Origin of the sequence: Paenibacillus sp. p3-SID1389 (assembly GCF_025151705.1) — a bacterium.
Classification (GTDB): Bacteria; Bacillota; Bacilli; order Paenibacillales; family Paenibacillaceae; genus Fontibacillus; species Fontibacillus phoenicis.
In genome coordinates this window covers 1-57,499 of the sequence record NZ_JALXVO010000022.1, presented here as the reverse complement: position 1 = coordinate 57,499, position 57,499 = coordinate 1, and the positions used below count along the sequence as shown (strand labels likewise).

The 57,499-nt window shown below is 53.7% G+C and carries 56 protein-coding genes and 1 pseudogene; 17 read left to right on the top strand and 40 right to left on the bottom strand.

All coding sequences use genetic code 11. From position 1 onward, the window contains the following. Positions 1-74: 74 nt before the first annotated feature. The 6 genes from M3G15_RS11330 to M3G15_RS11305 all read left to right on the top strand — a co-directional run bounded on the left by M3G15_RS11330 (position 75) and on the right by M3G15_RS11305 (position 3,908). Positions 75-404, top strand: a complete 330-nt coding sequence (locus tag M3G15_RS11330) for a hypothetical protein (protein WP_260070950.1) — start codon at positions 75-77, stop codon at positions 402-404. 15 nt (positions 405-419) lie between these two features. Next, complete coding sequence (locus M3G15_RS11325; RefSeq protein ID WP_260070949.1) at positions 420-1,106, top strand: DNA-3-methyladenine glycosylase family protein; 687 nt, start codon at positions 420-422, stop codon at positions 1,104-1,106. A 96-nt stretch (positions 1,107-1,202) separates the two neighbouring features. Further along, positions 1,203-2,501, top strand: a complete 1,299-nt coding sequence (locus tag M3G15_RS11320) for an ArnT family glycosyltransferase (protein WP_260070948.1) — start codon at positions 1,203-1,205, stop codon at positions 2,499-2,501. After that, the gene (locus tag M3G15_RS11315; RefSeq protein WP_009223670.1) at positions 2,498-3,223 is read left to right on the top strand and encodes a glycosyltransferase family 2 protein; all 726 of its coding nucleotides are present in this window, start codon (positions 2,498-2,500) and stop codon (positions 3,221-3,223) included. Before M3G15_RS11320 ends, M3G15_RS11315 begins: the two co-directional genes overlap by 4 nt. Beyond that, positions 3,224-3,577 carry a DUF2304 domain-containing protein gene (locus tag M3G15_RS11310; protein ID WP_009223669.1) on the top strand — a complete coding sequence of 118 codons (354 nt, stop codon included), beginning with the start codon at positions 3,224-3,226 and terminating at the stop codon, positions 3,575-3,577. Next, entirely contained in the window at positions 3,561-3,908 is a 348-nt protein-coding gene (locus M3G15_RS11305) for an EamA family transporter (RefSeq protein ID WP_036644188.1), read from the top strand. Before M3G15_RS11310 ends, M3G15_RS11305 begins: the two co-directional genes overlap by 17 nt. A 16-nt stretch (positions 3,909-3,924) precedes the next feature. On the opposite strand, the gene M3G15_RS11300 is transcribed toward M3G15_RS11305, so the two are convergent. Continuing rightward, positions 3,925-4,377, bottom strand: coding sequence for a V4R domain-containing protein (locus M3G15_RS11300; protein WP_036644186.1), 453 nt, complete (start codon positions 4,375-4,377; stop codon positions 3,925-3,927). A gap of 195 nt (positions 4,378-4,572) precedes the next feature. Between M3G15_RS11300 and M3G15_RS11295 the strand changes: the two genes are divergently transcribed. After that, positions 4,573-5,283: a Crp/Fnr family transcriptional regulator gene (locus M3G15_RS11295; protein WP_009223666.1), complete on the top strand. Its 711-nt coding sequence runs from the start codon at positions 4,573-4,575 to the stop codon at positions 5,281-5,283. Positions 5,284-5,637: 354 nt separating this feature from the next. On the opposite strand, the gene M3G15_RS11290 is transcribed toward M3G15_RS11295, so the two are convergent. The 5 genes from M3G15_RS11290 to cidR form a co-directional block, all read right to left on the bottom strand. After that, positions 5,638-7,533 (bottom strand): ABC transporter ATP-binding protein, encoded by a 1,896-nt coding sequence (locus M3G15_RS11290; protein ID WP_009223665.1) that lies wholly within the window; start codon positions 7,531-7,533, stop codon positions 5,638-5,640. Beyond that, positions 7,530-9,257: an ABC transporter ATP-binding protein gene (locus tag M3G15_RS11285; RefSeq protein WP_009223664.1), complete on the bottom strand. Its 1,728-nt coding sequence runs from the start codon at positions 9,255-9,257 to the stop codon at positions 7,530-7,532. Before M3G15_RS11285 ends, M3G15_RS11290 begins: the two co-directional genes overlap by 4 nt. A gap of 30 nt (positions 9,258-9,287) precedes the next feature. After that, complete coding sequence (locus tag M3G15_RS11280; RefSeq protein WP_260070946.1) at positions 9,288-9,758, bottom strand: MarR family winged helix-turn-helix transcriptional regulator; 471 nt, start codon at positions 9,756-9,758, stop codon at positions 9,288-9,290. Positions 9,759-9,936: 178 nt separating this feature from the next. Further along, complete coding sequence (gene pdaA / locus M3G15_RS11275) at positions 9,937-10,773, bottom strand: delta-lactam-biosynthetic de-N-acetylase (protein ID WP_009223662.1); 837 nt, start codon at positions 10,771-10,773, stop codon at positions 9,937-9,939. A 76-nt stretch (positions 10,774-10,849) separates the two neighbouring features. Continuing rightward, on the bottom strand, positions 10,850-11,743 hold the full coding sequence (cidR, locus tag M3G15_RS11270) for a cidABC operon transcriptional activator CidR (RefSeq protein ID WP_009223661.1): 894 nt from the start codon (positions 11,741-11,743) through the stop codon (positions 10,850-10,852). Positions 11,744-11,883: 140 nt separating this feature from the next. On the opposite strand from cidR, the gene M3G15_RS11265 reads away from it, so the two are divergent. Then, positions 11,884-12,255 carry a CidA/LrgA family protein gene (locus M3G15_RS11265; protein WP_036644313.1) on the top strand — a complete coding sequence of 124 codons (372 nt, stop codon included), beginning with the start codon at positions 11,884-11,886 and terminating at the stop codon, positions 12,253-12,255. Then, positions 12,252-12,935 carry a CidB/LrgB family autolysis modulator gene (locus tag M3G15_RS11260; RefSeq protein WP_009223659.1) on the top strand — a complete coding sequence of 228 codons (684 nt, stop codon included), beginning with the start codon at positions 12,252-12,254 and terminating at the stop codon, positions 12,933-12,935. Before M3G15_RS11265 ends, M3G15_RS11260 begins: the two co-directional genes overlap by 4 nt. A gap of 343 nt (positions 12,936-13,278) precedes the next feature. Here the strand turns inward: M3G15_RS11260 and M3G15_RS11255 are convergent, their stop codons facing one another. Next, positions 13,279-14,256: a Gfo/Idh/MocA family protein gene (locus M3G15_RS11255; protein ID WP_260070945.1), complete on the bottom strand. Its 978-nt coding sequence runs from the start codon at positions 14,254-14,256 to the stop codon at positions 13,279-13,281. 184 nt (positions 14,257-14,440) lie between these two features. On the opposite strand from M3G15_RS11255, the gene M3G15_RS11250 reads away from it, so the two are divergent. Next, positions 14,441-15,091, top strand: a complete 651-nt coding sequence (locus M3G15_RS11250) for a nitroreductase family protein (RefSeq protein WP_260070944.1) — start codon at positions 14,441-14,443, stop codon at positions 15,089-15,091. A 272-nt stretch (positions 15,092-15,363) separates the two neighbouring features. Beyond that, the gene (gdhA, locus tag M3G15_RS11245) at positions 15,364-16,740 is read left to right on the top strand and encodes an NADP-specific glutamate dehydrogenase (protein WP_036644179.1); all 1,377 of its coding nucleotides are present in this window, start codon (positions 15,364-15,366) and stop codon (positions 16,738-16,740) included. 72 nt (positions 16,741-16,812) lie between these two features. Here gdhA and M3G15_RS11240 read toward each other — a convergent pair whose 3' ends face one another. The 11 genes from M3G15_RS11240 to M3G15_RS11190 form a co-directional block, all read right to left on the bottom strand. Beyond that, the gene (locus M3G15_RS11240) at positions 16,813-17,991 is read right to left on the bottom strand and encodes an NAD(P)/FAD-dependent oxidoreductase (RefSeq protein WP_009223654.1); all 1,179 of its coding nucleotides are present in this window, start codon (positions 17,989-17,991) and stop codon (positions 16,813-16,815) included. A 15-nt stretch (positions 17,992-18,006) separates the two neighbouring features. Beyond that, on the bottom strand, positions 18,007-18,447 hold the full coding sequence (locus tag M3G15_RS11235) for a DUF1641 domain-containing protein (protein ID WP_009223653.1): 441 nt from the start codon (positions 18,445-18,447) through the stop codon (positions 18,007-18,009). 219 nt (positions 18,448-18,666) lie between these two features. Further along, on the bottom strand, positions 18,667-19,566 hold the full coding sequence (gene gltC / locus M3G15_RS11230) for a glutamate biosynthesis transcriptional regulator GltC (RefSeq protein WP_009223652.1): 900 nt from the start codon (positions 19,564-19,566) through the stop codon (positions 18,667-18,669). A gap of 756 nt (positions 19,567-20,322) precedes the next feature. After that, positions 20,323-22,131 (bottom strand): thiol reductant ABC exporter subunit CydC, encoded by a 1,809-nt coding sequence (gene cydC / locus M3G15_RS11225; RefSeq protein ID WP_260070943.1) that lies wholly within the window; start codon positions 22,129-22,131, stop codon positions 20,323-20,325. Continuing rightward, entirely contained in the window at positions 22,128-23,864 is a 1,737-nt protein-coding gene (gene cydD / locus M3G15_RS11220; protein ID WP_260070942.1) for a thiol reductant ABC exporter subunit CydD, read from the bottom strand. The genes cydC and cydD overlap by 4 nt, the downstream gene beginning before the upstream one ends. After that, a complete protein-coding gene (gene cydB / locus M3G15_RS11215; protein ID WP_028539189.1) occupies positions 23,864-24,880 on the bottom strand; it encodes a cytochrome d ubiquinol oxidase subunit II in 1,017 nt (338 codons plus the stop codon). The genes cydD and cydB overlap by 1 nt, the downstream gene beginning before the upstream one ends. Next, positions 24,867-26,276, bottom strand: coding sequence for a cytochrome ubiquinol oxidase subunit I (locus tag M3G15_RS11210; protein ID WP_397376612.1), 1,410 nt, complete (start codon positions 26,274-26,276; stop codon positions 24,867-24,869). Before M3G15_RS11210 ends, cydB begins: the two co-directional genes overlap by 14 nt. Positions 26,277-26,458: 182 nt before the next feature. Then, on the bottom strand, positions 26,459-26,839 hold the full coding sequence (locus M3G15_RS11205) for a nitrous oxide-stimulated promoter family protein (RefSeq protein ID WP_332306491.1): 381 nt from the start codon (positions 26,837-26,839) through the stop codon (positions 26,459-26,461). Then, complete coding sequence (locus M3G15_RS11200; RefSeq protein WP_260070941.1) at positions 26,826-28,496, bottom strand: hypothetical protein; 1,671 nt, start codon at positions 28,494-28,496, stop codon at positions 26,826-26,828. The genes M3G15_RS11205 and M3G15_RS11200 overlap by 14 nt, the downstream gene beginning before the upstream one ends. A 3-nt stretch (positions 28,497-28,499) precedes the next feature. Next, complete coding sequence (locus tag M3G15_RS11195; RefSeq protein ID WP_397376611.1) at positions 28,500-29,288, bottom strand: ABC transporter ATP-binding protein; 789 nt, start codon at positions 29,286-29,288, stop codon at positions 28,500-28,502. A gap of 135 nt (positions 29,289-29,423) precedes the next feature. Next, positions 29,424-30,887 (bottom strand): catalase, encoded by a 1,464-nt coding sequence (locus M3G15_RS11190; RefSeq protein WP_009223644.1) that lies wholly within the window; start codon positions 30,885-30,887, stop codon positions 29,424-29,426. 283 nt (positions 30,888-31,170) lie between these two features. Here M3G15_RS11190 and M3G15_RS11185 point away from each other — a divergent pair, with 283 nt between their 5' ends. Then, positions 31,171-32,004, top strand: coding sequence for an aldo/keto reductase (locus M3G15_RS11185; protein WP_009223643.1), 834 nt, complete (start codon positions 31,171-31,173; stop codon positions 32,002-32,004). A gap of 85 nt (positions 32,005-32,089) precedes the next feature. On the opposite strand, the pseudogene M3G15_RS11180 reads toward M3G15_RS11185, so the two are convergent. After that, positions 32,090-32,242 (bottom strand): annotated as a pseudogene (locus M3G15_RS11180) (Gfo/Idh/MocA family oxidoreductase); the annotation flags it as partial. A 157-nt stretch (positions 32,243-32,399) separates the two neighbouring features. Between M3G15_RS11180 and M3G15_RS11175 the strand changes: the two are divergent. Continuing rightward, positions 32,400-32,528: a DUF4023 family protein gene (locus M3G15_RS11175; RefSeq protein WP_016314269.1), complete on the top strand. Its 129-nt coding sequence runs from the start codon at positions 32,400-32,402 to the stop codon at positions 32,526-32,528. A gap of 83 nt (positions 32,529-32,611) precedes the next feature. On the opposite strand, the gene M3G15_RS11170 is transcribed toward M3G15_RS11175, so the two are convergent. Next, positions 32,612-32,797: a hypothetical protein gene (locus M3G15_RS11170; protein ID WP_009223642.1), complete on the bottom strand. Its 186-nt coding sequence runs from the start codon at positions 32,795-32,797 to the stop codon at positions 32,612-32,614. A gap of 209 nt (positions 32,798-33,006) precedes the next feature. Between M3G15_RS11170 and M3G15_RS11165 the strand changes: the two genes are divergently transcribed. After that, complete coding sequence (locus tag M3G15_RS11165) at positions 33,007-33,516, top strand: hypothetical protein (protein ID WP_009223641.1); 510 nt, start codon at positions 33,007-33,009, stop codon at positions 33,514-33,516. 35 nt (positions 33,517-33,551) lie between these two features. On the opposite strand, the gene M3G15_RS21675 is transcribed toward M3G15_RS11165, so the two are convergent. The 6 genes from M3G15_RS21675 to menA form a co-directional block, all read right to left on the bottom strand. Then, positions 33,552-33,734 carry a helix-turn-helix domain-containing protein gene (locus M3G15_RS21675; RefSeq protein WP_083791409.1) on the bottom strand — a complete coding sequence of 61 codons (183 nt, stop codon included), beginning with the start codon at positions 33,732-33,734 and terminating at the stop codon, positions 33,552-33,554. Positions 33,735-33,882: 148 nt separating this feature from the next. Continuing rightward, complete coding sequence (locus M3G15_RS11160; RefSeq protein WP_260070959.1) at positions 33,883-34,218, bottom strand: helix-turn-helix domain-containing protein; 336 nt, start codon at positions 34,216-34,218, stop codon at positions 33,883-33,885. Between the two features lie 172 nt (positions 34,219-34,390). Next, a complete protein-coding gene (locus tag M3G15_RS11155) occupies positions 34,391-35,065 on the bottom strand; it encodes a hypothetical protein (RefSeq protein WP_016314271.1) in 675 nt (224 codons plus the stop codon). A gap of 34 nt (positions 35,066-35,099) precedes the next feature. Then, positions 35,100-35,249 carry a DUF7689 domain-containing protein gene (locus tag M3G15_RS21755; protein ID WP_430050387.1) on the bottom strand — a complete coding sequence of 50 codons (150 nt, stop codon included), beginning with the start codon at positions 35,247-35,249 and terminating at the stop codon, positions 35,100-35,102. Positions 35,250-35,296: 47 nt separating this feature from the next. Beyond that, on the bottom strand, positions 35,297-36,379 hold the full coding sequence (locus tag M3G15_RS11150; RefSeq protein WP_260070940.1) for a Gfo/Idh/MocA family protein: 1,083 nt from the start codon (positions 36,377-36,379) through the stop codon (positions 35,297-35,299). Positions 36,380-36,461: 82 nt separating this feature from the next. Continuing rightward, positions 36,462-37,409, bottom strand: coding sequence for a 1,4-dihydroxy-2-naphthoate polyprenyltransferase (gene menA / locus M3G15_RS11145; protein ID WP_260070939.1), 948 nt, complete (start codon positions 37,407-37,409; stop codon positions 36,462-36,464). 283 nt (positions 37,410-37,692) lie between these two features. Between menA and M3G15_RS11140 the strand changes: the two genes are divergently transcribed. After that, complete coding sequence (locus M3G15_RS11140; protein ID WP_157273311.1) at positions 37,693-37,905, top strand: hypothetical protein; 213 nt, start codon at positions 37,693-37,695, stop codon at positions 37,903-37,905. A gap of 1 nt (position 37,906) precedes the next feature. Here M3G15_RS11140 and M3G15_RS11135 read toward each other — a convergent pair whose 3' ends face one another. The 14 genes from M3G15_RS11135 to M3G15_RS11070 form a co-directional block, all read right to left on the bottom strand. Continuing rightward, entirely contained in the window at positions 37,907-39,292 is a 1,386-nt protein-coding gene (locus tag M3G15_RS11135) for a diguanylate cyclase (RefSeq protein WP_260070938.1), read from the bottom strand. 186 nt (positions 39,293-39,478) lie between these two features. Further along, entirely contained in the window at positions 39,479-40,036 is a 558-nt protein-coding gene (locus M3G15_RS11130) for a hypothetical protein (protein ID WP_009223635.1), read from the bottom strand. Positions 40,037-40,183: 147 nt separating this feature from the next. Further along, positions 40,184-41,473, bottom strand: coding sequence for an NCS2 family permease (locus M3G15_RS11125; RefSeq protein ID WP_260070937.1), 1,290 nt, complete (start codon positions 41,471-41,473; stop codon positions 40,184-40,186). A gap of 101 nt (positions 41,474-41,574) precedes the next feature. Then, entirely contained in the window at positions 41,575-42,609 is a 1,035-nt protein-coding gene (hemH, locus tag M3G15_RS11120) for a ferrochelatase (protein ID WP_260070936.1), read from the bottom strand. Between the two features lie 225 nt (positions 42,610-42,834). Continuing rightward, a complete protein-coding gene (locus M3G15_RS11115) occupies positions 42,835-44,331 on the bottom strand; it encodes an MDR family MFS transporter (protein ID WP_397376615.1) in 1,497 nt (498 codons plus the stop codon). A 209-nt stretch (positions 44,332-44,540) separates the two neighbouring features. Next, positions 44,541-45,110, bottom strand: coding sequence for a TetR/AcrR family transcriptional regulator (locus M3G15_RS11110; RefSeq protein ID WP_260070934.1), 570 nt, complete (start codon positions 45,108-45,110; stop codon positions 44,541-44,543). Between the two features lie 103 nt (positions 45,111-45,213). Beyond that, positions 45,214-46,071 (bottom strand): GNAT family N-acetyltransferase, encoded by an 858-nt coding sequence (locus tag M3G15_RS11105; protein WP_260070933.1) that lies wholly within the window; start codon positions 46,069-46,071, stop codon positions 45,214-45,216. A gap of 29 nt (positions 46,072-46,100) precedes the next feature. After that, positions 46,101-47,081: an aldo/keto reductase gene (locus tag M3G15_RS11100; RefSeq protein WP_009223629.1), complete on the bottom strand. Its 981-nt coding sequence runs from the start codon at positions 47,079-47,081 to the stop codon at positions 46,101-46,103. A gap of 212 nt (positions 47,082-47,293) precedes the next feature. Further along, complete coding sequence (locus M3G15_RS11095) at positions 47,294-47,692, bottom strand: ArsR/SmtB family transcription factor (protein WP_260070932.1); 399 nt, start codon at positions 47,690-47,692, stop codon at positions 47,294-47,296. Positions 47,693-47,695: 3 nt separating this feature from the next. Next, the gene (locus tag M3G15_RS11090) at positions 47,696-48,121 is read right to left on the bottom strand and encodes an SRPBCC family protein (protein WP_260070931.1); all 426 of its coding nucleotides are present in this window, start codon (positions 48,119-48,121) and stop codon (positions 47,696-47,698) included. A gap of 181 nt (positions 48,122-48,302) precedes the next feature. Next, entirely contained in the window at positions 48,303-50,405 is a 2,103-nt protein-coding gene (locus M3G15_RS11085; RefSeq protein ID WP_260070958.1) for a glycoside hydrolase family 36 protein, read from the bottom strand. Between the two features lie 105 nt (positions 50,406-50,510). Next, positions 50,511-51,833, bottom strand: a complete 1,323-nt coding sequence (locus M3G15_RS11080) for an ABC transporter substrate-binding protein (protein ID WP_009223625.1) — start codon at positions 51,831-51,833, stop codon at positions 50,511-50,513. Between the two features lie 125 nt (positions 51,834-51,958). Then, positions 51,959-53,611, bottom strand: coding sequence for a response regulator transcription factor (locus M3G15_RS11075; RefSeq protein WP_260070930.1), 1,653 nt, complete (start codon positions 53,609-53,611; stop codon positions 51,959-51,961). Beyond that, positions 53,604-55,433, bottom strand: coding sequence for a sensor histidine kinase (locus tag M3G15_RS11070; protein WP_260070929.1), 1,830 nt, complete (start codon positions 55,431-55,433; stop codon positions 53,604-53,606). The genes M3G15_RS11075 and M3G15_RS11070 overlap by 8 nt, the downstream gene beginning before the upstream one ends. A 187-nt stretch (positions 55,434-55,620) precedes the next feature. On the opposite strand from M3G15_RS11070, the gene M3G15_RS11065 reads away from it, so the two are divergent. Both M3G15_RS11065 and M3G15_RS11060 read left to right on the top strand, forming a co-directional pair. After that, positions 55,621-56,508: a carbohydrate ABC transporter permease gene (locus tag M3G15_RS11065; RefSeq protein WP_009223606.1), complete on the top strand. Its 888-nt coding sequence runs from the start codon at positions 55,621-55,623 to the stop codon at positions 56,506-56,508. Beyond that, a complete protein-coding gene (locus tag M3G15_RS11060; protein WP_009223605.1) occupies positions 56,508-57,338 on the top strand; it encodes a carbohydrate ABC transporter permease in 831 nt (276 codons plus the stop codon). The genes M3G15_RS11065 and M3G15_RS11060 overlap by 1 nt, the downstream gene beginning before the upstream one ends. The last annotated feature ends 161 nt before the right edge of the window (positions 57,339-57,499 follow it).

Here is a 57,499-nt window from a genome sequence, read left to right as displayed (position 1 = left end):
TTAAAGGAGAACGAAACCATGATGATCCAAGGCCAAAATATACAGAAGTATTATGGCGCGGGCAAGACCACCTGATGAAGCTGTTGGCCGGCATCGAGCGTCCGGACCAGGGACTGCTGTCGATTCCAAAAGGCGCCCGAATCGGCAGTCTAGCGCAAATTCCTGACTATAACCGGGAAGAAACGGTTTACGACGTCCTGCTGGGCACCTTCGCCGACGTGCGGAGTCTGGAAACGGAGATGCGTCGCTTGGAAGCGGAAATGGCGGAAGCTGAGGATTCCAACGCGCTGGATTCGCTGCTTCGGCAATATGTCCGGCTGCAGGAGCGGCGTGACGCCCTGCAGCTCCGCGCCGACGAGCTCCTCCAGCAGTATGTCACCCTGCTGGAGGAGCATCCAAACTAAAGGAGGTTTGTCCCCATGAACCATGGGAAACCGGTATTTGAGCTCCCCCCCGATGACCCCCGGGTCAAGGCGCTGGCCAGCGCCGATCCCCGGATGGGCCGGCTGATCGCCCTGATTGGAAGCCTTGCGACCAAACCGCAAGGCCCTTTGTTCACCGAGCTGGCTCGCTCAATCATCAGCCAGCAAATCTCGGTCAAGGCCGCCTCCACCATTCGCGGCCGTGTCATCGAGTTGGCCGGGGAACTGTCCCCGGCCGCCCTCTTGGCCCAAAGCGACGCCGACCTGCGCGCCGCCGGGCTGTCCGCTTCCAAAGTCGCTTACCTCAAAGATTTAAGCGACAAAGTCCAATCCGGTCAGCTTGACCTGGACCGGCTGCAGGAGCTTGATGATGAGGAAGTCATCAAGCAGCTGGTTTCCGTGAAAGGCATCGGCCGTTGGTCGGCCGAGATGTTCCTCATCTTTGCCTTGGGCCGGGAGCATGTCGTTTCCTATGGGGATGCCGGTCTGCAGCGGGCGGCAAAATGGGTGTATGACATGGAAGAGCGCCCGGACCGCAAATATTTGCAGCAAGCAGCCGCGCAGTGGCCATCCTACGGCTCCATCGCCTCGCTTTATTTATGGGAAGCCATCAACCGGGGACATGTGGATTCGGGAGAAACCTTCAGCGAGCAGCTGACCAGTTTCGGCATTCAGACAGATTAAGCTTGTCGGAGGAATATTTTGGATATATTATAATATGGAAGGTGATATTTTCTAGTTTTTAGAGATAAATTATAAAAAAAGTGGGGTTGAATCACTGTGTTCTCGTTATCGGAAGTCCGTCGACCGGTCAAGTGGTATTTGTTCGGTCTGATCGCATTTGTGGGCATTGTATCGAGTCTTATCGTCCTGATCTACAACGATTATTTCCTCTTGGGCGACCCGGTTCACCCGAACAATGATGACGTGAAGTATATTCAATCCGCACGCCTTCTCCTGAATGAAGGCGTACTTGCCTATAATACCAAGGAGGTACCTTCCGCCTTCATCATGCCCGGGCTGCCGCTGATGCTGTCCGGGTTTATGGCGGTTTTCGGCCAGGAACAGGGCGGCATCGTCGCCTTTCGCCTGTTCCAGTGCCTTCTGCAAGCGTTGTGCATTTATCTTATCTTTTGGATCGGTCGACGCACTTTCAACACCCGGGCGGCGCTGATCGCCTGCACCGTGTCCGCTTTCTACCCGCCCGATTACTTTTCCTCCGGAGTCATTCTTTCAGAAACGACTTTTCGCACGTTGCTTCTGCTTCTCGTCTGTTGCACCATCCTGGCCATGGACCGAGGCGGATCCGCTTTATACGTCCTCATCGGCGTCCTGACGGCTGCGGCAGCTTACTTAAAGCCACATGCTTCCTTGTACCCCGCCGTTTTTCTGATCATTTGGCTGCGCATGAAGCTTCCTTGGCGGACGATGTTGAAATACACCCTTCTCATAGGGGTTACTTATGCTCTGCTGTTGACCCCTTGGTGGATCCGCAACTGGGTCACGTTTCATGAGTTTATCCTGTTCACCAATTCTGGCGGAAGTCCGTTCTTGCTCGGCACGCGCATCCGTTGGCAACTGCCGCCGGCTGGCTTCTTTGAGGCTTATCCTCAATACGATCCGCAAACGATATTCCAAGGCGCCGATTCCGCGGCGATCCGCAAGGGGCTGGATATCCTCCGGTACGGATTTACGCATGAGCCGATGAAATATTTGTATTGGTATACGTTGGGAAGATGGGTGGAGCTGTATTTCCATCCGTTTTATTCGCGCTCGTTTTGGCCGATCAGCCGCCCGGTAATGGACATTATCCAAGTCGTGATAATGTACGTCAATATGGCCGGCATTTTATGGGCCGTAACGAAGAACCGTCTGAAGCTGGACCGCCTGCTCCCCCTCTTGTTGGCGCTGGCTTATTTCACGGTGATTTATATTCCGTTCGTAGCGTTTAACCGATACGGTTATCCCAATATGACGCTGCTGATCCTGTTCGGGTCTTATCTGATTGGCGACCTGGTCGCCCGAGTTCTGCGCCGCTCCCATCACCGGTCCGCGCGAAAGGGGGCCTGTGACTCATGATGCCAAAACCACCGCGTATACTGATCATCATACCGGCTTATAACGAGGAAGCCAGCATCGGCTCGGTCATTCGGGATATCCGTAAGCACGCGCCGGAGGCTGATATCCTCGTCATTAACGACGGTTCCTCCGACCGGACGGAGAACTGTGCCCGGGAAGCCGGAGCCAAGGTGCTGACGCTGCCTTACAATGTCGGGATCGGCGGGGGAATGCAGACCGGTTATCTCTACGCCAAACAAAAAGGCTATGACATTGCCATACAAATGGACGCCGACGGCCAGCATCCGGCAGAAGAATTGCATAAGCTGATCGCCGGAATCGCAGACCAGGATCTTGTAATCGGCTCCCGGTTCCTAGGGACCGCTTCCTTCCGGTCGTCCACGGCGAGACGGGCAGGAATCGTCTTCTTCTCCAAGCTCGTCTCTTGGGTTACCGGCGAACGCTTCACCGACACGACCAGCGGCTTTCGCGCCGCCAGCCGTAAGGTCATCGAGCTGTACGCCCGGTATTATCCAACCGATTATCCCGAAGTGGAATCGATCGTGTATTTGAAGCGCCATGGCTGCCGGATCGTCGAAATCCCGGTGCAAATGCGCGCCCGCACCACCGGAAGATCGTCGATTACCCCTTGGCGTTCGGTTTACTATATGGTGAAGGTGACATTATCCGTGCTCATGAGCGCATTGCGGCGCCCGCTTCACCAGAAGGCGGTGACAGAATAAATGTCGATTTACATTTTATCCGTGTTAGTTGCCGCGGTGTTCCTCTTATTCGTCCTGGAATTGGTCCGCCGCCAAAAACTAAGAGAACAATACTCCCTGCTCTGGATTTTGTTCAGTGTCGTTCTGCTGATCTGCTCCACGCATATCGGGCTCATCGAATGGATCGCTGATCAGCTGGGCGTCAAGTATGCACCTGCAGTATTGTTTCTGTTTGGTCTGCTCTTCTGCTTCGCATTAATTCTGCACCTGACGATCGTCATTACTCGCCTAACCGCCCAGGTGCTGCGCTTAACCCAAGAAATCGTCATCCTTAAAGAACGGGAGGCGGTCCGTGAAAATGGACAAAACCATTAGTTACCTGCTGCTATTCGGCAATATCCTGCTTCTTGTGACAGGACAAGTTCTGTTTAAAATCGGCCTGGCCCGCACCGGCGGGCTTCACTGGAGCAAGCTGGCGTCCTCACCCGCAGTGATCGGCGGCATCGCTTTGTATGGGATAGCTACCCTGCTATGGTTTGCCGTGTTGTCCCGCCTCCCGCTGAGCGTCGCTTATCCGCTCCAAGCGCTGGCGTACGTCCTGGCGCTTCTTCCGGCCTATTTCCTGTTCCACGAAACGATCACTTGGAACAAGCTGCTTGGCGTGATCGTCATTTTACTCGGCGTTTTTTTGTTGGCGAAATCATAGACACAAGTAGAATCAATTAATTATAGATTCGGACTTCATACTCACAGTGTTCGTCGCCACTTACATTACATTTTGTTTCTCGTACGCTCACTTTTCGACCGAGCAGCTTTCCTAGCGCCCCTTCCAGAATGGCGCCCTCCAGATCGCACACCTTCTTCTCCTCCATCACCGGCAAGCCCTTGCAAAAACAATCCTCTATCGCAATCCGCAGCAATCGCTCACTTTGCTCCACAACCTGTGGCAATCCGATCTGCAGCTCAGTAAATAAATGGAGCAGCTCGTCCAACGTGGTGACGGGCAAGCTTTCGCCGATTTTACGGCCGATGGAGGCGGTGGTTCCTTTCCCCTCCAGAGGCAGCCCCTGCCGCATCCCAATCAGGCGAATCGCCCGGAACAACTCCAGCGGCACCTGATCCCCCAGCTCAGTACGGTCGATTTGTCGCAATTCATCAAACGTGAATTCTTTCATCTGTCTTCCTCTCCTAACCATAGAACTGAACTCTATCCGTTGATAGGTTTAATTTCCCATATTCAGGTCCGGAAAACCTTGATCTTCATCAAGAATTCGACAGATATATTGTGATAATAATCACTAGTCAAACACCTAGCAACGGTTAAGTTAGAAGTAGATGAATACATCTTTCCAAGAAAGGAGAGATCACAGATGAAGTCCTGTGCTTGCCACATTCGAGATACAGCCACGGCTCCTTCCTGTCTGGCACGTGTTCCGGTTTTTGCGCAGCTGCGCCAAACGGAGGTAGAGCTGCTCCATTCCGTCATGCGTACCTCGCAGTTCCATAAAGGCGAGATCATTTTCCGCGAAGGAGATCGTTCCGATTCGCTGTTTGTGGTGAGCCGCGGAATCATTAAGCTGACGAAGCTGGAGGATAACGGCAAAGAGCATCTCATCCGGCTGCTGTTTCCAGGGGACTTCTTCGGCCAGTTTTCTCTGTTACAGGAAAAACCCCATTACGCTAGTGCCATCGCGGCGGACACGACCGGCATCTGCCGGATTCACCGCAGCGATTTTCTTGATATTTTGCGGCGCGATCCCGATACGGCGGCCCGGTTTATGACCGCGCTTAGCGCCCAACTGGAGGAGGCCGACGCCTGGGCAGCCGTACTGACCTTGCTTGAGGCCGATCGGCGTCTCGCCAAGATGCTCTTATACTTCCGCCGCAAAGCTGCGCCAAACTCCCGGGAATTCACCTTGCCCGTGTCCAAAAAAGACCTCGCCTCCCTCATCGGCGCCACACCAGAGACGCTCAGCCGCAAGCTGCGTCAGCTTAGCGACGAGGGCGTGTTAACCGTAACGCGTCGGCAGTTGCTCATCCGCGATGAAGCAGCACTGTGCCACCTGGCCGGCGAGGGCTAGGCGGCGATAGGAACAGCCCTGGTCTGGCCCTGGCTGCAAGCCAGGGTGAGCTTTTGATTGTCTGTCCTGACGCTTTGCACGATTATCCCTTTTGACCAGCTCTTTTACACCATTATCCCGTTTGCTCAGTTTTCAGATTATAACGGCTGGAGAGGCTAGTATCCCGTTGACTCAGATTACAGAAGCAGAGAAGAGCGTCTGCGCACAATTCCTCACCATCTGAAGGAAAGGGATAATCGTGTAAAGGGCTCCCTCAGAGATACCTCCCCGCCCCCTATCAAAAGAAAAACGCCCCTGACAAACAGGGGCGTACCTACAATGGTAAGTCTATACGAACGCGGGCCCTTCCGCCGCTTACACGGCCTCTGGCTCGAAGCTGCCTTTGGTGAATTGGCTGTTGTACAGGTCGGCATAGAAGCCGCCCAGTGCCAGCAATTCGTCGTGTGTACCTTTCTCGATTACGGTGCCGTGGTTCATCACGAGGATGAGATCGGCGTCGCGGATCGTGGATAGCCGATGGGCGATGACGAAGCTTGTTCTGCCTTTCATCAGCTCTTTCATCGCTTTTTGGATTTGCACCTCGGTCCGGGTATCGACGCTGCTTGTCGCTTCGTCGAGAATGAGGATCGCCGGATCGGCCAGGATGGCCCGGGCGATCGTCAGGAGCTGCTTCTGCCCTTGCGAAATGTTCGATGCTTCCTCGTTCAGCACGGTATTGTAACCGCCGGGCAGCGTGCGGATAAAGTGGTCGGCGTACGCCGTTTTGGCGGCGCGAACCACTTCCTCATCGGTGGCTCCTTCCCGGCCGTAGGCGATATTGTCGCGGATCGTGCCATTAAACAGCCACGTATCCTGCAGGACCATGCCGAACAGGCTGCGCAGGTCGCCGCGTCTCATCTCGGCGATATTTACTCCGTCCACGGTGATCGAACCGCCATTGACTTCGTAGAAACGCATTAACAGGTTGATCAGCGTCGTTTTGCCGGCGCCGGTTGGCCCGACGATGGCGATCATTTGTCCCTGTTTCACGTCGATGTTCATGTCTTCGATGAGCAAATGTTCCGGATCGTAACCGAACTGAACGTGATTGAACGCCACGTCGCCGCGAGGCTTCTCCAAAACCACCGGGTTCGCCACTTCCGGCACCTGCTCTTCTTCATCCAGGATTTCAAACACCCGTTCCGCCGAAGCGACGGTCGATTGAATGATGTTAGCGATGTTCGCCGTTTGTGTAATCGGCATCGTGAATTGACGGGCGTACTGGATAAACGCCTGCACGTCACCGATTTCAATCGATCTCTTGGTCACAAGGATCCCGCCGACCACCGACACCAGCACATATCCGATGTTGCCAATAAAGCTCATGATCGGCATGATCACGCCGGAGATAAATTGTGCCTTCCAACCGGCTTCATACAGCCGTTCGTTAATGGTGTCGAACTGCTCCAGCGATTTCGTTTCGCGGCCAAACGCCTTAATCACCTTGTGGCCGGTGTACATTTCTTCTACATGGCCGTTCAGCTGGCCAAGTTCTTTTTGCTGGCGAACAAACTGCTTCTGCGAGCGCTTGGCAATCGAGGTGATTGCCACAATGCTTAGCGGCAGCGTCAGCACCGCAATCAAGGTCATCAGCGGGCTGATCGACAGCATCATCACGATGACACCGATGATCGTCAGGATCGAGGTAATCAGCTGTGTCAAGCTTTGCTGCAACGTACCGGCAATGTTGTCTACGTCATTGGTGACCCGGCTGAGAATTTCCCCGTGCGTCCGGGCGTCAAAGTATTTTAGCGGCAGCTTGTTGAGCTTGGCATTCACGTCCTTCCGCAGGTCATACACCGTCTTCTGGGCCACGCCAGCCATCAAATACTGCTGGAAATAGCTAAACAACGCACTCAGCACATACAGTCCGATCAAAACCATGATGATGTGCCATATATATTGAAAGTCGATCTCCGCGCCGGGAACCCCTTGAACCTTCGCGACGATTCCTTCAAACAGCTTGGTCGTCGCCTTCCCCATCACCTTCGGGCTAAAGATGCTGAACAGGGTGCTCAGGATGGCCATCACGAATACGGCCACTAATTGATATTTATGCGGTCTTAAGTACCGGATCAACCGTCTTAGGGTTCCTTTGAAATCCTTCGCTTTCTCCACCGGCATCCCCATGCCGGGGCCGCCAGGACCCGGACCATGCCCGGGACGAGGACCGCCGAATCCGCGTTTACCAGATGATTGCTCCCGACTCATGCGATCTCCTCCTCCGAAAGCTGCGAATACACGATTTCTTTATAGACATCGCAAGTTTGCATCAATTCTTGGTGCGTGCCGATGCCCGCGATTTGACTTTCGTTCATGACGATGATTTGGTCAGCGTCAAGCACAGTGCTCACCCGCTGCGCGACGATAATGACTGTGGCATCCTTCGTCTCTTCCTTCAAAGCAGCCCTCAGCTTCGCATCGGTCTTGAAGTCCAGCGCTGAGAAGCTGTCGTCAAAAATATAAATCTCCGCCGGACGAACCAAAGCGCGCGCAATCGACAGCCGTTGCTTTTGTCCGCCGGACACGTTAGTGCCGCCTTGAGCGATCGGGGATTCAAAACCTTGCTCCATCTTGGAAATAAAGTCGGTCGCCTGGGCAATATCCGCGGCGCGCCGCACTTCTTCGTCGCTTGCATCCTCTTTGCCATAACGGATGTTTTCGCTGATCGTTCCGGTGAACAACACCGCTTTTTGCGGGACAAACCCAATTTTGCTGCGCAGCTCCTCCTGGGTCATATCGCGGACATCCACACCGTCCACCCGGACACTTCCCTTCTGCACATCGTAAAACCGCGGGATCAAGCTGATCAACGTTGATTTCCCGGAGCCCGTCCCGCCGATGATCGCCGTGACCTGACCCGGCTTGGCGGTAAACGTAATATCCTGCACCGCCGGTTGCTCCGCGCCTGGATAGCTGAAGGTCACGTTTTGGAATTCGACCAGCCCTTGGGCTTCTGTCGCCGATTTGCCCTTCGCGGAATCCTTGATCACCGGAACCATATCCAGCACTTCATTGATCCGGATGGCCGAAGCCGACGCCCGCGGAATCATCACGAACATCATCGATACCATCACCAGCGAGAACATGATTTGCATCGCGTATTGCAGAAACGCCATCAAATCGCCGACTTGCATATGCTCGGAATTGATCCGCAGCCCGCCAAACCAGATGATCGCTACGGAAGACAGGTTCATGACCAGCATCATGACCGGCATCATAAAAGCCATGATTTTGTTGACCTTGATCGACGTATCGGTCAAATCGAGGTTCGCCGCGTCGAACCGTTTGCTCTCATAGTCCGTCCGATTAAACGAACGGATGACGCGAATCCCGGTCAGGCTTTCGCGCATGACGAGATTCAGCTTATCGATTTTTTTCTGGATCGCTTTAAATAAAGGCAGCCCTTTCCGTGCGATCAGGAAGATCGCTCCGGCCAAGACCGGCAGAATCACCACCAGCACCAGCGACAGCGTGGCGTCCTTCGAGACGGCCATAATAATGCCGCCCAGACACATCATCGGCGCCATGACCATCATCCGCAGCATCATAATCAGCACTTGCTGAACTTGGGTAATATCGTTGGTCGTACGGGTGATCAGTGAGGCGGTACCGATGCGATCAAACTCCTCCAGTGAAAAGTTCGACACATGCTTGAACACCTTGCCCCGGAGCAGCTTCCCGAACCCCGTTGACGCTTTAGCGGAATAGTAGCTGGCGGCGATGGAACAGGCCATTCCTCCAAGCGCAACCAGCAGCATCAGACCGCCGATTTTCCAAATATACGGTGTGTCTCCATTCACGACCCCATTATCAACGATGTCGGACATCAGCGTCGGCAAATACAGCTCGGATAAGGTCTGAAAGAAGACAAATACAAGCACCGCCACCACAAGCCAGCGGTATGGTTTCAAATTGCGGAAAAGCTTGATCAATTTCCATCATCTCCACATGTTCGATTCGTATCATTGCTCTTGGCTTCTATTCGGATTGGCCCTCATTTCCATATACGTGTAAACCTGCTCCAACAGTTCAATTAACTGCTGGCTCTTCTCCTCGCCTAGGTACTCAACCAATCCCTGGATTTGGGCCGACCTTTTCTTGGCGATCTCCTTGACCTGTGCGATTCCTTGCTCCGTCAGTTTGACGCGAACCGCCCGGCGATCCTCCTTGTCGTTATAACGCAATACCATCCCGCGCTCTTCCAAGCTGCGAACCAGCGGCGTGACCGTCGGGGAAGCGACCTCTAGCATCGCGCTCAGCTCCGAGACCGTTACTCCGCGCTCATCCTTCTCCATGCCATGCAAAATATAAAACATCAATCGGACTTCGCTTGGTTTAAACTCCGATGGTGTTAGTTTGCTAAGATCCATTCTCCGAAAGCGGTGAAACGTCTTCAGCAGTCGATGCGCCTGCGAGTTGTCACCGGTGAACAAATCAATCCCTCCCGTCGATTTATTTTCATAACTTAATAATTAGGTATACTATTAATTCGCAAGCCTAATTATAATAACCTGCCGAAGTGAAGTCAAGCGCCGTCAAATTTCAGACATAGATACAAAAAAAGACCGCACAACCGGACGAACGCCCGATTGTTACGGTCTAAAATGGGAATCAGAGTGAAGGACGCGATTGCCCCGGTTTCAGCTCATACAGACTCTTGAACTCGTAGCCTTGCCGGCGGGCTTCATCGATGATGGCTCCCAGAGCCGCTGCATTGTCCTTGGAGACGGAGTGCAGGAGGATCACGGCGCCGGGATGCAACTGCGATACCACCTTCTGGTAAGCATAATCCGCTCCGCGTTGATCGTTCACATCCCAGTCCTTATAGGCCACGGACCAGAAAACATTCGTATACCCCAACTCCTTCGTTACACGAAGCGTCCGATCGCTGAATATCCCGCGAGGCGGGCGCAAGAAGTCCATCTTAGCCTGCCCGGTGACCTGTGCCGTGGCTTGTTTTACCTTCTCCAGTTCTTCCCGAATTTGGGCGTCGGAGATCGTCGTCATATCCGGGTGGCTCCAGGAGTGGTTGCCGATCAGATGACCTTCGGCGACCATGCGCTTTAGCAGCTCCGGCTGATCCTTGATGTAGTGGCCAGTGACAAAAAATATCGCCGGCACCTTCTTCGCCTTCAACGTATCCAGGATCAGGGCGGTATAACCGTTCTCGTATCCGTTGTCAAACGTCAGGAATAGTTCTTTGCGCGAGGGATCTCCGAAGAAAATCGCGCCGTGCTTATCGATGATATCTTTGAACCCTTCCTCATTAATGGAGGGGAGCTGACCGCCGACGCTTTTTTTGAATCCGAAATGATGAGCGACGTCCGCTTGAGCATCCGCAACAGGGACCCCTGTCCCGAACAGCAAACCGACCAGCAATGAACAGATTAAAGCAAACTTCACAGCTGTCTCTCCTTCATGCTTTTCAAGGTAATCGAAATTCGACATGCGCCCTTACTATCTGTCAAATTCCCGGGAAATATGCACCTTTTCAAGCAACAGCTCACCACATACTCATTCAAATTTATTCCGGATGGGGCGTCAGGACTTCCTGTGCAAACCGGATCCATTCGCGGGTGGCAAAAGACAAATACCGATCGTCACGCCAAATGATGCCAAGCTTCCACGGAATCACCGGGTTGACGAGCGGGATAATCCGCACGCCCTCGTCGTCGATTTCGCGGCAAATCGTTTCCGGCAGTAAAGTGATGCCGAGGCCGACGGCCACCATTTCACTGATCAGATCCCATTGGGAGCTCTCGTAGATGATATGCGGATGAAACCCGACCTTCGCGCACGCCCCGATAATGCGGTCATGCAGCGTAAAGTCCTCACGGAACAACACGAACCCGTCCGGGGCCAGCTCGGCCAATTCCACGCATTCCCGTTCTGCCAGCCGGTGCGAGGGATGGACGACCAAATTCAGCTTCTCCTCAACGAACGGAAAATAGCTCAGCTCCGCCTCCACCGTCGGCAGTACGGCCACGCCCACATCCAATGATCCCTTGGCAACGTCTTGCTCTACTTTTTTGGCGCCGTCCTCAAATAATTGGATCGTAATGTCGGGATAACGTTGATGAAACTCCCCAATCACCCTCGGAAAAAAGCTCGCCCCCACCATCGGCGGCAGCCCGATGCGAAGATGTCCCTTCTTTAAATTTCGTAAGTCGTCAAGCTCTGCCATCAGATTCTGGAAGGAGGTCACGATCTGTTGGGCTTGCGTAGCGATAATCCGTCCCGCATCGGTCAGCTCGATCTTTTTGCCAACGCGGTCAAACAGCACCACCCCAAGCTCCTCCTCCAACGCCTTGATCGTTTTGCTGATGGTAGGTTGCGTGATATACAGCGCCTCAGCCGCCTTCGTGAAGCTGCGCAGCCGTGCGACTTCGATTAAAACCTGCATTTGTCGGATATCCAACCGCCTGCTCCCCTTTAACTCGATTTTCTATAACAGATTGGAATGGTATTTATTCTGTATATTCATTTTACTCATGAAAATAATCGATGTAAAATTTCATTACTAACCAAAACAAGAAGGGAGCCGCTGAAATGAACAAGATGAAAGAGATCGGCATCGGGATTGTTCAAGTCGCCATCCTGTTCTTCGCCGCGATGGCCTTGAATAAGGTCGCGGAGCTGCTCCATTTACCGATACCGGGTTCCATTATTGGCATTGCCGTGCTGTTTATCTTGTTAAAAACAGGCGTCGTCAAGCTGAAATGGATTGAACGGGGCGCCAATTGGCTGCTGGCCGAGCTGCTGCTGTTCTTCGTTCCTGCTGCCGTCGGCGTCATGCAATACATTCCTTTACTCGAAAGTGAAGGCGTACGGATCTTGATTGTGGTCATCCTGAGCACCGTCATCGTTATGGTTTGCTCCGGGCTTGTGGCCACACGCATCGAAAAACGAAAGGAGGGCCGAACCTCATGATCATTGGCGCACTATGTTTAGCTTCTACCCTCATTATCTATGCTTTATCTAAACGGCTGTATCGGATACGGCCAAGAGTGTATCTGTCCCCGTTGCTGATTACCCCGTTGATTCTGGTGATCGGCTTACTCTGGGCGCAGATTCCTTATGAAACTTATCATACCGGCGGAAAATGGCTGAGCAGCCTGCTGCAGCCAGCGACGATCGCGTTTGCCGTTCCGCTGTACAAATACTACAACGTCCTGAAAAAACACGCTGTAGAAATTCTCATTAGCGTACTTAGCGGCTCGGTAGTCGCGATGTTCTCTTCGGCTTTTCTGGCGGAATGGCTGCATCTGGACGCCCAATTGATTAACAGCTTGATTCCACGTTCAATTACGACACCTATCGCGATGAATGTATCGCAGGTGATCGGCGGCGTGCCGAATATTACCGCGGTCTTTGTTATTTTGACCGGCTTGCTTGGTGCCATGCTGGGACCGCTCGTGATGAGACTGTTCCGCATTGAAGGCGAGGTTGCCCGAGGCGTATTGTTCGGCACCAGTGCCCATGGCACCGGAACGTCCAAGGCGTTTGAGCTCAGCACTTTGACCGGGACGATCTCCAGCATCTCCATGATCCTGGCCGCCCTGTTTACATTAGGGGTCGCTCCGATGCTGATCGCTGTGTTGCACTTCTAGCCCTACGGCACTTTCAGCCAATCAGGGTACTTCGTTTAGGTTCCTCCAAATTTCATATATTGATGCTTGAAGCCTCGCCGAAGCGGGGCTCTTTTTTTGTCGCTTAAAATCAAAGACCCCCTTGCCTTACGCCCTTCAGACTGCGGCAATGCGGACAATTTTCTTTGACGCACACCTTTTCCTTCAAGGCCTGAAGATTCCGAATAACGAAGCCTTTGCGGCTGACCTGGACGATGCCTTCCTTGCGGAGGCTGGTCAATTTTGGGCTAGATTTCCCTTCATTCCCTCGTCTCTCCTTTTCCTCTAGACAGAATCAGGATAAGATGGAGAAAAAAATTTTTCCTTACTCCCCAATGCAAACCGGATTCCCCGTCCGGGCCGACTCCAGGGCGGCACAGGTGATCTGCTGCGTTTTCACAGCATCGGCATAATCGGACAAGATCCGCGACGTATCGCCGGTACGCAGGGCATGGATAAACGCCTCCGTTTCAGCTAAGTAGGGGTTGTCCTTCCCCGTGTAGGCCGTCTTGGTCCCCGGCAGATCGATCTCCAGCCGTTCCGGGCTCCAAGACAAAATACCGGCATCGGTATACAATTTCAGCCCTACCTCAGATACGCCGCCGGGCAAGATACAGGTATTGGAGATGGTAGCAACCGCCCCGCTTTGCAGCTTCATCGTGACGGTACCAACATCCGGGACGGTGACGTTATCGAAGCGTTCCTGCACCATGCGATTACCGTAGGCGGCATACACCTCCCGGACCTCGCCGGCGGTATAGCGAAGCAGGTCTACAATATGGGTCGTCTGTTCCACGAACTGTCCGCCGGAACCCTCTTGGCTACGCCACCAGGCCACTTGCGGCATATCGCCCATCCAAGTGCCTAAAGCCATCCCAACCTTCCGGCCTTCCAGCGATTCCTTCAGCTGACGGATCGATTCTTTATAACGAAAATGATAGCCTACCGCATGAACTAACGGCTTTTGCTCCAACCGCGAGAGGATTCGTTGCGGCGTCTCCAAGTCCGCAGCCAGCGGCTTCTCCACGAAAAAGGGAATGCCCCGCTCGATCAGCTCGGTTTCAATCTCCCCGTGCGCCATTGGCGGGATACAGAGGTAAACAGCATCCAGCTTCAACGAGTCCAGCATATCCGTTAGGTTCCCGAAGCCAATCGCCCCTGGGTAGCGGTCCGCCAGGGCCTGTGCTTTTGCGGCCGTCGTTCCGGTAACCCCTGTCACGCGAACGCCGTCCAGACCTGCCAAAATGTCCCCATGCACCTTGCTAAACCAACCTGTTCCAACGATTCCGATCTGCAATGCCATATGTACCCCTCCCTGTATGATCAAACTGTAATCGACCAACTACCTCTTTAAGATACTGTTTATCTTAAGGAACCACAAGTTTTGGGACTCTGCCTTCTCACTTCATTAACTGTACTTGATATTATTACAGTTGCGATTTATACTAGTCACAGGAAAAAAAAGAAAATGAAAGGATGGAGAGAAAATGAGCACGTTAAATCAAGTGGACGCAAAAGATTTTTATACCGTACTCAAAGAAAGACATTCTGTTCGGGTTTACGACCCATCTGTAAAAATCCCACGCGAGGAACTGAAAGAGATCATCGAGCTTTCTTTGTCCGCTCCATCCTCGTCCAATCTGCAGCCATGGCGTTTCTTGATCATCGACGAGCCTGAGCTGAAGCAAAAGCTGCTCCCGATCGCCAACAATCAGCAGCAGGTTGTGGATTCCTCGGCTGTCATTGCGGTATTGGGCGATCTTCGTTCGTATGAACGGGCCGAAGAGATTTATTCCGAGTCTGTGCGGCTGGGTGCAATGACGGAGGAGGTCAAAAATAATTTTGTGGAGCGTCTGCAAAAAGGCTATGGCGGCATGGGACCGGAACGTTTGCATCAAGTCAATCTGTTGGACGCTGGACTGGTGTCGATGCAACTGATGCTGATCGCCAAAGCTAAAGGCTACGACACGGTACCTATGGGCGGATACAATGCGGAGCAATTTGCCGAAGCATTTGACGTACCGGAAACGTTGAAACCGATCTTGCTGATCGCGATTGGTAAAGCGGCAAAACCAGCTCATGCAACGGCGCGTTTGTCGGTAGACCAAGTAACTTATTGGAACTCTTTCCAGAAGTAATTTCCTTAAAAATCAGAACGACCGGAACCGCATGGAGGGATCCTGTGGAGCCGGTCTTTTTTGTCTGAACCGCCCATTCCCCGGACATAATACTCCTGTTCCGCCTTGCCACAAAGCCGTTCTTCCGCTCCAGTTCATCTCATTCGATCATCAAGTTGATCTCAAATTAGCTTTGTTAATAGCTGACATCAATATTACAATAGAGGTCATAATTATCGTGAAATGGTGAACGTACTCATCCGATTACGCACATCAGAAAGGTGGAGTGGATCATGGCTTTAACACAGCAACGCGAAGCAGGCCTGGAGGCGGCTCGCAAATATGTAGATCAGGTATACGAGACCGTTCAAAAACGGAATCCAGGGGAATCGGAATTCCATCAGGCCGTCAAGGAAATCCTTGACTCACTGGTTCCTGTATTCGCCAAACATCCGAAATATCAAGAGCATGGGATTCTCGAACGCATCGTCGAGCCGGAACGAATGATCACTTTCCGCGTCCCTTGGGTGGATGACCAAGGCAAAGTGCAAGTGAACCGCGGCTTCCGGGTTCAATTTAACAGTGCGATTGGTCCTTATAAAGGCGGACTTCGTTTTCACCCGTCTGTCAATGCCAGCATCATCAAATTCCTTGGGTTTGAACAAATTTTCAAGAACTCGTTGACCGGCCAGCCAATCGGCGGCGGCAAAGGCGGATCTGACTTCGATCCGAAAGGCAAATCCGATCTCGAAGTGATGCGCTTTACCCAAAGCTTCATGACGGAGCTGTCCAAATACATCGGTCCAGACACCGACGTGCCTGCAGGCGATATTGGCGTTGGCGCTCGGGAAATCGGCTACATGTTCGGTCAATACAAACGGCTGTATGGCAATGAAACCGGCGTATTGACGGGGAAAGGCTTGAACTACGGCGGCAGCTTGACGCGGACTGAAGCTACCGGCTACGGGCTGGTTTACTTCACCAGCGAAATGCTGGCGAGTCGGGGCGATAGCTTCGCCGGGAAAACCGTCGTCGTCTCCGGTTCCGGGAACGTATCGATCTACGCGATTGAGAAGGCACAACAGCTTGGCGCGAAGGTCGTAGCTTGCAGTGACTCGAACGGATATGTCTACGACAAGAACGGCATTAATCTTGCAACAGTGAAGCGTTTGAAAGAAGTAGAACGCAAGCGGATCAAGGAATACGTGAACGAGCATCCTACTGCTGAATATGTAGAAGGCTGCCAAAATATTTGGAGCATCCCTTGCGACATCGCCTTGCCTTGCGCAACGCAAAACGAAATCAACGAAGCTTCGGCGAAACTGCTGGTGGCCAACGGCGTCAAATATGTAGCTGAAGGAGCCAACATGCCGTCCACGCTGGAAGCTATCGAAGTTTATCTGAACAATGACGTATACTTCGGACCAGCTAAGGCTGCAAATGCCGGCGGGGTTGCCGTTTCCGCTCTGGAAATGGCACAAAACAGCGCAAGACTCGCCTGGTCGTTTGAGGAAGTGGATGCTAAGCTGAAGGACATTATGCGCAACATCTACCAAAGCAGCGTAAACGCGGCTAAAGAATACGGTTATGACGACAACCTGGTTGTCGGCTCCAACATTGCCGGCTTCCTGAAAGTCGCTGACGCAATGATCGCTCACGGGGTTGTATAAAGAGCATAACGTAAAAAAAAGCGTCGCCCAGAGGATTCATCCTCTTGGGCGACGCTTTGTATTTAAGGAGCTTTAGTAAGCCAATGCATCCAGCGCTTTGATGTGGGACAGATAGCGGATGTTACTTGCTTCCTTCATCAACGTAGCTGGCAACCCGCGCAACTGGGTATTGCTTGCCCCGATGGTCGCTACAGCGTCTTTGCGTCCGAGCGAAGCCAGCGTACCGGAGTTGATCGGGCTGAATGCGTTCATCGTCTTGCCGTTGAGATACGCAAACAGATTGTAACCGATCAGCTCGCCCATTTGCCAAGCGATTTGCGCTGTCGGCGGGTAAGGACGACCGTCCGGACCCATAAATACGGCGCTGTCACCCGCAACGAATACGTCCGGATGGGAGACGGACTGCAGGAATTCATTCACCGAAGCACGGCCGCGGTTCACTTCCAGTCCCGATTCGCCAACTAGCGGATTGCCTTGCACGCCGCCCGTCCAAACGAAGGTGTTGGCCACGATCTTTTGCCCATCCTTGAGATCGATCGTGTTGCCTTCCACATTGGTCACCGGCAAGCCGGTCAAGAACTTCACGCCGCGTTTCTCGAGGCTGGCTGTGGCGCGCTCGATCAACTCGTCCGGCAGCACCGGCAAGATCTTAGGTCCAGCTTCCACGAGCATGAGCTTGATCTCGCTTTGAGGTACGCCGTATTTCTTCGTCAGTTCCGGCAGCTTATCCGCGATTTCGCCAACCAGCTCGACGCCAGTCAATCCGCCGCCGCCGATCACGATCGTAGCATCGGCTTCGTTGCCGCTTGCCGCATATTCGCGAATACGCGATTCGATATGCGCATAAATCCGTTTGGCATCGTCCGCCGATTTCAGCACCATGCTGTGCTTCTCCAAGCCCGGGATGCCGAAATACGCAGTAATGCTGCCCAGACCAACCACAAGGGCGTCATAAGACAACACAGTACCGTCGGAGAGCTTAACTTCTTTTTTGTCGACAGAAAAACTCTCAACCTTAGCGATCCGCAAATCGATGTCTTTGCCTTTAAACAGCTTATCGAGCGGCAAGGACACCGCGCGTTCGGAAATGCTGCCTGCGGCAAGGCGATGCAGCTCCGTAATGATTTGATGCGTCGGATATTGGTTCACCACCGTGATCCGCGCCTGCGATTTATCCATAAACTTACGGGCCGACAATGCGCTGAGTACGCCGCCATAGCCGGCGCCCAAAATTAAAATATGTTTTGACATAATCGTATTCCTCCGTTAGTTTTGTTGGCGGTCCCGTTCACCGGACACTTGAAGATACGCGTTAACGAACCGGAGCAGCTTTTGCGTTTGCGGGTCCTTCAGCATCTTCATCAACCCAAACACGCCAATGACTTCTTGGCTGTCCTCGGCACGATCCTTCGCTTCGATGACGTTAGCCGCCAAATGCTTCACCTTGCCAACAACTGGCCCGGCAATTTCCGAAATGGCGCCTACCGTGTCATTCTTCAGAATTTCATCCGTCGCCACCGCTTTGGCAAAATCATACGTTTTCGTCAAAACTCCAACGAGCTCATTTAATTTGGGAAGCTGCTCAACCAGAGCGGTCAGCGATTGCTGCACCTCCGGCTTCAAGAGCTGCTCCAGGAGCTCCTGCTGCCCACTTGCGGTACCAGCTACGGATTGCTCCGTTTTTGTTTCTGTAACTGTCTCTGACATATTCGATTCTCCTTTGCGATAATCTGAGGATTCGCTAGCCGAACTTCTGTTCAAGCATAGTGTTCCTCCTTTGGATGCCTATAACCCATTTTAAGTTAGTGAAAATTTGCACATCTTAAACCTAAACAATCCGAATAAATTGTAACACATTTTCAAGAAAAAAGGACCGTGCAAGTGACAAAATTCACGGCCCTTATCGATATCATTTTTCGATGAATCCTAATTTCCGCATGACAACGGCAGGTTCTCTTTCAAAAAATCATAAAACAGCTTTTCCGTCGGCGCGAGCTCGCGATTCGCCGGAATGATCACCCCAACGTCCCGGGTGACCTGAGGCTCCATCATCGGCAGCGACACGATCGTGGAAGGAATATGCTCGCCGAGCGCAATCTCCGGAAGCAACGTCAACCCCAGCCCGGCGGACACCAGCCCCTTAATCGCGTCCAGATCATCCCCTTCAAACGACACCTTTGGTTGAAATCCGATTTTGTCGCAGGCGTCCACCACGATTTCCCGCAGAACAAAGCCTTTCGGGAATAATACGAATACATCCTCCCGCAGTTCGTCCAGCCCCACGGATTCACGGTCAGCCAAGCGATGTCCGGCAGGCAACAGCACCTTGAACTTTTCGCGGAATAACATTTCCCCTGTGACTTGGGGTTCCCCTTGGGGCACCGGACCAATCATGGCCAGATTCATCAAGCCGCCGCCGACCCAGTCCAGCAGCTCCCGATACGACCCATGCTGCAGTTGAAAATGCACCTCCGGATACCGGCGCCGAAACGCCGACACCACCGTCGGCACCAGGTTGGCCGCCAGACTGCTCGGGAAACCGATGCGGACCGTCCCGCGCTCCGGATCCAGATACTCGTTAATTTCCTGTCGCGCCTGCTCAAGGACCTTCATCATTTGCTCCATATGCTGCAGGAACTGCCGGCCGATGGGTGTCAGCTTCACCTTCCGGCCTTCATGGACAAACAGATCGACGCCTAGCTCTGCCTCCAGCTTAAAGATTTGCCGACTGACCGCCGACTGCGACACATGCAGCGCATACGACGCTTCCGTCACATGCTCCAGCTTGGCCGCCTCGATAAAGTATTGGATTTGTCTGAGCTCCATCCCCTCACCCCGTTAGCTGCATTTTTCAGGCTATACCCGATTGGGATTGACCAAACCCAAACTCTTATAGCTTACACCTCATGTAAATATATTAAGAACCATTATATCGGCTCCCTTGTGAAAACGGAAGCAGAAAAGGCTATTTATTGAGTAATATAACTAGTCCCTTCCTATAGTGGTTATAGTGGTGCCCGAAACGGGGGCTGATGAGCCAAGCGGGGCGACAGACGGGCAAAGTGAAGTTGCAGTTACGCAAAGTGAGGCGCTGACAGTAAAGCGAAGCCGCTGATGAGCAAGGTAGGGCCGCATGAGCTGCAGACGAATAAAGTGTGGTGACAAACAACCTAAGTAAAGACACCAAAACGACCCATGCGAGACACCACGACGCCCCAATCCAGACTACAAAAACTCCCCAAACACCTCAGACGTTCCAACCAAGGATGCAGGCGACTGAAGTGAAGCGCAAACGCCCTCTAAACGACCCTCCAAATGTAAAAGTACAGTTCATTTCACCCATTTTGACCGAAAAAAGGCGAATGGGATGTAAAAGTGCAGTTCATTTCAACGATTTCGTGGTTCCAGGGCAAAATTAGCCGAAATCAACTGCACTTTTGCAGCTCAAAGGGCTCATCGGCCGGAATTTGGCGGAAATCAAATGTACTTTTGCAGTTCGGACATCTTGCTATACTTTTCTTAAATCTAAAAAACGGCGATGCCGGTTTCCCTTGCATCGCCGCCTTATTTTTAGTATGTGTCTTACTCCTCCGGACAATCCAGCCGGTACAAATTGCGGTACCGCGGTTCACGGGCTAGCAGCTCCGCATGGCTGCCGCGCATCACGATCCGTCCGTGCTCCATGAACACGATCTCGTCCATCTTTTCGGCACCAACAAGGTGGTGCGTCACCCAGATGAGCGACTTGCCCTGCGTCGAGCAGAAGATCGTCGCCAGCAGCTCGCGTTCCGTGCGCGGATCGAGGCCGACGGTTGGCTCATCGAGGATGAGCACAGGCGTATCCTGCAGGAGGATCCGCGCCAGGGCGACGCGCTGCCGTTCGCCGCCGGAGAACCGCTGGCCGGTCTCACGCATCGGCGTGTCCAGCCCCTGCGGCAGCGCCGCAATCAACGGGCCGAGCTGCGCCGCCTGCGCGGCCCGCGCGATCTCCTCGTCCGTAGCCGTAGGCCGGCCGAGCCGGATGTTGTTCGCCACCGTGGTGTCGAACAAGTGGGGGCTTTGATTCAGCACGGAGATGACTTCCGGCATCCGCTCGCCGTAGGCGGCGGCTGGGATGTCGTTAATTTCGACCGTGCCTGCGCTTGGGGCAAGCGCCCCCTGGATCAGCTTCAGCAGCGTCGACTTCCCGGCGCCGCTGCGGCCGATCACCATCACCCGCTTGCCCTGCGGGATGTCCAGCGAGACGCCGTCCACGGAATCGGCGTCTTCCGCGGCGTAGGCGAAGCGGACGCCGCGCAGCCGCACCTCGGCGGTGCGGGAAACTCCGCCCGCCACAGCCAGCCCAGCGCCGCCGCCCCCGGTCACGCCGGGGCGGATCGGCCCACCCGCTGCGCCTGGACGCGGGCCACCCGCCGCCGCTGGGCTCGCGCTGGCGCTGTCGCCGCCCGAGATCCGGGCGAGCCGGTCCAGCGACACGCGGTATTGCGGCGTGCGCTCCACCGCTTCGGACACCGGCAAGAACGCGTCCGACAGCGGGAACACGATCAGCACAAACGCCGCAATCAGCGTGGCATCGATCCGACCGGCCGCCGCTTCGCCGCCGGCCCAATACACCATCGATACGACGACGAGGCCCACGACGAAGTGGCCGATAAAGCTGCGCCAGCGGGCCCAAGCCCGCAGCTTGCGGTCCTTGCGCGCCACCGCGACCTCATCCTCCGCATAGGAAGCAAGGAACTCCGCCGAACGGCCGCTGATCACCCAATCGCCGATCCCCATGACGGCATCGGTCAGCTTCTGGTACAGCCCGTTCCGTTCTTGCTTGACCTCCTCGTTCGTCCGCTTCGTCAACCGCAGCGAAATGTACGGGAGCACGACGACGAGCACAAGGATATACGCAGCTAACAGCAGTGAAAACGTCACGTCGAACACGCCCATGGCCACGATCACGGCCGCATAGAGGATCAACGCCACTACGCTCGGAAAGACGGTGCGGATATACACGTTCTGCAGCTGCTCAATATCATCGGCAAGGGCGCCAAGAATATCGCCCGTCCGGAATCGGGAGCGGATGAACAAAGCCTGCGGTTCCAGCACGCGATAGAGCCGCACGCGCATTTTCGCCAAAATCCGCAGCACTGTGTCATGTCCAACCAACCGTTCGACATAATGAATCACCGCCCGCCCGATCCCAAACGTGCGAACGCCAACGATCGGTACATACACAAGCAAGATATTATAGGGCTGCAACGCCGATTTCGAGATCAAGAAACCGGAAGTGAACATCAACATCCCGGCGGAAACCAGCGTTAACACGCCCAGAATCAGATATAACGCAAACCGGCCGCTATACAATTGAAAATAAGGCCGAACCCAGGACTCCTGCTTCATTTGATCTCCTCCCGCTGCGCCGCCGCTAACCGATAATAAGCTCCGCGCTTGGCCATCAGCTCGGCATGCGTCCCTGCCTCAGCCACTCGGCCCTGCTCCATGACAACGATCCGATCCATTTCGCGCATCCAGTGCAGCCGATGGGTCGCCAAAATCACCAGCTTCCCTTCAAACAGAGGCAGCATCGTGTTCTTCAGCTCATATTCCGTCTCGATGTCCAAATGCGCCGTCGGTTCATCGAGCAAAATCACCGGCCGCTTACTAAGCAAAGCCCGGGCCAGCGCCACACACTGCTCCTGACCACCGCTCAATGGACGACCACCGCCGCCAATCCGCTCGTTTAGCCCGCCCGGCAAGCTGCGCACGAGCCCGTCCAGACCGGCTGCCTTCACCGCGCGCTCCACCTCTTCCCGCGTGGCTTCCGGCGCATTAAAGCGGATATTTTCCTCCAAGCTCCCACTGAAAATATACGGTTTCTGCGGGATGTAGGTGATTTGCTCCCGCCAGCCCTGCGCACTCAAATCCCCCAGTTCGGTGCCGTTCAGCACCAACCGGCCCGAAGTTGGCCGCAGAAAACCGCCAAGCACATCGATCAATGTCGATTTGCCGGCCCCGCTTTCGCCGATGATGCCGATTTTGCCCATGCCGCCCAGCGTCAAGTTCACTTCAGCCAAGGAAGGCCTAGCTTCCTCCTCGTGAACGACGCCAACCCCGCGCAGGCTTAACGTGCTTTCCGGTGCCCACGTCCAGTTCATACCGGCCGGAACCGGTGCCGCCTTCGCCGCCTCCTCATCCGCAGTGGCGATGATCTCGTTCATCGCTTCGCCTGCCGCCTTCCCGTCCTGGGTGGCATGGAAGTCAGCGCCAACCATCCGAACGGGCAGGAAGTACTCCGGCGCCAGAATCAGCACGGTCAAGGCCGGCAACAGCACCATCTCGCCATTCACCAATCGAAGCCCCAAGCTGACCGCCACCGAAGCAACGGATAACATCGTAAAGAAGTCCAAAGCAAACGAGGACAGGAAGGCAACCCGCAACGTCTTCATCGTCGCTGACCGGTAAGCGTCGCTGACCCGTTCGATCGACGTGACATGCGATTTGCTGCGTCCCAAGAACTTGAGCGTCTCCAGCCCGCGCAGCGAATCCACGAAATGGTTCGACAACGTCCGGTACGATTTCAACTGCCGCTCAGTCTGCTTGCGCGCCGCCAGCCCGATCAGGATCATAAAGGCGATCAGAATCGGCATCGTAATCGTCAGGATGATCCCGGAAGCCAGATCGAGCTTATACACATAAGCCAAAATCAAGATCGGGGTGATTCCCGTGGCCAGCATGCGCGGCAGGAACAATTCCAGGTAATTGCGATACTTGGTCACCCCTTCAAGCACCAACGTCACCAAATTCCCGGTTCCCGCGGTCCCGGCAAAACGCGGCCCCAGCTGAAACAACTTCTCCAGCACCCGCTCCCGCAAGCTTCGTCCCGTCTCTTCGGCAAAAGCATACGCTATTTTCTGCTGCATCATGCCGCAGCCCTGACGGACGATAAAAGCAAGCAGGAACAAGCCGGCCCCGCCGGCTTGTTCCTGCAGCTTGGCCCCGGCAAACAGGGCGGAGATCACCTCCGCCAACCATTTGGCCTGCCAGATGATTGCAAAGCTCTGAACGAGGGTCAGCAAGGCCATGATCATCATGACCTGCTTGATCCCCGCGATTTTCATTAATCCGCGTCCCATTAATATTCTAAATGCTCCTTCTCGTGTACGCGTTTATGGAATACGAAATAGCTCCATATTTGATAGCCTAACACGAATGGCAATAAGCTGCATGCGACGATCGTCATGACTTTCAGCGAGTAGTGGCCGGAAGAAGCGGTATCGATCGTTAAGGAGAACGCATCGCTAATCGAGCTGACCATCACCCGTGGGAATAGCCCCACAAATACCGCAGCAATCGACAAAGCGATCATCGCACCGGTCATGCCAAACGCCCAGCCGTCTTTTTGCTTACGAATAAACCAGCCTGCCAGGACAAAAGCAACGACGCCCAGTACAGCCACCAGGCTGATCAGCAAGCCGCGCACTTCAAATACGTCGGTTTCGAAGTACGTCAGCACGCCAAAGATCACGAACAGGGCGGCCAGCGGAATAAGCAGCTTGTGAGCCAGCTTACGGGCACGTTCTTGCAAGCTGCCGGTCGTCCGCAAGGAGGCAAACAGCAGCCCGTGAACGAGGCACAGCATCACAACCGTGATCCCGCCGATCAACGTGTACAGGTTCACCATATCAAACAGTCCGGCCTTCATTTCCATGTCTTCGCCAATCGGCAAGCCCTTCAGCAGGCCGGAGAACACAACGCCCAGCAGGAACGGAGGCAACAGGCTGCCGAGGAAGATCGCCCAGTCCCAGGTGCCTTTCCATTTGCCGCTGTCCACCTTGCCGCGAAACTCAAAGGCAACGCCCCGCGCAATCAAGGCGAGAAGCAAAACGACAAGCGGTGTATAGTAGCCGCTGAACAACGTGGCGTACCAGTTCGGAAAAGCGGCGAACATCGCGCCACCGGCGGTCAGCAGCCAAACTTCGTTCGCATCCCAGAACGGGCCAATCGAGTTGATCAGAACCCGGCGTTCCATATCATTCTTGGCCAAAAACTTGGTGCTCATTCCCACCCCGAAGTCGAAGCCTTCCAAGAAGAAGAACCCCACAAACAACACCGCGACAAGGACAAACCAAAGCTCATTAAGAGACATGATATCCCTCCTTACCAAATGGATCCCCGACCTGATCACGGCTGGTGATGGCGATCTCATTGGGTCCTTTCTTGATCACTTTCACGAACAAGTAAGCCATCACCGCGCCAAGCGCCCCATAAATGAGCGTGAAGGCAATCAGGGAGAACAGAATTTGTCCGCCGGTGACGCTTGGCGATACGCTATCCGCGGTCTGCATCAAGCCAAATACCGTCCATGGCTGACGCCCGATCTCCGTCATAATCCAGCCGGAGGTGTTCGCAATAAACGGCAGCGAAATCGACCACAACATGACACGGTAGAACCAGTTGTTTTTGGGGTTCTCAAGCTTTTTGCGCCATGCCAAATACGTTCCGTACATCCCAAGCACGATCATCAAACAGCCGGCGAGAATCATGATCCGGAAGCTCCAGAAGGTCGTCCGTACCGGAGGAATGTAGTCGCCAGGACCATAAGTTTGTTCATATTCGGCCTGCAGCTCGTGCATGCCTTTAACCTCACCGGAGAACTTACTGTAAGACAGGAAGCTCAGCAGGTAAGGAATTTTGATCTCAAAATTGTTCTTCCCATCGTCCGAATCAATATGGGCATATAGCGTCCAAGGCGCAGGGTCACCCGACTTGCCCCACAGCCCTTCGGAAGCCGCCATTTTCATCGGCTGCGTCTTCACCAGGTACTGCGCTTGTTGGTGACCAAACAACGCCGTGGCGAACGAAGCGATCAAGGCCACGATAATGCCGATCGTAAACGATTTTTTGAAGAACGCCACATCTTGACGTTTCATCAATTTATAAGCGCTGACCCCAGCGATCAAGAAAGCTCCTGTGGCAAAAGCGCCCAACACGGTATGCGGGAATTCCACCCACAATTGCCCGTTGCTGATCAAAGCGAAGAAGTCGTTCATTTCTGCGCGGCCGTTGTTGATCTCGAAACCAACCGGACGTTGCATAAACGAGTTCGCGGCCAAAATCCAGAACGCCGAGACGGTCGTCCCTAAAGCAACTAGCCAAATACACAACAGGTGCACTTTTTTGGACAAACGATCCCAACCGAAGATCCACAGCCCAATAAATGTTGATTCCATAAAGAAGGCAAACAGCGCCTCCACCGCCAGCGGCGCACCAAATACGTCGCCAACAAAGCGAGAGTAATCCGACCAGTTCATCCCGAACTGGAATTCTTGGAGAATCCCCGTCACGACCCCTACCGCAAAGTTGATAAGGAACAGTTTCCCCCAAAACTTGGCCATCCGTTTGTATTCTTCTTTGCCCTTCACGACGTACATCGTTTCCATGATGGCGATCAGCACCACCAGGCCGATGGACAAGGGTACGAAGAAGAAATGGAAAATCGTTGTCACCGCAAACTGAAGGCGAGCAAGCACAATCGGATCCAGCATTTCTTTTCCCCTACTTTCAAATAATTATTATCTAATGTGAATTCTATCACTGATCCATGAAAACGAACGGGGAAAAAGTAATAATTTTGTGACAGAAATCACATGAGAAATGTCACAATTCCGAACATGGCCTGAAACCCGCATCAGATCAACGTTTTTTGAGGGTCGTACAATTTATGACATTACTGTGAATGGCCCTTCTTCACGCCATCGAGGAGGTGCATCAGGGTTAACACCGGGTGCCGCCACAGCATCCGCGGTCCGGCAAAAGCCATCACCCGGCGAATCCGCTCCCGCTGGACCGGCGCATAACAATGCACAGGGCACGCCAGGCACGTGGTCTTGCCTTCACCAAACCGGCAGCGGTCAAGCCGCTGCTCAGCATATCGGTGAAGCTCGGCGCACTCGTCGCATAACAACACTGTCGCAGGATGATGAACCGCTGCGCGCCTGTGGGTCCGCTCCCTGTCGCCATGTTCCTTACGACAATATAAGGCGATCATTCGGGTCACAGTATTCTTTTCCCGGCGAATTCGCGGCCCGTTGTTCTTAGTCATTGCCATCCGGTCTTGCCACCTTCTTCGTTCCCTGCGTCCGAAAAGCCAGTCTCCATCCCAGCCATGTCCCTGCGATCATCAGCAGCCCGTAGGCCACAACCCCAAACGGAAGCGACGTTGCAAGCCAATGCAGCAAGCCAAATCCGCCGAGCAGCAGCATCAACCCCATGAAAACAAAGGATTGGTTTTGCTGCCCCGCCGCTTCAAAGGGTTCAGAGAAAGGTAGTCCCTTGCGCATGCATAGGAAACAAAGAATCGCGTAAGCAAACATCGCGAGTCCTGCCACAATCAAGTCAGGGATAATGGACGCTCCGAACAGCACGGCAAAAATCGCCGCCTCCACCACATACAAAGGCAGCATAAGCCGAACCAAGCTCGCCAGCAAGGCCCCTTTGTAAATAGACGCTTCGCTGGTGATCGGGGCGGTCCGGTAGATCCAAGCCGCTTTATATCGGGAGGAGTAACGCAGCATCATGATGAGCGTTGGCAGCATAATCCCGCTAAAATAAATGAACAAATACGAACGGGAACCGGAGATCCCTTCCAAGCCCTGATCGAGTCCGTTCGAGAATAAGAAGATGAAAGGAAACACGATAGAGAAGCCCAGGGAAGGGTACACCTTCAGCTTAAACTCACGCTCCGTTCCCAGCATCGACCAGGTGAAACGGAAGAAGGCGCTCTCCTGCGGCGTGGAGCATAGCCAATCGGAGATTCGGCGCAGCATCTTCCCCGACCGCTGCCCGCTCTTCGCGCTGGGTTCTGCCAGCTTCTGCAGGTTCCGCTCCAACGCCGGCATCAGCTTCAGGTACAGCAGGAACGCGGCCAGCGGAACAACGACGGACAGCACCGCCAGACCGGCATACGTCATACCTTCTCCCGGGTGAAGCAGCGTTTGGAAGGAAGCGCCCACCCATACCGGCGGCACCAGGTACTGCCACCACGCCGGCTTGAAGACGATGTCCATCTCCGTGAAGTCGAACAGCCGGACCAACACCTGATAACCTACCGCAATCGTGATTGTCATCCCGATTTGCACGTAATTGATCATATCCTTCAGCTTCTCACCGTCAAAAAACCGCAGCACGACCAAATACAACAGCGCGGTTAACACCACGATCAACAGATCCATCAGGATCAGCTCCAGCAGCATCAGAGCAAAGAACCCGATCCCTTGCCGGAATAATCCGACCGCCAGCGGAATCACCGCGATGGCTCCGGTCAAAAAGAACAAATAAATAAAAATATGTACCGTCTTCGCCATCGTGAGCGTGCGGCGGTTGATCGGCTTCGTCGCCAAAATGCTCCGATCCCGAATATCCAGCAGCACCGAGGAGAAATCGGAGATCATCGAAGTCATGACCATAAACATCATAATGCCGAACAAGATGCTCATCTGAAACAGCAGATTGTCCCCCATCAGCACGAACATCGAGCTAAATCCGCCAAACAGGACGTACAACCACAGCGAGCGCAGAAACTGGTTGCTCTCCGCGGTATCCTGTTTCCGCTTCTGATTTGAACTTTTGGCCAGCGTAGGCTTCCTTCTCGCATCCATCGCCAGCTTTACCTGAACGATTCGGCGCATCACCGAATAATCCACGCCCATCTTCTCGAATGCACCACGGAACCGGTCCAACACTAGCAAGCTCTTCATTTCTTCCATCCGCTACACCTCTTGCACGATCGATACAAGCCGGCTGGCAATATCCTGATGCTCATTAAATCCGGTCAACTGGTTGAAGATCTGTTCCAGCGAACCTTCATGGTTCTGGGCCTTTAACTCGTCAAAGCTGCCGTCGGCCACAATGCGTCCTCCGTCCAGCAGGACGATCCGGCTGCTGATCTTCTCGACCACGTCCATGATATGAGAGGAGTAAAAAATCGCCTTGCCTTGCGACGCCAAGAGAGCAAGCACTTCTTTAACGACCATGACACTGTTGGCGTCAAGCCCGCTCAGCGGCTCGTCCAGGAACAGCACGTCCGGATTATGCAGCAGGCTGGAAATCAGCAGCACCTTTTGCTTCATGCCCTTAGAGAACGTCGAAATTCGGGAGTTAAAAACGTCACCGAGGCCAAATTCCGTCATCATTCGCCGGGATTTCATCTCTGCGTCATCGGCGGATAAGCCGTACAGCTCGCCAATGAAGGTCAAGTATTCACATGCCGTCAACGTATCGTAAAGCTCGGCGATTTCCGGGACGTATCCGATACGCTTCTTGTAGCTAACGTCGCCGTCACCGGGATTTTGGCCAAATACCCGGACCTCGCCTTGATACCCTTCGACCAGGCCTAGCATAATCTTGACGGTCGTGCTCTTGCCCGCCCCGTTGGGCCCGATGTAACCGATAATCTGACCCGGATACACCTCCAAATCCACGCCGTTCAGAACGTGATGTCCCCCATAGCTCATGCGCAAATCCGTCAGCTTAATCACTGGATCCTTTGTTGTCATCATCGATTCAACTCCTTTCTACTGCTCTCATTTTACCATACATTTCCTCACGCCCGCGGCTGAAATCTTCACACAAAAAGGCACCTCCCGATCCCAAAAGGTACGGAAGATGCCTTCTTTATATAAAAGGGATATCGATTATCCCTGAGCATTGGATGGAATAAAGCCACTGATATCTACGCCAAGACCTTGCGCCAGGCGCATGCCGTATTCTTTGTCAGCTCGGAAGAAGTTGCACACCGCGCGCAGCTGAACTTGCTCCGGTGTCTGCTTCAAATCGTTCACCAGGTTGGAGATCAAATGATCCTTCTCCTCAGCCGTAAAGCTCCGGTACAGCTCGCCTGCTTGCGTAAAATCATCCGTTTTGGCGATTCTCTCGCGGCCGATATTTCCGCTGACTGGCACTACGCTGTCACGATAGGCCGGATCTTCCTTCGGGCTGGAGTCGAAGCTGTTCGGCTCGTAATTGATTGGAGACGGATCCTGCTTCACGTTCATGAAGCCGTCCCGCTGATGGTTGCGGACCGGGGCATACGGGCAGTTGATCGGGATTTGCAAATAGTTAGCACCAAGCCGGTAACGCTGGGTATCCGGGTAAGAGAACAACCGGCCTTGCAGCAGCTTATCCTCGGACGGTTCGATGCCAGGTACGAGCACGCTTGGCGAGAACGCCGACTGCTCAACTTCCGCGAAGAAGTTCTGCGGATTACGGTTCAGCGTCATCGTGCCGATTTTGATCAAGGGATAGCTGTCTTCCGGCCATACCTTCGTGGGATCCAGCGGATCGAAGCCCCAACGATCCAGATCCTCCACTGGCATGAGCTGTACATTCAACTCCCACTGCGGGAATTCCCCGCGCGCAATATGGTCGTACAGGTCGCGAGTCGCATGATTGAAATCTCGACCTTGTACTTCTTGAGCTTCCGCCGCCGAGAGGTTCTTTACCCCCTGCTTCGTTTTCCAGGTGTATTTGACGTACGTGATCTTGCCTTCGGCATTGATCCACTTAAATGCATGCACGCCAAAGCCGTCCATCTGGCGGTAATTCGCCGGCGTCCCATAGTCCGAGAACACCCAGGTCATCATATGCGTCGATTCGGTGGACAGAGTCATGAAATCCCAATACCGCGCCGGGTCTTGGATGTTCGTGTCCGGAGCCGGCTTCAGCGAGTGCACCATGTCCGGAAATTTAATCGCGTCGCGGATAAAGAAGACCGGAAGATGGTTACCCACCAAATCGTAGTTGCCTTCCTCCGTATAAAACTTCACCGCAAATCCCCGCGGGTCACGCGCCGTTTCCGGAGAGCCTTGCCCGTGAATGACCGTAGAGAAACGGACGAACACCGGAGTTTCGCGTCCTACCTCCTGCAGGAAATGAGCTTTCGTGAACTCCTTCATGCTGCGCTCAGTAACAAATACCCCATGGGCGCCTGCCCCCCGGGCATGCACGACGCGTTCCGGAATCCGTTCGCGGTCGAAATGGCCCAGCTTCTCCAGCAGATGGTAATCCTCCAACAGTGTAGGGCCGCGCTGCCCTACCGTCCGAGAATTTTGATTATCGCCTACCGGAGCTCCCGTATTCGTTGTCAGCCGGTTATCCATGAAATCATCCCTTTCGATTTATTATTACACTAAGACTTATTCTAAAAACTATAATAAATAGTACCATGCCCCCCCTCTAAACTGCATGAAGGTTCCATGAGGGGTTGATGAAGATTGTTCAGCTGCCTTCTTTTTACCCTCCATTATTGAGAATATGGGAGGACCTGCGTGAGTATGTTAATTCTGTGACATCTGTCGTCTGAAGTCATTTGAAAAATGTACCAATTGATGCTATACTCTCCCTGAAATTAGGAAACATTCACCAAAGAAGGAGCGACGCGTCATGGAATTCATCACTTTAAATAATGGTTTACAGATGCCGCAGCTAGGGTTCGGAGTTTGGCAGGTGCCTGATGAGGAGGCTACGGCCGCAGTCGCCAAGGCGCTGGAGGTAGGTTACACCTCCATCGACACGGCGATGATCTACCGCAACGAGGTGGGGGTCGGCAAGGCGATTAAGCAGTCCGGTATCCCTCGTGAGAAGCTGTTCATCACCACGAAAGTATGGAACAGCGACCAGGGTTACGACAGTACGCTCCGAGCTTATGACGAAAGTCTGGCTAGACTTGGTCTCGATTATGTCGATTTGTACTTGATTCACTGGCCGATGCCAAAAGTCGACCGGTACGTGGAAACCTACAAGGCGTTGGAGAAGCTGTACCGCGATGGACGCGTTAAAGCGATTGGCGTATGCAATTTCGAAATCGAGCATTTGGAGCGTCTGCTGAATGAAACGGAAATTAAGCCGGTGTTGAACCAGGTGGAATGCCATCCGCACCTGACTCAGACCGAATTGAAAGCGTTCTGCGCCAAGCATGATATTTACATCGAAGCCTGGAGCCCGCTGGAGCAAGGCGGTGAGGTGCTGACCGATGCGGTGGTGAAGTCCATCGCCGAAGCCCATGGTAAGACGCCGGCACAGGTTGTCCTCCGCTGGCATCTGCAGAACAATACGATCGTGATCCCGAAATCGGTCACCCCGTCTCGGATTGAGGAGAACTTTAACGTGTTCGACTTCCAGCTGTCGGACGCTGAAATGGAGCAGATTAGCGGCTTGAACCTCAATCGCCGCAAAGGCTCGCATCCGAATGACATGTACGTTGGTAAGCCGGAATAAGGCTTCTGTCCAAATACAAAAACGCGGGTTGCCTGAGCGCTCTCAAGCAAACCCGCGTTTTATTTTTCAAATCTATAACTCGACCGTACATAAACGCTTCTGCCAGCAGGACCCCGGCTTTGTCCGCGGCCGCTGCCATTTCCTCCGCCTTGGCGGCCGTCAACGCCAGCGGCTTCTCGCACAATACATGTTTGCCCGCTTCAGCGGCACGAATCGCCCATTCCTTATGCAAGTGGTTCCGTGGTTGTCCCCTTCATTGTACATGTCCGAAGAAGGCAAGTATAGAGCATCCCGACCTGATGAAAAAGGCATGAACGGGGTATAGTAATCCAGAAGAGTCGGATCTATGTGGATCTGCAACCTACCCTATTTCAAGCAAGGAGACGATCAACCTCATGGAAAATCTGCACGAATTTGTCGAGAAGGTTCACGATCAACAGGAGAAGCAAGCCAAAAACAAAAAGCGCGGGCACGGCAACCCGGCCGGCCAGCTTCCAACCAAGCAGCACGGCACGCAAAAATAACATCAAAGTATCTTAGCTACTTCAAGATGGCATCGCCGAAAAAAGCCGCTCACAATCCTGTGCAGCGGCTTTCGGCTTTCGGCTTATCCCTCGTACTTATCATGGCCGGAAATGTATTCGTTCAGCGTCTCTCCGCCTTCAGTGCTATGGTTCTTGATCGTCGCCAAGCGTCCGTTCTGCGCTTCTCCGCCGTTACCGGTCGTTTGATTCTGCCCGTTGCTGCTGCCGTTTCCGGTGCCCGGCTTGCGATGCTGCTTGTTATTTCCCATGTTGTTCTAACCTCCTCAGTAGGATCTGATGGATGGAAAGGCCGCCCTGCCTGTTCCTTCGGTTAGCGTTTCTTCCCCGGGCTGTTTTTATTCCAAGGCAGGGGAACTGGACTAAAGTCCAGCTCTTGTCTCCCCCAGAGACTGAAGTCTTCTTTCGGCTTTTGTAGTATGCTGATCACAGATAAGTACATAAACAAAGGAGTTTGCGTATGAATTGGAATAAAAAATCATGGATTGGGCCCGTGCTCATCCTGCTAGGCCTCTATCTCTTCTTCTTCCGCAAGGAAGCGATCAGCGCGGGAACGCTGTTCGGCACCTTCTGGCCGACCTTATTTGTCCTTCCGCTCGGTCTGTTCTTCCACTGGTTGTATTTCTCGGTCGTTGGGCGCAAGGCAACCGGGCTGCTCATCCCCGGGGGAATTCTCTTCACCGTCGGGCTCGTCTGTCAACTTTCAACATTATTTGACAGCTGGCAGTACCTGTGGCCCGGCTTCATTCTGGCTCCGGCCGTGGGGTTGTTCGAGTTTTACTGGTTCGGGAACCGCAATAAATACCTGCTGATCCCGATCAACATTTTGACCGTGCTTTCGTTATTGTTCTTCGCCGTCTTCTCGCTGGGCGCGTTGTACAACCGCCTGATCTTCGGCCAACCGTTATTAGCGATTGCCTTGATCGCTATCGGTGCAGGGCTGATGATTGCGCCGAAGCGACGGTCTTAACGCCCCCCTTCATGCAAAAAAAGCATAGTGAATCTTCAGGGACTGGGGACTATCCCCGTTTGTGAGACAGGGATCAAAGCACCTCTCAAGATTAAACAGCCAGTTGTCGGAAATGAATCGGTGACTGGTTGTTTCCGTACACATTTGTGGTTTACCGGACACTTCATCCGGAGCAAAGCAGCGATTTTTCGGTATCCATAGCGATATTTATGCCGGATTCAGAGTTCGCGAATTTTCACTACCATGTGGTTCTCGAGTTTATTTTCTCCCTTGCCTTCAAGCGATAGTAAGTGGCGCGAGGGATTCCGATCCAGGCGCAAGCTTGTTGCACACTCACTTCTCCTCGAATCGACTCAATCCACTCTATTACAATCTTTGACGATGCCCCCTCTCCATCTCGTTGTACTTTTTTAGCAGCTCTAGTTGTTGTTTCACAAACCGGTTCTCCGCCTTAACCTTCCCTAATTCCGAGGTATGTTCGGGTCCTTTGCCATAGCTGTATTGTTTACCTACTGGCTGCTCTAAACGGTTCTGCTCGCCATTGCGATACCATCTCATCCAAGTTTCCGCTTGTGTCTTATTTCGGATATTTAATTGCTCCATAATTTCCTTCACCGGTGTACCAGACATTTTCATTTCAATTGCCTTCATTTTAACTTCTAGGGGGATAACTAACTCTTGTTCCCAATGAAAAAAAAACACCTCCAAGGTTGTCTCCATATCTTACGACATGGGCAAATTTTCTTGAAGGTGTTTTTATTTGTCCCACACTATGGGGTCAGTCCCTGACTTTCCATCCGAGCGATTTAGTCAAATTACAGCCCCAATAAGTTCTACTTGAAAGGATCACTTACAACCTCAAGTTGGACTATTATTATTTTTTGCTTAAAACATACTCTTTAAGGTCATCAAATTTATCCTTGTTTTCTTTTGCCCATTGTACTATGTCAGTCATTTTCAAGGACTTCGTTTGACTATCCGGAACCAAAGACTGAACTGCTGGGAAAAGTTCAGTTTTACCTGCCTCAAGTTGGTCAATAATAAATGGCACAGCAGGAAGACCCAGTTTTTTTAGAGAAGTAATTTTCTCATCTTCAGTTAATTCAGAATTAGCGATTTTTTCAACTTCTTCAGGAAGTGTCTTAAGTTTTGCCTTCCATTTCTCCGAGAACTTGTCTCCAGTATCCCAAGCTGTACTTTCCTCTTCTTTGAGGTTTACTTTTGTGATTTCTTCGATAGCAACTGAAAAAATGTAATCAAAAAGACCGCTTCCTTCACTTTCATCGATTTTCTTTTCTAAAATTGGAACAGCATCTGTTCCGAGATTTACAATATTTGCATACTCTTCGCTGTTCTTGATGTAATCATAGGGATTACTACTCATGGCTAATTCAGTTTTATTAGTGACTTCCGTTTGTAACTGTTCGGCCAAGCTGTTAAGGTTTTGGTTAATTTGCTTCTCAACGGATGCATTAGCACGTACCGCGTATAAAGAAGAAGTAACAGCAAAACCGAGGGCGAACATTCCAATAAGTAACTTTTTGTTCACTTCGATCACCTCACTATATATTATATACTATTCATTACTTGTATACTTGCAACGCAGATCCGTATATGGAAGATGTGTAAGGGTCCCATCCTAAAGATTGGAGTCTCTCCAATTGGCCCCATTTTGCGTTAGAATAGTTAGTTCCTTCCGCTTTGGAAAAATGAGTCCTGTAGCGGACTTTCACCGCCTAGTTATCGCCCATGCCGGGCGCACATGAACTTTTTGTTGTTTTTAGATGGCCCAAGGCTGACGCTCGGTCCGCACCGTCTGCCCAGATTGGACTGCCTGCTCCATCATCAAGGACAGGTATTGGTCCTGGGCTGCCTCCGCCAAGCTGTAGAACGAAGGGCCTCCATGTACGTATTGCCCCATCTTCTCCAAGCTGGTGGCGATGGCGATCTCTTCGTCCGTCAACCGTCCCGGCCGGAACGGGTTTACGTAAACCCATTCGGAGCCGGCCAGCACGCCCTCGTGGTAATACCCCAAAAGGCTGCCGTTCTGGCCGGCATCCACCCGCCGCAGCTGCAGCTCCACCGGGGTGCGGTAATCACGGAGATAGCGGAGCTCGGTGCCGTCGATTTCACCCCGGACGCCGCGCACCAGCACGCGATGACGCCGGATCGGCGAGAAATATTGATCGTAGGTAAAATCGAACAATGCCGTTCGCTCGCCGAACCGCAACAGCGCGATCGTCTGGGACGAGGTGACGATCCGTTCCTCCACTGGCCAGCCTCCGCGGCCGGGGCCTTGAACCAGCGGGGACTGAATCTGCTCCCCGCGGATTTCCGCATCCTCGAATCCCACCCCGAGCAGTTGCCGGATCAGGCTGATGCCGTGGTAGCCGTGCCCCGCCGATACCTGCACGTGCGACACCTCGCCCAGCAGGCCAGACCGCACGACGGCAAGGCGAGCCGCATGCATCGGCTGGAACAGGAACTGCTCGGCCACTTGAATTTTCGCTGCGGATCCCACGCTTGCATAGAGTTGGTGCAGCCCGGCCAGATCGGCCGCCGGCGGCGTCTCCGTCAGAACGGGAATGCCCGCTGCGGCGAGCCGGACCAGATACTCCGGTGTGACCGTACGCGGCAACGACAACACCACAAAGTCGAAGTCCCGCCGCTCCAGGAACGCCTCCCAATGTGACGTGACCGGGACGCCCCAAGTCCGGTTGACTTCCCGGCCTTTTGCTTCGTCCCGCATATAAATGTTGCTAACTTCAAAACGCTTCGGCAGCGCGCGGGCAATGCGCAAATAAAATTCAGCCCGCCAACCGCCGCCGACCATTCCAATCCGCAGCTTGCCCCTATTGTCCATCGTGTCTTTGCTTCCTCCTCAAGTCTGCCAACCCACGCGTCAGGCCCGGATCACATGGATGCCTCGCCGCGGGGTCCCATCGTCAGAAGGGCAGAACGGCGGCGACAACCAACGCGAGAATACGCGCCATATTGGTTAGCAGGAAATTTTGCACCGACAAGCCAAACGTCAATTGCTTGGTTGGCTGCGCGGTAAACGTTCGGATATTTTTTGACACTGGCACCACTGTGAGGAGCACGAGCAGCAGAATAATCGGATGAACCCCCAGGATCGCCAGTACGATGACATCTACATAGGCCGCATAATAGAGCAACTTAAACAACATCAGCGCCGGCCCTTTTCCAATGTAGATCGGTAAGGTGTAGCGTTTGTTGTCGATATCCTCTTCCATATCGCAAATATTGTTGGCCAGCATGATGTTGGCAATGCCAAGAATCGCCGGTATGGAGATGAGAAATACCAGCAGCGTCTCCAGCAAATGAACTTGGAGAACTACCGTACCGCCCTGCAGTGTCAGTGAAGCCAAGCGGTCGCCCGCGTGGATGTAAGCCGATACAAATATAATAACAAATCCCATGAACAGTCCGGAAAAAATTTCGCCCAGCGGCATCCGAGAAATCGGAATCGGCCCAAAAGAATACAAGATGCCGACCGCAAACGACAACGCGCCAAGCAACAGCAGCAGCCACCCGGTCTGAAGGAAGAGCAGCACTCCCGCGGTCACCGCGATCATGAACAACAAAATAATCAGTGCTAGCACCGCGGCCGGATTCATGCCGTATTTTACGATGGCATTGTGTTTTTCGTAGCCGTAGCCGTGCTTGCGGTTCGCTTTTTTGTAATCCACATAGTTGTTGATCGCCGTCGTGGTCATGTCGAAGCTGAGCAAGGAAATCAGCATGAGCACAAAATGCCAAGGCTCAAACACATGGAACCGATAGACAGCATAGACCGTGCCGAACAGAAGCGGAATCATACTTGCGGCCTTCGTCTGGATTTCCACCAGCTTGAGAAATTTGGTGATCGCCATTCTCCATCATCCTCTTTTTATCTCGTTAAAAAGAAGATATCTTACTTTTGAAATAATGGCTGTTGGATATGTCCTTGACAAAGGGCATTAGGCTAGAATTCGCAAGCCGATGTATTCGATTCGTTTGCCATGACCTGACGGCTTAAGCTAAAATGCAAGTAAGTTGTACCAAAACCGTAGAAGAGGGGTTCGCGTATTGTCCATGTTCTCCACAGAAGACCTGATTGGATCTTTGATCTTTCTCCTTATCCTCGCTGTGATCGCCGTTTGGAATTTGCGGAAAATGAGTTCCGGAGCGTACGATCTCAAGGCGCTGCGCAAACGCGGCCTGGTGTGGACCGAGGTGGCGGTCGCCTTGTTCCTGCTGCAGCTGCTGCTGCGCAAGGGAGACAACCGCTTTCTATTGGTCCTTGGCATGGTGGTCTTGTTTGCGGCAAGCCAGTGGCTCGGAGCTATCTATTTGGAGCGGAAAGAAAACAGAGGGGAGAAGAAGTAAGTCAGCTGGGCAGCGGCGTGCTTGGTTCAGCGGTCATCCGGATCGAATCGCCGCCCCGCTTGACGTCATACATCGTTGCATCGGCGAGCCGAAGCATATCCTCTAAGCTGGCGTTCCCGTCCGGCGACAGGCTGATGCCAATGCTGGCCGAGATGCTGATGCGCATTCCCCGATACACATAACCTTCAGCCAGGCTGGATCGAATGCGGTCCAGCACTTTTAATACCCCGTCCTCCTGCAAGTTCACCAGCAGGATCACGAATTCATCCCCGCCCAAACGGCAAACCATATCCTGTGCCCGGACCAGGGAAACCAGCCGGCCTGCGATATGCTTCAACAATTCATCCCCGGCTTCATGGCCGTATGTATCGTTCACTTCCTTGAAATTGTCCAGATCCAGGAACATCAGGGCGACCGGCTCTCCTCGCCCCTGTGTTTCTTCGTATTTCGCATTAAATTTTGCCCGATTGGCAAGTCCAGTCAGCTCGTCATGATAGGCCAAGAATTGAATCTTTTCCTCTAGCTGCTTCCGTTCCGTAATTTCAATAATGACTCCTTCCAGCCTTACGAGGTGCCCGTGCGCGTTGAAATACGGTCGTGCCCGGTTCTGGAGCCATTTGATTTCGCCGTCCGGCCGAACGATGCGGCATTCCTTCACGGAGTTGGTTTTTTGGAGGATGAGTTCATGCTGGATCTCGAAGAATAGCTTTAAGTCCTCAGGGTAAACGATCTCCTGCACCTGCTTCCCCTTCAAACTCTCGCTCGAATATCCGGTAATTTGCTCGAATCCGGCAGAAACCTCCAACTCCATTGTACTGAGATCATAAGTCCAGACCCCAACGGATACGCTTTCAAGGATATCGTTCAATTGCTGTTTGCCACTTTCGGCGCGCGGCGTCCACATCTTCGTGGTCAACACATAGATCAAGCAAAACGATAGAATAAACAGGCCGTATACCAGAAAAAAAGCAGCGTCGGCGCGTTCCAGCTTACCGGTCAGCAGCGCCCCGCGGTCTGCGAGCGCGAAATACAGCATCGACAGGAGATGAAGTGCACCTGCCACAGCGACCGCAAGATAATGATGATACATCAAGCTGAGGAGCGGAAGCAGCCCCAGGAATATATAACTGGTCACGGACAAATCCGTGAATACCATAACATTGAGGTAAATGAACAGCATCACAAGCGTTAAAATCATCGTAAGACGCGGCCAGCGGCGTCTGATAACAAATCCGGCCAGCACCAAGAGCAGGGAAGCGCCCAAGATCGGTTGCGCCACTTCGACATGCCGATGGACAAGCATTTGCAGCACACTGGCAACGACAAACAAGCCGACAAGCAATTTTAACATCCAGATGTTTTTGTTATGAATTTGGTGGGCGTTCATCCGTTCTCCCCCCTTGAAGTGAGGCTCATCCTAATGGCGCAATAGGAAATTTTAGGTACAAAGAACTATGTCTAAGGAAATATTATACTACAACTGCAAAATTGTGCTACACGATTTTATCAGCAACACCCAAATGAAAAAGCCGGAGTGAACGCTCCGACTTTGGTCTAATGCATATGCAGGATTTCACGGCACATATTGCTGCACGATCCGGACGGCCTTGCCATCCTTCAGCGTGAGATGATACGGGAATTGGCTGAGATCCAGCAGATCCGTATTTTGGAATAACTTGCTGAATTTCTGTAAGGTTACGGTTTCATTTGCCCTAATTTCGATATCCTCCGGCTTGCCGGTCCGGTCATAAATTTGCAGCACAACTTCAGCATCCGTAGAAACCGGATAAGTCACCGATTCCTCCGTCTCATTTACGATATAATAACCGTCCGGCGGTCCGTCAATCCCGGCATCCGGTTCGCGTTCTGCGAAGATCGCCGCCGCCTCATCCCCCTGATACCACAAGATCGGGTCCGCCGTGAGAACTGCCCCGTCAGAGCCAAGCTTCACAGCGTTCAAGTATACCGTGACCGTATCGGGGAACTTAAGCTCCGCCGTTCCAACGGCCGACGTCTTGGCTCCCGTTCCCGCTCCCGGAAGGAATCCGAAGGACGACGGCGCATGGGCATCCAGCCCGGGCAACATTACAATGAGCGCCAGGGGAAGCAGCGCTGTAAACCAATTTTTCATGTCAGGTCCGCCTTTCTATGTCAGCACATCCAGCGAATTACCGCCTCAGGATTTCCATTGTATGGCTTACAGGTTCATTATATGACGGCCTACCGAAAAAAGGGTCTCACCCAGGTTAAAACGGGTAACAAAATCTTCTTCAATTTCCTAATGCGCCGGGAAAAAGGCCAGCTGAATCACGAAGATCACGCCAAACACGTAAAGCAGCGGATGAACCTCCCGCCCTTTGCCGCTGACCAGCTTCATCACAGGATACGTGATGAACCCGACGGCGATCCCGGTGGCGATGCTGGCGGTGAGCGGCATCATGAGCAGGATGGCGAAGGCCGGAAACGCCTCGTCGAACGATTTCCACTGAATCCGGGCCAGCCCTTCCATCATAAAGCAGCCGACGATGATCAAGGCGGGTGCGGTGATGGCCGGAAGACCAGAGATGGCTCCCACCAGCGGCGAGATGAACATCGACAGCAGGAACAGTCCGGCGACGACGAGCGATGTTAGGCCGGTGCGGCCGCCCGCAGCCACGCCGGTCGTCGACTCGATGTAGGCGGTCGTAGGGCTTGTACCAAACATCGAGCCGATGGTGGTTGCCGTCGCATCTGCGAGCAGCGCGGCCTTGGCCCGGGGAAGCTCGCCGTTCTTCATCGCGCCGGTTTGTTCAGTAACGCCAATCAGCGTGCCGGTCGTGTCGAACAACGTGACGAGCAGAAATGCGAATACGGTTGTATACAGCCCTTGGCTAAAGACGCCGGACAAATCCAGATCGAAGAAGACCGGTGCCGGCGGGACGGATACGAAGCCGTCCAATTTCAGCTGGCCAGTGAAATAACCAAGCACCGCGGTCAGCGCCATGCCGATAAACAGCGCGCCGGGAACACGGCGGGCCATCAGCACCAGCGTGACAAAGACGCCAAACAAGGTCAGCAAAGTCACCGAGCGGTGCAAATCGCCAAACGTCACCAGGTTGTCGGGATTCGCCACGACGATACCGGACATTTTTAGCCCCAAAAAGGCGATGAATAACCCGATACCTGCGGTAATACCGAATTTCAGCGAATCAGGAATGGCGCGGATCAGCGCTTCCCGCAGCCGGGTGAAGCTCAGCAGCAGAAACAGTACCCCGGCAAAAAACACCGTGCCCAGCACTGTCTGATAAGACAACCCGGTGCTGGCGACAACGCTCGTAAAGTAGGCGTTTAACCCCATGCCGGGTGCGATGGCGATCGGATGCCCGGCGAACAGCGCCATAAACAGCGTGCCGATGACCGCCGCAATCACCGTAGCCATAAACACCTGATCAAACGGAACCCCCGCAGCGCTAAGCACCGCGGGGTTTACGACCAGGATGTAGGCCATCGCCAGAAAGGTGGTTAACCCAGCGAACAGCTCGGTTCGAATGGTCGTTCCATGTTCCTTCAACTTAAAAAACCGTTCCATATAAACGGATGCCCCTTCCTTATGTACTTTCTTGTTGTCAGTATAGCCATTTCGGGAAGTTGTCTTCCCTTGGAAAGCTTGCGGCTTCAGGCCGCGTTCAATTAGTCGTCGATCCAGCCCTTCGTTTGGGTCCGGACAACCTCCGCGAGGACGTCCAGCCAATCCGGCTGATCGTTTAAACAGGGGGCGACCGTAAATCCATCATCGCCCACGGTGCCGCCGCATCGGGCAATGAACTCCTCCTTCGCCTCAATCCCCAGTTCATACAACGTCTCCAGACAGTCGGTGACGAATCCGGGGGTAAACACCAACGGCCGTTTCACGCCGCGGTCGACCAAGCGCTGCAGCTGCTCTGCCGTGGAGGGTCCAAGCCACGTCTCCGGACCAAACCGCGATTGGTACGCGATATCCCATTGCTCAGGCGTCCAGCCCATCGCCTCCGCCAAGAGGCGCGCGGTTTCGCGGCACTGCTCCGGGTACGGGTCGCCGCCGTCGGCATACCGCTGCGGGATACCGTGAAAGCTCAGCAGGAAGTGATCCGGCGGCTGCGGCAGGCGCTGCAGCAGTGCGGTTAGATGCGTCTGCATCGCGCGAATATAGCCGGGATGGTCGAAGAAGGCGCCCGCCAGGCGAAGCTCCGGCACAAAGCGCTTCGCGGATGAACCCGAGCGCCGGTCCTTGCCGAGGGCGGCAAAGCAAGCCGCATCATAAATGGCGGCGGTGGTCGTGGACGAGTACTGCGGATACAGCGGCAACACGAGGATACGGTCCCCCCCCGCTGCTTCCAGGCGGCTTACCGCCTGGGCGATGTCCGGTTCGCTGTAGGCGAAGCCCAGCTCAACCTTATAGCGCTCGCCAAGGCGCTGCTGCAGGCCGCTTTGCTGCCGGCGCGAGATCGCCAGCAGGGGCGAACCCTCCTCGCCCCAAATGCGGGCATACAGCCGGGCCGAGCGCTTGGGGCGAACGGCCAGGATCACGCCGCGCAGCAGCGGCTGCCACAGCAGCGGCGGGTAATCGATCACGCGCCGGTCGGATAGAAAACGGCGCAAAAAGGGCCGCACCGCCTTGGCCGTCGGCTCCGCCGGCGTGCCGACCTGCGCCAGCAGCACACCGATCATACGGGATGAAATAGGCACGAAAAACTCACTCCGTTCATCTTGGTTCTTGCCTGCTCCCCATTTGCAGGTAAGCCATAATCCCCTATTCCATCATCCCTGTTAGTTGCCGGATGATCAATCGAAATCCTCAAGTTTTCCAGAATGTTCACATTTGGTAAACGCAACAAACCGGTCCGATGGAAGCTTGCCACCGAACCGGTCTTTGCCCGTCTGGAGCATAGACGGCCTTTGAATTCCTTAGGATTAACGTGATTCCGGTTGAACCTCCGGCTTAAACTCCGGATGGCTGCCCGCAGCTGCCTGCGTTTCCTCCGGCGCGTAGGTGCGGCGCAAGAACAAGCCGATCAACAACGCCACCACGCCAACGTACATCGAAATGGTAAAGGCTTGGTGCATGCCGGACACCAGCGCGTTCCCCAGCTCGGCCGGATCCTGCGGATTTGCCGAAGCCTTCAGGTAACGCTCTTGGCCATGCGAGAAGATGCTGATGAACAGCGCGGTACCAATCGCGCCTGACACCTGCTGCAGCGTGTTCATGATCGCGGTGCCATGCGGATATAAGTTGCGAGGCAGCTGATTCAGCCCCGTCGTTTGCCCCGGCATCATCACCAAGGAAATCCCGATCAATAACGTGATATGCAAGGCGATGACCTCACCGGTCGAGCTGTCCGTCGACAAGCCGCGCATGAACCACAAGGTGGCGATAACGATGATGAGCCCCGGCGCGATCAGCGCGCGCGGACCGAATTTATCGAACAGCCGCCCCGCCACCGGCGACATCAGACCGTTGATTACCCCGCCGGGAAGCAAGACGAGACCGGCTGCGAACGGTGCCAACAGCAGTGCGCCCTGCAGGTACATCGGCAGGATAATCAGCGTCGAGAACAAGGTCATCATCATGACCATGAGCAGCATCGCCGACAAGGTGAACATCGGGTATTTAAAGACGCGGACGTCCAAGGTCGGCTCAGAGACCCGCAGCTGCCGCCAAACGAACAAGATTAAAGCGATAAATCCGACGACCAGGCAAGTGTAGACGACAGGACTCGACCAGCCTTCACCTTCGCCCGCGTGGCTAAACCCGTATACGATGCCGCCGAAGCCAATCGTCGACAGCAGAATGGACAGCAGATCCACCCGCGGTTTCGTCAATACCGACACGTTCCGCAAATACAGCGCTCCGTAGACGATGGATAATACCGCGAGCGGAATCACCAGATAGAACAGCCAACGCCAATCCAACACATCCAGAATCAGGCCGGACAGGGTAGGACCAATCGCCGGACCAAACATGATGACCAGGCCGATCGTACCCATGGCCGCGCCTCTTTTTTCCGGAGGATAGATCGTCAGAATGGTATTCATCATCACCGGAAGCAGCAGCCCTGTTCCAATCGCCTGAATGATCCGACCGAGAAGCAGCACGCCAAACGAAGGCGCAATACCGCAAACGACCGTTCCGACCAGGAACAGAATCATCGCCGACAGGAACATCTGCCTCGTCGTAAACCATTGAATCAACAGCGCCGTAATCGGCACCAGAATCCCAATCACTAACATATAAGAAGTAGAAAGCCATTGTATCGTCGAAGGCCCCACGTGTAGCTCTTGCATCAAGTCAGTGTAGGCCACATTCAGCAAGGTTTCATTTAATATGGACACAAAGGCCCCGATGACCAGGGCTATTGTAATTGGTAAACGCCTGATCCCTTCCACACCGGCGCCTTGAGCCGATGACATCGTTGATGTATTCATTTGTAGGGTTACCTCCATCTTCTCCTATTTTTGGACTTTGCGTCTCTCTCTAGGTTTCATATATATGAACAAGGCAAAGCATGCCTTGGGGTTCGTGCTGGCGACTGAATAGACCGTTCTATATATAAAATTTAAAATAAAGGGGCGCGATCTCGCTTCCTTCTTCTGCCGCAAGGGCCTCCGAGCAACGGGGCTCAGGCAGGAAAGAGCCGCGGAATCAAACGAGCTGCCGTGTGCAAAGGTTGGCTGCTCTTTTGCGTTAAGCACATGATGATCGAACCTTCTACGATCCCATTGATCAGAACGGCTAAATCCGCCGATTCTTCCGCACTGTAGCCGGAAGCGATAAATTTCTTCTCCAATTCAGCGATCCAGGCGTCATACACTTCGCAGCAGGCTTGACGAATATTCTCGTTGCTGCGGGCGGTCTCGTGGGCGACGATGCCAATCGGCACCCCTAGCTTCGCATCCTCGCGGTCATAGTTCTCGGCAATGAGAAGCAGCAGCGCTTGCACGGCCCCAATTGCATCTTCTGTGGATTCCAGCACGGCGCGCAAGCTCGCCAAAGTGACGTTCTTGGTGTAAACGACAGCTTCACACGCGAGTTGTTCTTTGCCTTCAGGGAAATGGTAATACAACGATCCCTTGGGTGCACCGCTCATTTGGGTGATTTGGTTCAGCCCCGTCGCGTTATACCCTTGGCTCTGCAGCAGCTTGGCCGTCGTTTCGATCAGCAACTGTCGGGTTGGATTCTGATTGGGCATGCATACCGGTACCTTTCCGCGTAAGATTAGACCGATTGGTCTACATGATGATAAACGATGTCCAAGGCCAATGTCAACACTTTAGGTCCGGTATGCCCCCATTTTATAAGCGCAGGTACATCTCATGCAGGCTGATTTTATCGCGAACAAACCCGTGCCGGTCCAAAAATCCTTCCAGCAAGGCATTATCGGGCAAAGAGGCTGTGAATTTAACGAAGCCTAATTCCTCGCGGGCAGCGACCAGCATCCGGGTGGCCAAGCCTTGTCCCCGATGCCGATTGCTGACAATCAGCATATTAATCTTGCCAGTTGGACTAATCGAGAGCCCTCCGGCCCATTCACCGTCCACCTGAACGCCGTAATAGACGTTGGAAGGAGTTCGCTGCTGATACTCCAAATCGTTTTGCCAGTTTATGTGAAAATATCTCCAAGGGCCCACCAGATCGGCGAAGGTCTCGAACGTAATCTGCTCCACCGGCACTCCCGCAGAAGCCCCAAGCGGGGCTTCCAGTCGGGAAGCATCGGGAAGGGTGAAGAACGAGACGTCGTACACACGGCGGTATCCTCTTTTTAGATAAAAAGCGATCGCCCGGTCGTTCCCGGCAATGACCTCCAGGAACAACTGCTTGCAACCGGCTTGCAGCGCCTCCTCCCGGTGCAGGCCCATCAAACCTGCACTTACTCCCTTGCCGCGGTATTCCGGGCTGACGGCCAGCGCGCCGCAGCGCATCGTTCGGACGGACTCGTAGACCTTGCTGCCGCCCAAGACAACCCCCACGGGTTCTTCGCCGTCGAGAGCCACGAAGGAGTGCTCACGCGCATTGCCTTCCGGACCAAAAAATCGATCCGCAAACTCCGCTTCGGTCAAATTAAATTGGATGATATAATCGGCAAAACCGCGTTGAAACGCCTGATATATCGTGTTCATGTCCAGGTCCGTGCCCCGTACGTATCGCATCATCGTCTCGTTCTCCTTCCTCGCATAGCCTTTTACCAGGCGTAGGCTTTTGGCGCTTCACCGCCCGGACCCGGGAAGATCTCGTCGATGGCCTTCAGCGTCTCCTCGCTCAGCTCGACTTCGACAACCCGCAGCGATTCCTCAAATTGCTGCAGCGTGCGCGGCCCGATAATCGGCGCCGTAACCGCCGGATGCGCCAGCGTCCAGGCGAGGGCCACCGTGGCTTCCGATTCGCCCAGCTCTTTGCACAGCTGGCTGAACCGCTCCAGCTGCGGGCGCAGCTTCTCGATCCGTTCGGTCTGCTTGGCCGTACGCGAGCCCGGCTGCGGATTCAGATTCCCGCCGAGAATCCCTCCGTCCAACGGGCTCCACGGGATGACGCCGATCCCCAGCTCCTCGGCTGCAGGCAGAACCTCCAGCTCCGGCAGACGGCACAGGAGGCTGTACTTATGCTGCTCGGAGACAAGGCCCAGCGCCCCGCGGGCTTTCGCCTCATATTGGGCTTTCACAAGATCCCGCCCGGCAAAGTTGCTGGCGCCAACGTATCCGATCTTGCCTTGTTTTTGCGCGATGTCAAAAGCATTCCATAACTCATCCCAAGAAACGTTCCGGTCGACATGATGCATCTGGTACAGTTCGATATGGTCCGTGCCGAGCCGCCGCAGCGAATCGTCCAGATGGCGGCGGATTTTGTAGGCCGATAAGCCGGAACTGCCTTCATTCGGATCCGACGCAGGATCGCTCATCGCTCCGTACACCTTCGTCGCCAGCACGACCTTCTCTCTACGACCGCCGCCCTGCGCGAACCAACGGCCGATGATCTCCTCAGTCCAGCCGCGATGCGACGTACCGCCGTAGACGTTAGCCGTATCGAAGAAATTGACGCCGGCATCAATCGCAGCGTCCATGATTTTAAACGCTTCCTTCTCATCCGTCGTTGGCCCAAAATTCATCGTTCCCAGGCACAAACGGCTGACCTTCAATCCGGTTCTTCCCAAACTGACGTACTTCATGTCAACAACCTCCTTGAGCGTTTTTTGGAAGTAACTTGCCATGATGAAATAATCCACACCCATTATATACCAGATGGGAGACCCGGGGAAGACAGCCTGTCCAAGCCAGAAGGATGTCCGGCCCCCTTTTAATCCCTGAGACCAGTAATCCGCCGTGAACAGGAGGAAAGCCTCCGGCTTACCACCTATTGAGGTGCAGCCGGAGGCTTCATTTATTCGCCCGGAGTCTCGCTTGCGCTGCCGGACGGCGGCGTCGGGACGGGGCGAAGTCCCGCCGGTTCCGCGCCCGGTTCGGATTCAACATAGTGCTTGAGCAGGGACAACTTGTTCTCCCAGAACCGCTCGAAATACGCCAGCCAGCGCTTCAGCTCCAGCAGCGGGTCGGCGTCCAGGCGATAGCGCGTCTCCCGACCGACCTTGCGCTCGCGCACGAGTCCGGCTTCGGCCAAGATGCGCAGGTGCTTGGATACCGCGGTCCGGCTGATCGGGAACCGGCTGCTGATGTCCTTCAACGGCAGCTCTTGCCCGCTCAGCAGCTTCAGAAGCTCCCGGCGCGTTGGGTCGGCAATCGCCTGGAACACGTCATGTTTTGCAGAGGCTGCCTCCGCCATGGCTTACCCCTGTACGTATTCGGCCAGCTTGACGACGATACCGGTCCAGCCTTGATCCATGCGGCCGCGAACCAGCTCGTGCGCCTCGCCGAATTCGGTAACTTGGTCGACGGTCCACCCGCCGTGAATCAATGTAAATTCAGTTTGCTCCCCTTTTTCCTCCAGCTCGAAGGTCACCGTCCAATCCTTGCCCCAATTAAACGATAACCGGTGCGGCGGCTCCAATTCCGTCACCTTGCACGGGGAGTCTCCGAACGGGCCGGCATGCAGGACAAACTCATACCCTAATACCGGCTGGAAGCTGTTTGGCATAAACCAGGCGGCAATCCCCTCCGACGTAGCTACAGCCTCCCATACCCGCGAGATGGGTGCATTGAGCAGGATCGTGTGCCGGATATCCGGCAGCTTGCCCGTATTGTTTTGTTCCATCGTCTATTCTCCTTTTTACTCATGATTGTTCAGTTAATATGAAACCAAAAGGTTTCCTAATAACAGTGATTATATGACACCATTTGGTTTCATGTCAACAACACTAGGATTCCATAGGTTCAAAAAAAAGATCCACATCTCCAGCAAAAAGCAGCGATGCGGATCTTTAGATATAAACTTCCTACCGTTTACGGCGGATTTCGAACAATCGGGCAGACGGTGCGGAAGGCAAGGTGACCGTCAGCTGACCCGCAGCGGCATCCCAGTTCCACGCGCAAACCAAGTCCTGCGGATAGGCACAGCGGATGTCCAGCGCCTCCCCTTGCAGCGCTGGAAGCGGCAAGGCTTGAGACGAGGCTTCCCCGCGCGTACGCCATACGGCCAGATATACCGTATCGCTGTCCGGCCGGCGCAGGCCCAGGCTGATCCAGTCGTCCTGCTGCTTGGGCAGCCCCAGCGGCCAGAACGGCAACGACTCTGGAATGTCCGCGCGAATCGTCTTGTAATAGTCCAGCGCCTGCTTCACCAGCTCCCGGCGCCGCGGGCTTAACTCTGCCAGATGACCGCTCTGATGCACACGCAGCAGCAGCGCATTCACCATGTTGAAGACGACCTCTTCATCGTCGCCTTCCCGCAGCGGATACGACCAGATGGCGGATTGCTCCGGCGTCAGCGCAGACGGGGATGCAGCGGCGATGGCCGCATAGTTCACGTAATTCTCCTGGTCGCTGGTCGATTGGATGCTGTAACGACTTAACATCGCGTAATCCATCCGCATCCCCCCGCTGGAGCAGTTCTCGATGACGAGCTCCGGATAGCGTTCGAAAATCCGATCCAGCCAAGCCAAGTACGCGCGGTTATGCTGCAGCAGTCCGTCGCCGAAGCTGTCTGCCGCTGTTTCCGTCCCGATTCCGGCGTTGATGTTGTAGTCCATTTTGATATAGCCGACACCATAGTCCTCCACCAAGCGGCGAATGACCTCATCGGCGTGGGCCACCACCTTCGGGTTGCGGTAATCCAGCTGGTATCGGCTGCGGTCCATCACCCGTTTGCCGTGCCGGATGAAGAACCAGCTGTCGTCCGTGTCAGCCAGCTTCGGACTGTTGATGCCCATAACCTCCAGCTCAAGCCATAATCCCGGCACCATTCCTTTGCTCCGGATATAATCCAACACGTACTTGATCCCTTCCGGGAACCGTTCTGAAGACGGCAGCCATTCTCCCACGCCGTCCCACCACTCACCCGGAGCGTACCAGCCGGCATCGATGCAGAAGTATTCGCAGCCCGCTTCGGCGGCGGCATCGATCAATGGCAGCAGCTTCGCCGTCGTGGGTGAACCCCAAAGGCAATTCATATAATCGTTGAAAATAATCCGCAGCTCCCGGTTATCCGCGTTTGGCCGGCGAATCCGGCGCCGGTAAGCGGTCAGCTGGCCGATCGCTTCCTCAAAGCCGCCATTGGCCGCGCCAACGGCAACCGGTACGCTGATAAACCGCTCGCCAGGCTGAAGCGATTTCCACCAATGGTTATCGTGCTCGGTCGGACCGCTGAGGAGCAAGGTCAGTTGGTCCACCTGGTCGAAGATCTCCCAGTGCCAAGAGCCGTTATGCTCGATTTGCCAGAACAAGACGCTCCCCGCCTCCCGGTTCTCCAGGACAGCCATCGGGATATGCTCGGCCGCCGACCAGGAACCCGTATTGCTGCAGGAGATCCGCTTGGAGCTGCGGTCCGTCAAATGGGATAAGCCGAGCTCAGGCAATTTGTAAGTGCGCCACTGCAGCTCGCTTTGCCATCCGGTGTGGGGGATGGACAGCCATATTTTTTCGTCCCGATCCTGACTGCCTTCCTTATCCAAACCGGTCAATGCAAAGGAAGAAATGTACTCTATACCTACTGCTTCCGGCCCGGCATTGTACAGTTCTGCCCAAGCCCGGACCGTCTGCACCCCGTCGTAAAATTGGATGTGCTGCACCGCCTGCAGCCCGGTCTTCGGGTCGCGCAGCGCAATTTCCAGCTTCCTCCCCAACTCGTTGCGTCCTTTGGTATGGCCGGCATACACCATCCGTAGTCCCGGGTACGATGCCCGGTGGGTTCGTCCGTGATACTCAGCCCGGTCCTCTCCAGTTAATTGCAGCTCCATCAGGCGGAAGCCCGGTTTCTGCTCCTTCTGGATCACCGCTTCATTCAGCGCGTTTGCCCCAAAATGAAGCAGCCGCACATCCTGCTCGTCGGTGACTTCCAATACGAGATGTAAGCCGTTTTCCCGAAGCTCGATTTGATTCATCACCCTCGCACACTCCTTACCTGTCCTAAGTAAAAGCAAAACCCAGCACCGATAGATGGTGCCGGGTTCATTTTGTGGTTTACGAACAACCGAGATTCTCGATGTTTATTCCGCCGAACCCAGTTGTACCCATGCTTGCTCGATTTCGGTCACAGCTTGATCTTTTGTTTTGCTGCCGCCGATGTAAGCTTGCATGATTTCTCCGAATTTTTGATGGAACGTATCCAGCGAATAGTTGATCGCCAGGTCACCCGATGGCTCAGACTTCAGAATTTCGTTCATTTGCTTCGGCATATCCAGTTCTGGAAGCGGAGCGTCCTTGATTGGAGGAATAACCTTCGCAATCGTGGAGAACCAGCTCTTGCCGTAGTCGGAAGTATACAGCCAGTTAAAGAACTCGATCGTTTCGTTGACGACCGCAGAGTCTTTATTGATGCGCAGAGCTTGGTCCGCACCGGTGATGATCATCGATTGATCTGCTTTGTCGCTGACCGGATAGCCGGCAATGCCGATTTGAATGTCTGGGTTAATTTTCTTGATCGCTTCTTCGTCCCATGCACCTTTCCCTGTCATGATCGCCGCTTTGCCGGATGCAAAGTCGCTGACTTGCGCATTGCTGTCGCGTTCCAGCGGTTTGTCGGTGCCATGCTTCACCGTCGTATCGATGAAGTTAAAGAAGCTGTCGTACAGCGCCGGATAATCCTTGATTTTCGCATCACCGGCAATAAAGCTCTTCACCAGATCTTGCGACGTTACGCCAGCGTCTTGAGCGGCAGCGTTCACGAAATGTTGGAAGATGTGTTTCCATACCCACCATTCTTTATACGCATTCGCAAACGGCGTAATGCCTTTGGCTTCCAGTTTAGCGATGGCGTCGTCCAACTCCGCTGTCGTTTTCGGGAATGTCATCACGCCAGCTTCATCCAACAGCTGCTTGTTATAGATTAAGGAGAACAAGTTCCCTTTAACCGGCAAGCCAAGCACTTTACCGTCGGAGGAAGTCATATTGGCGCGTACCGCATCCGTCATGGCCGCAGCCAGCGGTTGATCCGTCAAATCCGCACTGTACTCAGCAAAGGTGTCGATATCCCCACCCGCCGTAGTTTGGAATACGTCAGGCGTGCTTCCCGCTGCGATTCTGGATTTTAATACGGTGTTGTAGTCCGCCTGCATGATTTCCAGGTTAATCGTCACGTTTGGCTTCACTTTCTTATATTCCTCAATGTAGGCGTTAAACGCGTCGGTATATTCCGGAGAAGCCGTGAACATATTGATGGTTACGGGTTTGGAATCATCCGTCGCCGCGCCATTACCGGCACCTGTGTTGCTTGCCCCGTTATTCGCCGCGTTATTGTTGCCTCCGCATGCGGACAACAGGCCCATGATCAACACCAGGCTGAACGATAAGGCCAGAATCTTTTTCTTCATTACTTTGCCCCCACTTTCTTTATGGTTAATATTAACTATGCTCCCTATTTTAATGAAAGGAGTCGGGTAATAAAATGTAGATATGTGGCGAAAAAAGGGTAAAAAAGTGAAGTCCGGTCGCGAGTTCACTTTTTGCCCCTTTCCTCCTCCTGCTGCTGGCGGTATTCGGACGGTGACAAAGCATAGTAATTCCGGAACGCCTTGCTGAAATAGTTCTTATCCTTATAACCCAGCATTTCCGAGATCTCCTGAATTTTGAGCGACGAATCGTCAAGCAGTTCTTTCGCCTTATCCATACGGACCTTCTGCACATATTCATGGATGCCGCAGCCATACTGTTGCTTAAACAGCTTCATCAAATACTCGCGGCTCAAAAAAAATCTCTCCGTGAACATGGAGATTTTGATGTCCTCAAAATAGTGATGGTCGATATATTCCTTGATCACCTCGACGCTGAATGGACGGCCTGCGGCCATGGAGCGGCGGACTTGCTCGTGATAATACTCGGTTAGATGGAGCAGCAAGGCCTCGAACTGATCAAACGTAGCCACATCCGTGCAGATTCCAAGCGCTTGCAACGAACGATCCACGCCGGGGGAAGGAAGCTTGTCCGCCGGAACGCCCAGCTCCGAAGCCGTGTCATTCATCAGCACGACGATTTCCCGCAGCAACCGATTGGCTGCGCCGATGCTGAAGAAGCCGGCGGCCTTGATGCTCTTGGTAAACTCGGCCATCACCGATTTGGCATGGTTTACATTGCCTGCCTCTAACGCTCCCCGCAAGATCGGCATCCGGTTGGAGAAGGAGAACGTCTCCTTGTTCGCTGCCTTGTCCGCTTCTCCAATGACGGCGATCCCTTTGAGCTTCAGCAGGTCGATGCTCTGAATGCCGGCAACGGCCTCATCATACGATTCAGCCAGGTTCAGCACATCCTCGCAATACCGGCCGATCCCTCCGGCTGCCAGCATGCCAAACAGATCGCTTAACGTCGAAACGATTTTCCGCATCAGTTCCCCTGCACGAAAAGCGATCTCTTGCGGGTAGCCCCCCTTCACCGTGTAGACGGCGATCACTTCCCGCTCCTGCTTCGGATTGGCAAAGCTGAAGCACTGCAGATTGTCCACCACGATCTCATTAATCACATTGGCCACCGCGAAATGGAGCAGCTCCCGGTCGCGATGGAACCGGCTGTCCTGCACGGCTTCCATGTTCAAGATTCGCAGGACGAGCGCCCCAAATCGATGATCCGGTTCATCCGCCCCAATTAACGAGAGGAACGCCTGGCTGCTCTGCTTCTTAAAGCTCCGTTCAATAATGGAAAAGTAGATTTTCTCCTTTAATTTCGGGAGCGACATATTAAACGCAATGTTTCGAGTGATCGATTCCTTCTGTCGCTCGCGTTTGGCATTCAGCACATCTACCGCCTTGCGCAGCGCCTGATTCAAATCCTGACGATTGACCGGCTTCAGCAAATAATCGACCACTTTGGCATGAATCGCCTGACGGGTGTATTCAAAGTCGTCATACCCGCTGATCACAATGGTCAGCAGCTCGGGATACTTCTCCTCTACAATCCGCAGGAAGTCGACCCCGTTCAGCTCCGGCATTTTCATATCCACCATAACGATATCCGGCTTGTATTGTTCCAGCATGGCGAGTCCCATCTTGCCGTCCGTTGCTTCCCGGATTTCATCCACCTCAAGCTCCTGCCAATTCCCTAAAATCCGAATCGCTTCGCGAAGCGGTTCCTCATCGTCGATAATCAATACTTTATACATGACTGCTGCCCCCCCGCGGTATTAACATACACATCTCCGTCCCGTGCTCATCGCTCTGGATCCGTAGCTCCGCTTCTTTCCCATAGAGAAGCTTCAAGCGGGTATACAGATTTTTGAGCCCGATGTTCTCTCCTTCCTGCTCCTCCCAATCTTGGAGGAAGGACGCCTGGATTTGCTCCATCTGTTCCGGAGAAATACCTGGACCGTTGTCGCTGACGGAGATTACCGCATGCGTGTCCCCCAGCTCGGCACGAATACGAATGGAGATGCCGCTCGACATTTTCTCTAGCCCATGCTTAATGGAGTTTTCAACCAGGGATTGAATGGACAGCTTGGGAATTTGCAGCTCCTTGAGCGCTTCCTCCCACTCGACCGTTACCTGCAGACGACTGCCAAACCGGGCCTTCTGTAACGCGAGATAACGTTCGATATGCTTCAGCTCCTCCCTAGCGTTCACGATGTCTTTTCCACTTATGCAATATCTTAGCGTCAGCGCCAAGGCATCCACCATATCGGCCACTTCGTCATCCCCGCTCTTGAGCGCTTTGGTCGAAATTGCCTGCAGCGCATTATACAGAAAATGCGGGTTAATCTCGGCCTCCAGTGCCTTGAGGATCGCGTTCTTCTCAACCAGCTTCATCTTGTAGCGCTCATTGATCAAATCGTTGGTCCGCCGCACCATCCGGTTGAAATGCCGGGATAAATAAGCGATCTCGTCCCGACCTTTCACCGGGATTTCCGCGTCAAAGGTCCCTTCGCTAAAGCGGCGCATCTGAAGAGACAAATCCTTGAGCGGACTCGTAATTTTATTGGAAAACAAAGTCACCAGAATGAGCGAAATCAACAAAAAAATCAAGCCGATCAAATATCCGATATTCCGCGTGGCTCTGGCAGCCGCGTAAAGGTTGCTGTACGGAATCGGTTTGACCAGCTTCCAACCTCCGTTCGCTTCAATGTTGTAAATAATCAAATATTTATCGCCAGCCTCATCGGTCCAGGTGACCGGCTTCTTAGAACCGTTCTTGTCAAGCCGGGCGAGCCATGGCGCATCCTCAATCTGCTCCAAAAAAGCAGGATCATCCACATGAAAAGGAACATTGTTCGGATCCAGATAAAGCAGATGCTCGCCTTTCTCGAACGGAACATCCTTCAGAATCTGGTCTTTGACCGTTGGCTTCAAATAGAAGGAGACGATCGCTTTCGGCTCGCGAGTCACCAAGGCGCGCAGCACACGGTGGTACCCCATAAAGTCAGGTTCCACGGTCATGTTGTAACCCGACTTCGCCCCCGGCACGATAAACGATTGATAGGCCTCGTTATGACGGCTCTCCATCGCCTGCTTGTACCACGGCTGATTCGGAATGTCTTCCTGATAGCTCACCCGAACCGAAACGTTATAAGCTTCGCGCGTAATGGAGTAGTATTTGTGTTGGTCGATCAAATAGAGATAAATGCTCTCCAGGTCGTTCCGCGAGTAAAACAGTTCACGCAGATAGTCCTCCAGGTACATTTTCGACGCATAATCCGATTCTTCGTTCATAATCGCCTGCAGGATGTCCTCGTAGTGAATCTGCGGAAGAGACATCTGTTCCACGCCGGCGAGGTAATCTTCCAGCTTCTGATTAATCAGCTTCAGATTGTTGGTGGTGCTGATCATGCTGTGCTCCACGGATTCTTGTTCTAGCATCTCATAGGAGATAATCGTCAGAAGACCAACCACTAGAATAATAATCGTCGTAAACAACAAAACAAGCTTATTGACCAGCCTGCGCGAAATCCGGTCAGTAAGCGTTGTCAGCATGCTTCGGATGCGGTTGAACATAGCTCCTCATTTCTAGTACCTCGGGCAAAAAAGCGAGTTCACCTTTTTACCCTTAACTGTTTTCTTAAATCCATTTTGACGGCAAAACCGCTGTTTTATAATCATTATAGTCGAAAAAGCCCAAGTGTATAGGGGAGACGGTAACACCGCTGTTTAAACCAATACGTCACGAAAAAGAGGTGCCATTATGTTCAAACTAGGGAGAAAACGGGACGAGAAATTAGAGTTTGGCGCATTTACCCTGCCGATTCTAATTGCCATCATCGCGGTCTTCTATTATCCGTTTGTCATGACGATCCGTTATTCCCTGACCAAGTGGAACGGGATATCCAAGCATCCGAAATTTATCGGACTGGACAATTTCAAGCAAATTTTCATGGGCGACGCGAACTTCTCGCAGGCCGCCTGGTTTACGATTAAATACGCGATTCTGTATATCGTAATCATCAATGTACTGGCGATTTTGCTGGCGCTGGTGCTGGATATGAAGCTGAAGACGACCAACTGGCTGAGAGCCGCCTTCTTTATTCCGTACATTCTCAGCTTGGTGATTGTCGGCTTTATCTGGAAGTTCATTTTTATGCAAGGCTTTGAGTCCCTTGGCGAAAGCACCGGATGGGGCATATTCTCGCTAAGCTGGCTGGGGGAACCCGGACTCGCCTTCATTTCGATATTGTTTGTCTCCATCTGGCAATCGATTGGTTTTTACATGGTCATTTACATTGCAGGTTTGCAATCGGTTCCAGATGACTTGAAGGAAGCAGCAACCGTGGACGGCGCGGGCCCATTCCGCAGATTCTTTAACGTGACGCTGCCGCTGCTTGCACCATCGATTACGATCTCCGTCTTTATGGCGTTGACCAACTCGATTAAGGTATTTGACGTCATCCTGTCCTTGACCGGCGGCGGCCCTGGCGGCACGACGTACAGTGTGGCGTACGACATTTACCGCGATACGTTCCAGAACAACCTGTACGGCTATGGTACAGCGAAAGCGCTGATCCTGTTCGTCGCCGTGCTGATGATTACAGCGATTCAGCTGACGATCTTCAAACGCAGGGAGGTTGAGGCGTAATGAAAAAGAATACGGCTGGCCGCATCATCCTGGAAATCGTGATGGTGCTGCTCTCAATCCTGTTCCTGTATCCGTTGTTCCTGACGATCATCAACTCGCTGAAGAGCTTCTCCGAGGTCATGACCGACGTCATCGCCTTGCCGAAGAAGCTGGCTTTCGAAAACTACAGCTATGTATGGGAGTTTATCAACTACCCGCGGCTGTTCCTGAATAATGCGGTGGTGACCATCCTCGGCTTGGCCGGGATCGTGTTGATCTCGTCCATCGCCGCGTACAAGCTGGCCCGCACGAAATCCAAAGCCAGCTCGATCATCTACTTTATCTGCATCATGCCGATGCTGATTCCGTTCCAATCGATCATGCTGACGGTGCTGCAGATGGCGAAGAACCTCCATCTCTCCGACAGCACGTGGGGACTTGGTATTCTGTACTGGGGCTTCGGCGCTCCGCTGGCCCTGTTCATCTACCACGGCTTCGTGAAGGGGATTCCGAAGGAAATCGACGAAAGCGCTACGATCGACGGCGCCTCCGGCTTCCGGTTATTCTTCAGCGTCATCTTCCCGCTGCTGAAATCGGTCACCACTACGATCATCATCATCGACGTAATGTGGATCTGGAACGACTTCCTGCTCCCATTGCTGATGGTTAACGGCTCGCCGGCAACCAAAACGCTGACGCTGGCCGCATACACCTTCGTCGGACAATACACCTCCGACTGGCAATATGCGATGACCGCTATGGTGATGGCGGTACTGCCTTCGATCATCGTCTTTATCTTCCTGCAAAAATACATCGTCAAAGGCGTTGTCGCCGGCGCGGTGAAAGGGTAATGAATACAGCCCCTGGTCCAATGGATCGGGGGCTGTTTGCGCGCTTAGACAATAACTGCAAAAGTGTCAAAAGTACAGTTATATTCGGCGAAAACCCGAAATTCCGGCGAAAGCCCCCTCATAAGCGTTAGATTCTCAACGCCCCCGTTTTGGGCCCAATA

Coding starts and splice junctions, on each gene's coding strand:
- M3G15_RS11330 (WP_260070950.1), top strand. CDS start 75: ATGAAGCTGTTGGCCGGCATCGAGCGTCCGGACCAGGGACTGCTGTCG.
- M3G15_RS11325 (WP_260070949.1), top strand. CDS start 420: ATGAACCATGGGAAACCGGTATTTGAGCTCCCCCCCGATGACCCCCGG.
- M3G15_RS11315 (WP_009223670.1), top strand. CDS start 2,498: ATGATGCCAAAACCACCGCGTATACTGATCATCATACCGGCTTATAAC.
- M3G15_RS11310 (WP_009223669.1), top strand. CDS start 3,224: ATGTCGATTTACATTTTATCCGTGTTAGTTGCCGCGGTGTTCCTCTTA.
- M3G15_RS11305 (WP_036644188.1), top strand. CDS start 3,561: ATGGACAAAACCATTAGTTACCTGCTGCTATTCGGCAATATCCTGCTT.
- M3G15_RS11300 (WP_036644186.1), bottom strand. CDS start 4,377: ATGAAAGAATTCACGTTTGATGAATTGCGACAAATCGACCGTACTGAG.
- M3G15_RS11295 (WP_009223666.1), top strand. CDS start 4,573: ATGAAGTCCTGTGCTTGCCACATTCGAGATACAGCCACGGCTCCTTCC.
- M3G15_RS11290 (WP_009223665.1), bottom strand. CDS start 7,533: ATGAGTCGGGAGCAATCATCTGGTAAACGCGGATTCGGCGGTCCTCGT.
- pdaA (WP_009223662.1), bottom strand. CDS start 10,773: ATGTCGAATTTCGATTACCTTGAAAAGCATGAAGGAGAGACAGCTGTG.
- M3G15_RS11265 (WP_036644313.1), top strand. CDS start 11,884: ATGAAAGAGATCGGCATCGGGATTGTTCAAGTCGCCATCCTGTTCTTC.
- M3G15_RS11260 (WP_009223659.1), top strand. CDS start 12,252: ATGATCATTGGCGCACTATGTTTAGCTTCTACCCTCATTATCTATGCT.
- M3G15_RS11255 (WP_260070945.1), bottom strand. CDS start 14,256: ATGGCATTGCAGATCGGAATCGTTGGAACAGGTTGGTTTAGCAAGGTG.
- M3G15_RS11250 (WP_260070944.1), top strand. CDS start 14,441: ATGAGCACGTTAAATCAAGTGGACGCAAAAGATTTTTATACCGTACTC.
- gdhA (WP_036644179.1), top strand. CDS start 15,364: ATGGCTTTAACACAGCAACGCGAAGCAGGCCTGGAGGCGGCTCGCAAA.
- M3G15_RS11240 (WP_009223654.1), bottom strand. CDS start 17,991: ATGTCAAAACATATTTTAATTTTGGGCGCCGGCTATGGCGGCGTACTC.
- M3G15_RS11235 (WP_009223653.1), bottom strand. CDS start 18,447: ATGTCAGAGACAGTTACAGAAACAAAAACGGAGCAATCCGTAGCTGGT.
- gltC (WP_009223652.1), bottom strand. CDS start 19,566: ATGGAGCTCAGACAAATCCAATACTTTATCGAGGCGGCCAAGCTGGAG.
- cydC (WP_260070943.1), bottom strand. CDS start 22,131: ATGAAGCAGGAGTCCTGGGTTCGGCCTTATTTTCAATTGTATAGCGGC.
- cydD (WP_260070942.1), bottom strand. CDS start 23,864: ATGGGACGCGGATTAATGAAAATCGCGGGGATCAAGCAGGTCATGATG.
- M3G15_RS11210 (WP_397376612.1), bottom strand. CDS start 26,276: ATGCTGGATCCGATTGTGCTTGCTCGCCTTCAGTTTGCGGTGACAACG.
- M3G15_RS11205 (WP_332306491.1), bottom strand. CDS start 26,839: ATGGCAATGACTAAGAACAACGGGCCGCGAATTCGCCGGGAAAAGAAT.
- M3G15_RS11200 (WP_260070941.1), bottom strand. CDS start 28,496: ATGGAAGAAATGAAGAGCTTGCTAGTGTTGGACCGGTTCCGTGGTGCA.
- M3G15_RS11195 (WP_397376611.1), bottom strand. CDS start 29,288: ATGATGACAACAAAGGATCCAGTGATTAAGCTGACGGATTTGCGCATG.
- M3G15_RS11190 (WP_009223644.1), bottom strand. CDS start 30,887: ATGGATAACCGGCTGACAACGAATACGGGAGCTCCGGTAGGCGATAAT.
- M3G15_RS11185 (WP_009223643.1), top strand. CDS start 31,171: ATGGAATTCATCACTTTAAATAATGGTTTACAGATGCCGCAGCTAGGG.
- M3G15_RS11175 (WP_016314269.1), top strand. CDS start 32,400: ATGGAAAATCTGCACGAATTTGTCGAGAAGGTTCACGATCAACAGGAG.
- M3G15_RS11170 (WP_009223642.1), bottom strand. CDS start 32,797: ATGGGAAATAACAAGCAGCATCGCAAGCCGGGCACCGGAAACGGCAGC.
- M3G15_RS11165 (WP_009223641.1), top strand. CDS start 33,007: ATGAATTGGAATAAAAAATCATGGATTGGGCCCGTGCTCATCCTGCTA.
- M3G15_RS11150 (WP_260070940.1), bottom strand. CDS start 36,379: ATGGACAATAGGGGCAAGCTGCGGATTGGAATGGTCGGCGGCGGTTGG.
- menA (WP_260070939.1), bottom strand. CDS start 37,409: ATGGCGATCACCAAATTTCTCAAGCTGGTGGAAATCCAGACGAAGGCC.
- M3G15_RS11140 (WP_157273311.1), top strand. CDS start 37,693: ATGAGTTCCGGAGCGTACGATCTCAAGGCGCTGCGCAAACGCGGCCTG.
- M3G15_RS11135 (WP_260070938.1), bottom strand. CDS start 39,292: ATGAACGCCCACCAAATTCATAACAAAAACATCTGGATGTTAAAATTG.
- M3G15_RS11130 (WP_009223635.1), bottom strand. CDS start 40,036: ATGAAAAATTGGTTTACAGCGCTGCTTCCCCTGGCGCTCATTGTAATG.
- M3G15_RS11125 (WP_260070937.1), bottom strand. CDS start 41,473: ATGGAACGGTTTTTTAAGTTGAAGGAACATGGAACGACCATTCGAACC.
- M3G15_RS11115 (WP_397376615.1), bottom strand. CDS start 44,331: ATGTCATCGGCTCAAGGCGCCGGTGTGGAAGGGATCAGGCGTTTACCA.
- M3G15_RS11110 (WP_260070934.1), bottom strand. CDS start 45,110: ATGCCCAATCAGAATCCAACCCGACAGTTGCTGATCGAAACGACGGCC.
- M3G15_RS11105 (WP_260070933.1), bottom strand. CDS start 46,071: ATGATGCGATACGTACGGGGCACGGACCTGGACATGAACACGATATAT.
- M3G15_RS11100 (WP_009223629.1), bottom strand. CDS start 47,081: ATGAAGTACGTCAGTTTGGGAAGAACCGGATTGAAGGTCAGCCGTTTG.
- M3G15_RS11095 (WP_260070932.1), bottom strand. CDS start 47,692: ATGGCGGAGGCAGCCTCTGCAAAACATGACGTGTTCCAGGCGATTGCC.
- M3G15_RS11090 (WP_260070931.1), bottom strand. CDS start 48,121: ATGGAACAAAACAATACGGGCAAGCTGCCGGATATCCGGCACACGATC.
- M3G15_RS11085 (WP_260070958.1), bottom strand. CDS start 50,405: ATGAATCAAATCGAGCTTCGGGAAAACGGCTTACATCTCGTATTGGAA.
- M3G15_RS11080 (WP_009223625.1), bottom strand. CDS start 51,833: ATGAAGAAAAAGATTCTGGCCTTATCGTTCAGCCTGGTGTTGATCATG.
- M3G15_RS11075 (WP_260070930.1), bottom strand. CDS start 53,611: ATGTATAAAGTATTGATTATCGACGATGAGGAACCGCTTCGCGAAGCG.
- M3G15_RS11070 (WP_260070929.1), bottom strand. CDS start 55,433: ATGTTCAACCGCATCCGAAGCATGCTGACAACGCTTACTGACCGGATT.
- M3G15_RS11065 (WP_009223606.1), top strand. CDS start 55,621: ATGTTCAAACTAGGGAGAAAACGGGACGAGAAATTAGAGTTTGGCGCA.
- M3G15_RS11060 (WP_009223605.1), top strand. CDS start 56,508: ATGAAAAAGAATACGGCTGGCCGCATCATCCTGGAAATCGTGATGGTG.